Here is a 50250-nt window from a genome sequence, read left to right as displayed (position 1 = left end):
GCGGCGGTCGGGCCCAGCCGGCTGCTCATGCAAGACGCCGCGCCTGCTGCACGACTGCGCTCCGGCGATCTTCCGGGGAATCACTGCCCGAGATGAGCCGGCTCAGATGCGGCAGGCAGGTGTCGGCGAAAGCGATCCCGATGACGCTGAGGAGTGTATCCGCTCCCCCTCGGGCATCGCTGCGCGGCACCGCCTGCTCCAGTGCGGCGACCATCCGGGCGCAGCCGGCCCCGCGAGTGGAGGCCGATACCGGTTCGGCGAGTTCCAGGCTCTCCCAGAGCAGGAGGCGCACGAGGCGAGGATGCTGAGCTGCTCGATCGAAGAGATCTCCGGCGAGGGTTCCGAGAGCGTCGGCTCCTGCGCCTGTGATGTCGATCCCGTCGAGCAGCCGCTCGACTTCGCTTTCGAGCACGGCCGCGAACAGCCCTTCTTTGTTCCCGAAGTACTGATAGATGCGCTCTTTGTTGATGCCCGCCTCGCGAGCGATCGCCTCGACCCGCCCGCCGGCGAAACCCGACCTCGAGAAGTGCGTCGAGGCCGCCGCGAGCAGTTTCTGCCGGGTCTCCTGCGTGTTCCAAGCCACAGGAGGATCATACTCCAACCTTTCGGTTGGAGAGTGGTACATTTAAACTCCAACCGAACGTTTGGAGATTTGATGCGCCCACTCCCCCGCCCATTGCAAGCACTCGCCACCTGGGTGGCGATTCTTCCGCTCGTACTCGGCACTTCGGCCGCAGTCGAGCCACTCACCCCAGGATGGCCCGACCCAGTGCGCACCGCACTGGTGATCACCATCGTGGTGCCCGTCGCCGTTTTCGCGGCCGTGCCGATGCTCGCCCGCATCATCCATCGGTTGCGAGGCACGCCGGCGACGGTGATCGCAGACGCATGCCCGGCGCCCGGCCTTGGAAACATGCACGATGACTCACTCCGGACGTGCACCGCGAACCCGCCGACTCCTCCCAGCAGCACTGAGGGTCGCGGGGAGTCGCGATGAAGACACTCGTGCTCGGCGGCACCGGAGCGGTCGGAACCGCTGCAGTTGAGGCGCTCCGTGAACGCGGCCACGAAGTGCTGGTCGCCGGCAGACGAGCCGTCGCTCAGGGAATCGTGCTCGATGCGGCGACCCGGACCGGACTCTCCCGCCTCGCCGAGGTCTCCCGCTGGGCGGACGTGGTCCTCGATCTGAGCGGGCTCGAACGCGCTGAGGTGCAGCGAGCCGCCGGCACCACTCCGCTCGTCGACGTCTCCGCCAGCAGCACGCACCTGGAGCACCTCGCGATGCACGTCCCCCGAGGGGGCGCGGTGCTGCTCGGAGCCGGGATCGCTCCCGGCGTGAGCACCGTGCTCGCGCGCGCCCTCGGCCCCGCGCCGGGCGACGAGGTCGACATCGGCGTCATGCTGGGAGCAGGCGAGGCCCACGGCGCGGCGGCCGTGCGCTGGACCACGGGTCTCGCCGGAACCCCGGTGCACTGCGCCCCTGAAAGCTGGCCGGTCATGAATCTCCGATCGGTCCGGCGCCTCCCCTCCCCCTCGGGAGCCGATCGGTGGTTCTTGCGCGCCGACTTTCCAGACGACCTCCTCGTCGGTCGGTCGACCGGCGCATCGGTGCGCAGCTGGCTGGCTCTCGACAGCCGAATGGCGACGTGGGCGCTCCGCGCCGTGGGGGCCGTGCCTGCGCTCGCTCCGGCACTCAGCCGAGCACCGCACATCGGTGCTGACGCATGGAGCGTGACCGCCACCCACCGCGGTTCAGGTCGCACACTCTCCGCCTCGGGACGAGGGCAGTCGCGGGCAACCGGTCGGATCGCAGCGGTCGCTGCAGAACGTCTCGTCGATCGGGGCCTGCGCGGCGCAATCACCATGGATGCGCTCATCGGACCGGGCGAACTCGCGGCCTTGGAGGGCCTGCGCCTCACGGGGGCGTGAGCGCAGCGCTCCGCGCTCGCGAGTCCCCGTCGAGTCGCCGCCCTCCCGCGCGCGCGAGACCCGCACTGTGCGCTCCCCATGTAGGCGGGTGAGGAAGGCATCACTGCAGGGGCGCTCCCCGACGGTCTCCGAATCGACGCTACGACCGCGACGTTGTCGGGTACACCTGGCGCGCCCGGCACCTTCGTACTCACGGTGACCGTCGGTTTCGGGCAGGACAGCCGAGCGTACGAACTGAGCGTCGTCGATAGCGGCGCCGCTCCCCCGGCACCGGACTCGGAAGACCTCGAAAGCCCCTGATTCCGTCAGCGGGCGCTCGTGCACCATTGCGGAGGCCCCACGCTGCACGTACGCTGATCGCGAGACCAGGTGTCACATGAGCTAGGGGGCAGCATGCGGACAGTCGGGAGGATCGGTCGGAGCGCCATCGGGCTCGTGATCGCCGGGGCGATCGCGACCGCGCTCTCCGGTTGCGTGTCGATGGACGCGGCGGAGGATGCTCGGGACGACGCAGCCGAAACGACGATCGCATCAGAGGTGGTCGGCACGTGGAAGGCCGAGGAAGCCGGGGACGTCGCTGCAGAGCTCACGTTCGAGAGCGGCGGGGCGCTTTCGGGCTCCGACGGATGCAACACCCTCACGGGCCGCTGGGAAGCCGACGAGACGCGGATCGAGTTCGACGACGTCGCGATCACGCAGAAGGAGTGCATCGGGATCGAGCCGTGGCTCGGGCGACTCGACGAGGCGACCCTGTCAGGCGACACGCTGACCATCTTCGACGAAGCGGAGACCCAGATCGGAACGTTGCATCGATCGTGACCCGATGACGCACGGGAGAGCGCCCCGTCGGGCACCGGGTGCTCCCCCGCGCTCTCATCGCACGGCTGTGCTCTGCTCTCCCCTCCGACCGAGCGTCAGACGAGGAGGGTGTCGCCGATGTAGCCGCCTGCGACGCACCCCGGCGGTATCGCGAACACCGCGGAACCGATGGGTGTCGTCCACTCATTGAGCAGGTCGAGTTCATCGAGGCGGCGCTGGATCGGAACGAACTGCTGCAGCGCATCGGCCTGGAAGGACACGAAGAGCAGCCCGCTGTCGGAGATCTCGGCGCCGGACGGCGGATGATCGTAGTTGTAGGCCCGCCGGAAGATGCGTTCGTCGGTGTTCTCCGATCGGGCCCGTCGAATGTGCGAGAACTCCGGAATCACGGGGAACCCGATGCTCGTCTTGGCGTCGAAATCGGGTTCGTCGTGCTCGTTCACTCCGGTCAGCGGGGCACCGTTCGCCAGTGTGCGTCCGACCGACTGCTCACGCCCGCTCCGATCGAGTCGATCCCACTTGTCGAGGTCCATGCGGGTGCGGCGCAGCACGAAGCTCGTCCCGCCCGCCAACCAGCCGTCGGCCGCCCAGACCACACGCGCGAAGTCCTCGTCCTCCGGTGAGGGGTTGGTCGTTCCGTCGACCTGCCCGAAGAGGTTGCGCATCGTCGTGCCCGGCTTCTCCGACCCCAGTGCGCGGCGGAACCCGTGCTGCGTCCATCGCACGGTGGCGAAGCTCCGCGCGTCCTTGAGGAGCATTCGGGTTGCGTGGGCGACGGTGAACGCGTCGTCGGATGCGATCTGGAACAGCAGGTCTCCGTCGCTCCAAGCGGGGTCGAGACGGTCGATCGAGAACGCGGGCAGTGGCCCCAGCCAGTCGGGCAGGGCGCTCGGCCCGGCCGCACGCATCACGAATTCGGGCCCGAAACCGAACGTCACCGTCAGTCTCGCGGGCACGGTGCCGAGTTCGGGCTCGGAATCCGCGAGCGCGGGCTCGCCCTGGGTGAGCCTGGCGGCGTCGTCGGTGAGCACCCGCATCATGCGCCGCAGTGCTGACCGATCGATCTCGGCGCGCAGATCGAGCGCGATGAAGGTGGCATGCGCCTGCGGCGTCGTCGCGATCCCCGCCTGGTGGGTGCCGTAGAAGGGGACGGTGTCGGATCCGTGGAGCGCGGGCATCGCTTCGCCGCCCCGCTCGGTCGCGGTGCCGGGTTGCAGACGATTCAGGAGCACGTCTGCGCCGACTGCGGCGGCCGCGCCGAGACCGGCGACGGCTCCCCCGAAGAGGAGCCCTCGCCGGCTGACGCCAGACCGTCCCGATGGGTGGGTCTGCTCGGATGTCATTCTGAGTGGCCGCCCATATCCATGTCTTCGCTCATGTGCATGTCGTCGCCGTCTGCGTAGTTCTCGTTCGCTCCGGCGTAGTCCTTGGCCGGTACGGTGAACTCGTAGGTCGAGTCGTCGGAGAAGGTCAGCGTGAACGTGATCTCGTCGCCCGCTGCGATCGGGTTCGTGAGGTCCATGAGCATGATGTGGTTGCCGCCCGGCTCGAGCACGAGGCTGTCGCCCGCGGGAATCGTGAACCCTCCGGTCTTCTCGCGCATCATCATCTCACCGGCTTCGTTCTCGACGGTTTCATGCAGTTCGAGTGCACTCGACGCCTCTGTCTCGACGGAGACGACGGTGATCTCGTTCGAGCCCGAGTTCTCGAGCTCGCCGAACGCTGCTGACATGCCGCTCTCTGCCGCCTTCACCCAGCCGTTCTCCATCTCGACGGAGTCGCCGGCGGGTGCAGCGGTGGCCTCCGGGCCGGATGCGGGCGTGCTGCATCCTGCGAGCGCGAGCGCCGCGATAGCGGTCAGGGCAAGGGAGGGAATTGCGGTGGTACGTACGTTCATGGTGTTGCCTTTCAAGAATTCACAATGTGTGGTGTTTCGCATCGGTTCACCTCGATGAGTTCGGCGCTTGTTTCGGGTTGCGCTTTCTGAAGGACCAGGCGATGAAGAGCAGCAGCGCACCCGAAGCTCCGGCAGCGCCGATCGCGACCGTTCTCCAGAGATCGGAGCCACCAGCCGCATCGTCCGCTGCACCGCGCGCGGCAGCGATTGCGCCGGTCTCGGCAGCCTCTTCTGGATCTTGCGCCGACACGGGTGCATCACCTGCCGCTGACGCCTCCCCGACAGGGGCGGCATCGCCGACGGCGAATGGAATGATCCCGCTGATCGGGTGTCCGTCCGATGACACGACTCGCCAGCGCACCTCGTACGAGCCGTCCGGGAGTTCGGCATCGGTCGGCGCGGTCACGGTCGGCCCGTCGAGCGTGGGCTCGGCGGAGATCCACTCGGTATTGCTCTCGTCGACGAGCAGGATGACGGCCCCGACCGCCAGCACCGTGTCGGAGAACTCGAGCGAGACCTCCGACGGTGACGCGGAGAGCTCGGCAGACGCCGCCGGCTCGCTCGAGAGCAGCTGATCGTGCGCGAATGCAGGGTGTGCCGGTCCCAGCACGAGAGCGCTCGCCCCGATCAGGACTGCGGTGAGACGAAGTGGGTATGCGGATGCAGGGGTGGGCAGAGGTCGCCCCATGATGTTGGCCTCTCAGGAGAATCCGGATCATCGAAGGCATCAGCGTTGCTCGCTCGGCGCAGAGTGCTCCGTGCGCGGGCGCTGGTGCGAGAGCGCGCACGTCTCCCCCGCGCGCATCGGGGGTTCCGAGCAACGGGGATGCAGACAGGCGCGGCGCTCCCTCCTCCGATGGCGGAATGCGCGCGACCGAGCGCTCACTCGGGCGCGAGCGCTCCGCGGAGACGGGAGACGTTACGAGAACGGTCCGAGGGCGGGCGGCCCCCGATGCGCGGTGACGGAGGCGTAGACACCGATGGGCAGCGTCGGCACGTCGACACGAGGGGGAACGGTGTCGCCCGTCGCGGGTGGCGTGCAGAGGGCCGCGATCGGAGCTGCGGGGATGATTCGGGCGAGGAGCAACTGCGCGAGATTCGCCAGCGAGGCCAGCACGGTCTCAGCACGGTGCAGAGCGACCACCGTCAGCGCGCAGGCGAGCGCGTGGGCGACCCACATGTCGGAGCTCGCCTGGGCGAGATGCACGCTCTGCGCGCCCGAGAGGTCCCAGCCGGGCGCCAGTGCGTGCGCATGGTGTGGTTGCGCGAGCGCAGCGGAGCTCGGGGAATGCGGGGCGCCCAGAACGAAGAGGGCGTGGAACAGGAACTGGCTGATCGCGACCCCGATCGCGAGTCGCAGCAGAGACGGCTTGCGCCCCGCGAGCCCCACGCACACGAAGGCGGACAGAATGAGCGGAGCCGCGAGGCCGATGATTCCGGGAGGATCGCCTCCCCCTGCCACATGGGAGAGCAGCGCGACGAACGTCGCCAGCGCCGCTGCGGCGACACCGCGCACCGCAATGCCGGCGCGCGAGGAGGTCATGCCATCATTCTGGCACTCGATTCCGTCATGAGAGCAATCAGAGCGCTCAGCTCCCTCGCGAGTCCGGATGCGGGATCCCATACCGCCTCGGAGAAGATCTCGACCTCGATTCCCTCATCGATGACGGGCCGATGCATCGGCTCCGTCACACGCGAGATCGGGAGCAGCGCTGCACCGAGACCCAGCATCGACCATTCTTCGAGCACACGGTAACTCAACGCTTCTCCCGGATAGGTTCTCACCGGGAGATCTCGAGATGCGAGCAGATCGCGGGTGAACCTCGTCAAGCCGCACGCGTCCGGCACCATGATCGCTGCCGCCCCGTGATCTCACGGAGCTCGACTTCTCGCGCGTTCGGCGAGCTCCGCTCGACCGGCCTCCTACGGCTGCGGGAGACTCCCGTCGGGAGCGCCCTCCGGTCGTTCGCCCTGGGGCCTCCCCATGCCCCCGCCGGGTCCCGCATTCGCGGTCGAAGGATCGTATTCGGCTCCATTGGCCATGATGGTGCCGCCGGTGATCGAGGCCTCCCCGTTCGCATCGATCGGGGCGTCTCCCCCATTCGCGGCGCTGGTGATGTCGAGCTCCCCTCCGCTGATCGTGATGCTGCCGTTGGAGTCGAGACCGTCGAACGCCGCTTCGATGGTGATGGTGCCGCCGGAGATCTCCAGGCGCTCGCCGGTGTCCGACTCCCTATCCTGTCCGCCGGTGTTCAGGCCGGATGCGTTCACTCCATCGTCTTCCGCAGTGATGTCGAGTGAGCCCGCGCCGATCGCGATGTTGATCGCCTCGACTCCTTCCGTGGACGCGGTGAGTGCAAGGGAGCCGCCCCCGATCGACACGATGTTCTCGGCCTTCACCCCGTCGTCTGCAACGGCAGCCGTGATGGTGCCGCCCGTGATCACGGTGTCGGTGTGCGCCTGCAACCCATCGTCTCCGGCGGTGAGGTCGATGGTGCCGCCGCTGACGAGAATGTACCCCTGGGTCTCATCGTCGCTCTGGTCGCTCTTGAGCGCGTCTCCGGCCGTGGCCGTGAGCTGCATGCGGCCGCCCTCGATCACGAGCGCGTCCTTCCCGCGCAGCGCGTCGTCTGCTGCGGTGACATCGATGTCGCCCGCGAGGATCACCAGATCGTCCGTACTGGTGATGCCGTCGTTGCCGTTCCCGGTGACGGAGAGGGAGCCCTCGCCGCTCACCGTGAGATCGCTGTCCGCATAGATCGCAGCGTTGGCCCCCGCGTCGTCCGTGTACGCGACGGCATCGGAGACGCTGTTCTCGCTGCCCTCGGCGAGGTGGATCGCGACATCATCAGCGCTCTGCACCTCGATCGCGGGGCCCGCCGAGTTCGTGATGTCCGCTCCGTCGAGCACCAGCACGACGAGCGCGTCCTCGGGGGCGGCGACCACGACGCGACCGTCGAACGACCCCGAGAGACGGTAGACGCCCGCCTCGGCGATGGTGACGGTGGTGCCGTCGAGGTCGACGCCCTCGCCGACCGAGGAGCTCGCCGCAGACCCAGAGAGCTCGACGTCGACCGCATCGTTCATCGACCATTCGTCGGGCTTCACGGTCGTGTAATCGGCGTTCGCGGAGAGCACTTCGTCGGGGCTCAGGTCTCCCTCGAAGGCCGTCGGCTCCGCAGCGCTCGTCGCGGACGCGGATGCGGATGCGCCGGTGTCGTCTGCGCCGGTGCCCGCGGACGTGCCGAGCGCAGTGCATCCTGCGAGCAGGATGCCCGCGAGGGCGAGAGACGTGATGAGGAGGGGTCGTTTCATGATGGTTCCTTCGACGTGATGACGGATGACGAGAAGGGGCCGCGAAGCGTGCGCGCCCACTTGTTGCTGGGGAGTTCGGGGTGGAGCGCGGCGGAGCCGACTCCGAACTTGCTGATGCCGCTGGGCCGGTGGCCGGCGCGCCAGAGAGCCCGGTCGAGCAGACTCGGAGGGCCGGCGGACTTCGATTCGAGAATCACCTGGTCGTGCAGCGCGACTGTGCGACCGTGCGCGTCGCTCCATCGCAGCTCCGTGTCGATCGTTGCGCGGCTGCCATCCGGCAGGAGGAGCGTGGCGCGACGGTACTGGCTCACGAGCGAGGGCCGCATGCGGTCGACCAGCAGAGGGTCATGGCCGTGCGCCTGCAGCAGAGGCCGGAGGTACGCCCGCCCCGCATCGGTCACACGCATCCGATCGACCGGGTCGTAGGAGATCCGGTTTTTGACGGTGCTCCCCCTGCCGCTCTTGGTCTTCAGCTCGAGAAAGGCGCTTCCGGTGTCGAGGTAGCATCGCGTGCGGAGCTTGAAACGGCGCCTCCGACGCTGGGCGGTGAGGCGGTAGCTCACGTGATCCTCGGTGTCGAAGTAGACGGAGTCGTAGCCGAATTCCCGCCGGCGGGAGATTTCGAGCACCCGAGCCCGCGAGCTTGCCGATTCGAGGATCTCCTCCGCTGCGCCGCTGGGCAGCAGGTACTTGCGATCGACCCGGGTCAGGAGTTCCGCCTCGGCGACGAGCGCGTCGAGTGCGACCGACTCGCAGCGGGCGAGAATGGACTGCAGTTTCACCGTGACCCGCGGGGTTCGGCCGTCTGCGGCAGAAGTGCGACGACGGTTTCGCGCCGCTCGCTCCGGGAAGGCAGTTCGTCGAGCGGTCGCGATGCCGCCACCGCTGCACCGCGAGCTCGGCGCCGTTCCGACTCTCGCGCGATGCGGTAGCGCACGTCGACGAGGGTCGAGTCATTCACGAGGTCGAGCTGCTGCACGGTCGCCACGGCGACCTCGCCGCCGAGTCGTTCAGCGAGCTCTGCGCGCAGTTCGTGCTCGTCGGTGATCGCCCGGTCGAGGCGCACCACCTGGTGTCGGCTGCGCGCGAGCACCGACGGATGGTCGGCCAGCCACATGACGGCGAGGATCAGCGCGATGAGAATGGACGGCAGGAGCACGGAGGTCGTGGCGAGCCCGCCGATCAGCCCCATCGCGAGTGCGGAGAAGTAGTAGGCGACCTCGCGCTGCGAGATCTCAGATGAGCGGAGGCGGATGATGGACAGGACGCCGAAGAGCCCGAGCCCGAGCCCGGCGGCGATCTCCGCCCCTCCCAGCACGGCTGTGACCGCGAGAACTCCGACGTTCAGGCCGAGAAACGCGACCACCAGATCGCGACGCCGGTGCCGCGGGTAGTAGAGGCCGAAGGCGAGGATCAGTGCGGCGACGAGGTCGACGGCGGCGAGGATGAGACTGCTGGTGGTCATGAGAGGTTCCTCCGGTAAGCGGGGAGGTCGGGCTGCGGATCGCCGCGATCTCTGGTGCGTACGAGTACAGCGGCGAGATGTAAGCGAGTTCTATGCGCTCGCTGCGCGGACGCCGGACGCGGCGACGCCGCGACTGCAGCGCTCATCTCATCCGTCCGCGACGAGTGCGAGATGGATCTCGTCGATCACGCCGACCGCGGTGCGGGGCCGCTCGCCCTGCACGCCCGCACTGGAGTGACCGCCGAGGGGCGACTCACGCAGCGGGCGCGGCCGGCAACCGCACGGTGAAGATGGTGCTTCCAGGTCCGCTCGACACAGCGATGCTGCCGCCGTGAGCCTCGACGATGGCGGAGGTGATGGCGAGCCCCAGACCGGTGCTGCCCGTCTTCCGATTGCGTGCGACATCCCCGCGCACGAAGCGCTCGAAGAGCGTCGCGGCGATGGCTTCGTCGATCCCGGGGCCGAGGTCGCGCACCTCGACGATCGCAACCCGCCCTGCAGCGCGCACCGACGCGGTCACCGCGGTGCCGACGGGAGTGTGCACTCGCGCGTTGCTGAGGAGGTTCGCGACCACCTGGTGCAGGCGCATCGCATCGCCGTCGACGATCACCGGTTCGGACGGCACGCGCAGTCGCCAGCGATGCTGCTGACCTGCGGCCCGAGCATCGCCGACTGCGTCCGTGAGCAATTGCGTGAGATCGACTGGCCCACGGTGCAGTTGCTCTCCCTCGTCGAGGCGCGCGAGCAGCAGCAGATCTTCGACGAGACGGCTCATGCGCACCGACTCCGCTTCGATGCGGCCGAACGTATGCGCCGCACTGTCGGGCAGCTTCTCCGGTGCCCGGCGGCTGAGCTCCGCGTAGCCGCGAATCGACGCGAGCGGAGTGCGCAACTCATGGCTGGCATCGGCGACGAAGCGGCTCAGCTTCGCCTCGCTCGCCTGTCGGGAGGCCAACGCGGCGGCGACGTGATCGAGCAGAGCGTTGAGCGCCCCGCCGACCTTGCCGACCTCGGTCGAAGCGTCGGCATCACGGCCTGCGACGCGCATGGTGAGCGCCACTGCGCCACTGTCGAGCGGCAACCGCGATACTGCTGCCGCCGTCTTCGCAATGCGATCGAGCGGCCGAAGCGCGACACGCACGAAGACGGTTCCCACGACGATCGCGAGACCCACGCCCACGACGCCGGCGACGCCGATCAGCAGCGCCAGTCGGAGCACGGTGGCATCGGCATCGGCGAGCGGCAAGCCCATCAGCAGCGCGCTCGCCGACCCGACGTCGTCTGCGCCCGGAGAACGCACGATCACCCGGTAGCTGCCGAGCCCATCCAGGTGAACGGTGCGAGGCACCCCGTCGGTCGAGATGTCGTTCAACGGTGCGTACTCGTCAGCAGCGAGGGAGCGCAGCGTACCCTCCTCCGTGATCACCTGCGCGGCGGCCACCTCCCCATCAGCGCCGACCGTTCCCGCAATCGTGCCCGCCCGCTGGCCGGGAATGCCCAGCGCGTCCGCGCCGGAAGGAGGAGCGGGAGCATGCTCGTCCCCCGCCCCGGGCGGGGGCTTCACGGCCTCGGAATCGAACCGTTCGAAACTCCGATTCGTCGCCTCCACCAGCTGTGCATCGAGTCTCGCCACGAGGTCATCGCGGAGCGAGACCGTGCTGAACAAGCCGATGGCAGTAGTCAGCACGGCGACCAGTGCAGCGATGCCGATGATGAGCGTCCATCGAAGCGAGAGCGCGCGCCTCACGAGGCCGACCTGAGCGTGTAGCCGACGCCGTGAATCGTGTGGATCATCGCGGGCCCGAGTGCGTCGATCTTCTTGCGCAGGTACGAGATGTAGAGCTCGACAATGCTCGTGCGCTCGTCGAACCCGGTCTCCCACACCTCCGCGAGGATGTGGGCCTTGCTGAGCACCTGCCCGGCATTGCGCATCAGGAAGGCGAGCAGACGGAGCTCGGTCGCGGTCAGACTGATGTGCTCTCCGCCGCGACTGCACTCGAAGGTCGCTTCGTCGAGCACGAGATCCCCGACCGACAGCGCTGCATCACCGACGACGGCGAGCGCGAGGTTCGAGCGGCGGATCAGTGCGCGCAGCCGTGCCACGAGCTCGTCCAGACTGAACGGCTTCGTGAGGTAATCGTCTCCGCCGACGGCCAGCCCCATGACGCGATCCTCGACCGCATCCATAGCCGTCAGCAGGAGAACCGGCATGAACAGGCCGTCTGCACGGATCCGCGACACGACCGAGAGTCCGTCGACGAAGGGCATCATCACATCGAGCACCACCACATCCGGGCGGAACTCCCTGATCGTCGCAAGGCCCTCCTGGCCGTCGCGCGCGACGCGCACCTGCCATCCCTCGTAGCGCAACGCCATCGAGATCACCTCGGTGAGAGACTCCTCGTCATCCACGACGACCGCTCGTATCGGAGCCCCGTCTGCGCGATGCAGCGGATGCTGCGCGGGAGCGGGGATCCTGCGGTGCTCGTAGCTCATGTGCCCAGTATGCGAATGAGCCTATGCCGCAGCTGTGCGGCCTGCGAGTCGAGCCGACGGTGCGCGACGCGGAGAGTCGATGCGGTGGGACAACGCGGTGGGTCGACGCGGGATTTGTGACGAATCGACGTCGAACTCCGTCTTAGAGGTGCAGCCCGGTCTTGCTCTGCACCCCCAATTGCAGTGGCGGGCCGGGCTGCCCCGCCACCACCGGGTCGTGCCAGCGGAAGCGCGCGAGCAGTCTCGAGATGCTCGGAGCGCGCGTCGCGAGCGCATAGGCTCCGTAACCGACCATTCCGCCCGCCACGTTCCAGATGAGGTCGTTGACGTCCGCGATGTGGCCACCCGCGAAGAAGGCCTGAGCGGCGAGCTGCGTCAGCTCGATTCCGAGGCTCGTCGCCGCCGCCAGCAGCAGCACGCTCCAGCCGGAGGGCCGTCGCATGAGGAGCGGGATCAGCACGCCGAGCGGAGCGAACACGCCCGCGTTCATGAGGGCGTCGCCGACCTCGTAATCGACGAACGGGACGAGCACAAGATGCGGCGTCCACGGCGCACCGCTGGTCACCGGGTGCAGATGGACGGGGAACACCGTATTGGCGAATACGCCTGCCGAGTACAGGGCGACTGCGCCGGCGACGGCTGCACGCGGCCAGGTGAGTCTCCCCCGTCGGCCCAGGCGGAGCAGCAGCAGCACGAGCACGGCGACACCGAGGGGAACCGCCACCGGAAGCACAGGGACCGCATCGGACGTCGTCATGAAGCGCCGGTCACCCTGTCCGGCACCACGCGGCTCTCGGCCGATTCGATCACCGCTTCCACGCCACGCCGGAAGAGGTCGCGTTCGTCCAATCTCGCGATCTGTGCGCTGAGCTCGACCGTTCGCGGATGCTTCGAGAGGTTCAAGGAGTGGGGCGCATCGAACCATGCGCGGAACGCGTCGGTGTCGTCGGCAAGATCGGCGCCGTGCTCCTCGCTCCGTCGACGTGCGATGGTCGTGGCCGACGAGATGAGCTGCAGCGAGAAGAGCGCGTAGTGCTGCACGATCTCCGATGAGCTCAGCCCCGCTCGAGTGAAGGCGTCGAGCACCAGCTCGACGGCATCCGCCTCCCCGGGCCCGTGCGTCGTGAGCGTGGTGAGCTCCATGATGACTGAAGGGTGCGCGCAGAACTCGTCGAGCGTGGTGTTCGCGAGCTGTCGGAGTCGGTCACGCCACTCCTCCGGCGGCGCAGTCACCGACGCGACGCATCGGGCGGTCAGCTCGTCCAGCATCATCTGGAGCAGATGACCCTTGTTCTTGAAGTGCCGGTAGATCGATGTCGGATCCGCACCGATCTTCTCCCCCAGCTCCTTCGCGGAGAAGACCCCCGACCTCGATGCCGCGGCGACCTCGAGCCCCGCCTGCACGATCGCATCGGCTGTGAGTTTCGGTCGAGCCGTCACTGATGAACCGCGGCGTCCTCGAGGCGTCCCTGGCATGGCTTCCTTTCGCTGTTCTTCCCAATCTTAGGTTCTGGGACGCGACGCCGCGGCACGGCGTCGCAGAATTCCCGCCCTAGCAGCACATCTTCGCAACGCACTTGTCAGCGCTATTGACAATCAGATTGCGCGCGTCTACATTCAGTGGCGTCACCGCTTCGACGACGAAGGCAAGGACACACATGCAGACGATGCACCCGCTCCGCCCGCTCCTCCGATCTCCGAGTACCGCTGCACTCCGCGCGCTGCGGCGAGCGCGCGGCCCGCAGCCCGCCGCGCTGCTCACCGCCGGGACTCGGCGACGCTCTCTCATCCGCCGGCCCCGCGGGTAACCCCGCCGTCACTCCCGCCACTTCGCCTCTCCGCGACGCTCCGTATCACCGGGAGCGCTCCACCCGCGGAGACGGATGCCGATGGGGTCCTCGTCTCCACGGCACACATCCCCTCCCGCCTCCACAGAAAGAGCAGCATGCAGCACAGCACATCAGCCAGCGCGTCCGAAATCCAGGCGGCGATCGCCGCGGGCCGCACGAGCCGAGAACGGGTCGTCGAGGAGCACCTCGCACGGGTCTCCGAGGTCAACCCGATCACGAACAGCTTCGTCGAACTGCGTTCGGACGAGGTCCTCGCCGAAGCGCACCGCCTCGACGCGGAGCGCGGCCGCCGCATTCACGGCGCACTCGACGGTGTTCCCCTGTCGATCAAGGACTCGTACGGCGTCGCCGGTTTGCACCGCACGAACGGCCTTCCGCAGAACGCGCACGTCGTCGACCATGCAGACGATGTTGCGACGGCGAGACTTCGCGCCGCGGGCGGGCTCGTGCTCGGCCATGCGGGAATTCCGGATCTCTGCATCCGCTGGAACTCCATCAGCGGGCTCTACGGCGCCGTGCGCAACCCGAGAGATGCGTCGCTCACGGCGGGCGGATCCTCGGGAGGCGACGCGGCGAACGTGGCGGCCGGGCTCGCGACGATCGGTCTCGGAGGCGACCTCGGCGGATCGATTCGGGTGCCCGCCAGCTGGTGCGGGGTGTACGGGTTCCGCACCGGACCCGGGAGGATACCCCACGTGCACGTCGATGCACCCGGCGGGGCTTCGCTCGCTGCCCAGTCGATGACGCAGATCGGGCCGATCGCCCGCAGCGTCGACGATATCGAGGCGGCCTTCCGAGCGATGTCCGGTTACGACGGACGCGATGCGACGAGCATTCCGCTGGCGCTGTCGAGCACGGACGATCGTCCGCGCATCGCCGTGCTCCGCGACGAGACGGGAGCGGTGCTCGACGCGAGCGTCGTCGAGCATCTCGACACCACCGTCGAATGGCTTCGCGCGGAGGGGTACGTCGTGGATGAGCACGTGCTCCCCGACCTCCGCCGGGCACCGGAGCTCTGGGCCGAGATCATGGGCACCGAGCTCATCCAGCACCTCCTGCCCCAGGTCGCCGATGCGGTGATCGACAGCGAGCGGGTGCACCTCGAGGACATGTTCGGGGCGTTCGAGCTCGGCCCCGACGTGGCCGCGTATCTCGCAGCGCAGGAGGAGCGGAGCCTTCTCGAGCGCAGCTTCTCGGAGGCCATGAGCGCGTACGACCTCGTGCTCGCCCCCCTCGCGGGCATGCCCGCTCCGCCGATCGACTTCGACGATCACATCGGCCGAGAGGCCTCGATCGCCCTCTTCGATCGCATGCGCAGCGTGCCCTGGGTGAACCTCTTCGCCCTGCCCTCGCTCGCTCTGCCGAACGGCATCCAGATCGTCGGTCGCAAGTACGACGAGATGTCGATCCTCGCAGCCGGTCGCGCATTCGAGCGCCGAGCGCCCCGCGTGGAGATCGCGACGCCCTCCGGCGTCGCCGCCGCGTGAATCACCCCTCCAGCTCCGCAGAGAACCCCACCCGAAAGGACCCCATGAACCGGAACGTCTTACTCGCAGCGGGCGCCGCTGCTGCTGCGGGCGCACTCGCCCTCGCAGGATGCACCCCGGGAGGCGGCGGTGGCGACGCCGCCTCACCGACGTCGAGCGCGGTGCGCGTCGGCGTCGACACGCCGCAGTCCCTCAACCCTCAGCAGGCATTCACGCTGCCCGACTTCATGAGCAGCCGTCTGGCGTTCGACACGCTCGTCCGCAAAGATGCGGACGGGGTGGTGCCGGGTCTCGCCGCCTCGTGGGAGGGAGACGCGTCGAGCCTGACCTTCACCATCCGGGCGGGAGCCACCTGCTCGGACGGCACGGAGATCACGCCCACCATCGTCGCGGACTCCCTGCAGTCGTTCGCCCGGAACGGGAACCCCTCGGGGGTGATCGACGCGTTCGGCGGGCAGAATCCGACCATCTCGGCGGATGATGAGGCCGGCACCGTCACCATTACCCCCGAGGCGCCCAACAACGACCTGCTCTTCGGCATGGCGACGGCGAGCACCGGCATCATCTGCCCTGCCGGCCTCGCCGACCTCGAGACGCTGAACTCCGGCCCGGTCGAGGGTGCGGAATCGGGCCCCTACCGACTGACGACGCTCGAACCGGGCGTCCGCTACCAGTACCAGTTGCGCGACGATTACGACGCCTGGCCCGAGTGGACGTCGGACGTGGCCGGAGACGTTCCGCAAGAGGTCGAGTACGTGGTCGTGAAAGACGCCTCCGCCTCGGCGAACCAGGTGCTCAGCGGCGAGCTCGACCTCGCGCGCATCATGCCCGACTCGCGCGCACGTTTCGAAGGCGACGACAGCATCGAACTCGTCAGCAACCCGTTCGGCAACTTCTACATTCTGTTCAACGAGCGCGAAGGAGCGGTGTTTTCCGACCGGGAGAAGCGGAAGGCCGTCGCCCAGGCCATCGACCGCGAGGCCTTCGACTCCACGACCACGGATGGAACGGGCGAGCTGACCGACACCTTCGGCTCGCAGAGCACACTGTGCGCCACGACCCCTCCACGGCCGACGCTCGTCGAGCCCGATCCCGACGCCGCGGCGCAGGCTCTCGCGGGCGTGAAGATCCGCGTACTCGGCGCGAACGTGGTCGGCGCCAACGGTGCGGGCAACGTGTACGTCGAGGAGGTGCTGCGCAACGCCGGCGCCGAGGTCACGCTCGAGAACCTCGACATCGGCAGCTGGGCCGGGCGAGCGCTCGGCCAGCCCGAGAGCTGGGACCTCACGGTCTACCCCGACCTGAACTTCACCGGAACGCTCACGCAGGGGATCGGCAACTTCATCGGCCCCGACATCCTCGACGGCGGCGGAAACATCGGCGGAACGAATGCGCCCGAGGCGGAGGCGCTGGCCGATCGGGTTCCCTCTGCAACCACTGAGGAGGAACGCTGCGCTCTCGACGCGCAGACCGTGCAGGCGCTGACGGATGACTTCCACACCATCCCGCTCACCGTCGAGTCCTTCATCTACGCGCAGCGCCCCGGCTACTCGGTCACGATGCTGGGCGGTTCGCTGGACGACCACATCTTCCGGATCACCGACTAGACCCGAACGGTGGGGCGGGCGATGGCTCGCCCCACCGGAGCGAGGAACCATGACCACCACACATGCCATCCTGATCCGACGGAGTTCGTCGGTGCGACGCCGCCTCTCCAGCGGTTGGCCGGGCTACCTGCTGCGGCGCCTCGGAGGACTGCTCCTCTCGTTCGCCGTGCTGACGATCGGAGCATTCCTCATCGTCCCACTGCTTCCCGGCGACCCCGCCACGGCGATGCTGGGCACGAGCGCAACACCGGAGGCCATCGCGCAGACCCGGGAGCGACTGCACCTCGACGCCCCGCTCTGGGAGCAGTTCGCACGGTTCATCTCCGGCCTGGTGAGCGGCGACCTCGGCACGTCGTTCCGCTACTCGACGCCCGTGATGGACTCCATCGCCGTGAAGCTCCCGTACACCGCGAACCTTGCACTCTCGGCGATCGCCCTCGTCCTCATCGTCGCGGTGCCCCTCGGCATGACCGTCGGCGTGCTCACCCGCGGCGGCCGGCGCCCCGCGCTCGCGATGGCCTTCGGCGCCGTCGCCGGATTCCTGGCATCGGTTCCCGGGTACGTGCTCGGCACCATCTGCGTCGTCGTCTTCGCGATCTGGCTGCGCGTGCTCCCCGCAGCCGGCGCCGACACCGCGATGAGTTCGATCCTGCCCGTACTGGCCCTCGCGATCGGCCCGATGTTCGCCGTGGCGCGCGTCGTGCGGCAGGAGACGCTGACGGTGGTGCAGCAGGACTACATGCGCACCGCGGAGAGCCGCCGCCTGAGCGCAGCACGGAAGTACCTCGTGCACGCGCTCCCGAATCTGATGACCAGCACGCTCACGCTCGCGGGGATCATCCTCGCCGGCATCATCGGCGCCACCATCATCATCGAGAACGTCTTCAACTACCCCGGTCTGGGTGCCGAGATCGTGCAGGCGATCATCTACAAGGACTACCCGATGGTGCAGGGCATCATCCTCGTCGTCGGAGCGCTCGCGATCCTCATCAATCTGCTCATCGACATCGTCCTGGGTCTCATCGACCCGAGGACGCTCGGAGGACGACATGCCTGACACCGCATCACGAGCGCGACGGCGCTTCTCCCCCGCGCTCCGAGTGGGACTCGCCCTCGGTGGAGTCCTCGTCCTCGTCGCCGTCCTGGCGCCGATCCTCCTCACCGACAGCGCCACTCAGCTCACCGGCGACCGGCGTCTGGGACCCAGCGCGGCCCACTGGTTCGGCACGGACGACCTCGGTCGAGACATCCTCGCACGGGCCCTCGTCGCCACCCGACTCACCCTGATCATGTCGGCGATCGCCACCGCGATCTCCGTCGTATGCGGAGTGTTCGTCGGCGGCGTCGTCTGGCTGATCCCCTCCCGGCTCCGCGACATCGTGCTCAGAATCATCGACGCCTGCGTCGCCTTCCCGGCGCTCGTGCTCGCCCTGATCATCGCCGCGATCCTCGGGCCGGGAACCGTGTCCGCGATCATCGCGATCGGCGTCGCGGGCATCCCGAGCTTCGCGCGCATCGCGGCCAACCTCACGGGAGGCGTGGTGCATCGCGATTTCGTCGTCACTGCTCGGCTGCTCGGGGTCAGGGGGTTCTCCATCTTCTCGCGGCACCTGCTGCCGAACATCTCGGGCCCCCTCCTCATGCTCACCACCTCCAGTTTCGCGCTGTCGCTCCTCGAGATCTCGAGCCTCTCGTTCGTCGGCCTCGGCGTGCAGAGCCCCGACTTCGACTACGGCCGTGTGCTCAGCGAATCGCTCGCAACGATCTACGTGCAGCCCTGGGGCGCGGTCGCGCCGGCCGCGATGCTGATCGTCGCCGGCGTGACCGCCATGCTGATCGGCGACGGCATCGCCTCGACGCTCGACCCGGTGCGGCGGGCGCGGAGGAGCGCGCCGCGTGCCGATGGGTCACCGGTCGCACCCGACGCCGACGTCGTGCTCGCGGTCGATCGACTGGTCGTCGAGTCTCCGAGCGGCACGCCGATCGTGCGCGGCGTGTCGTTCACGGTGCGCCGCGGCGAGATCCTGGGTCTCGTCGGCGAGTCGGGATCGGGGAAGTCCATGACGGCGATGGCGATCGCCGGGCTCCTCCCCGACGGCGTGAGCGCGACGGCCGAACGGCTCCGCCTCGGAGACCTCGATCTCGGGGGAACCGTGCCCCCGCAGCGCCTCGCCACGGAGCTCGGGCTCGTCTTCCAGGATCCCGGCACGACATTCAACCCGTCGCTGCGCATGCAGGGGCAGCTCTCCGAGGTGCTCAAGGTGCACCTCGGGATCCGCGGACGCGCCGCGAACGAGCGCCTCGCCGCAGCGCTCCGAGAAGTCCGCGTGCGAGACGCCGAGACGCGAGTGAAGCAGTACCCCCACCAGTGGTCGGGCGGCATGCTGCAACGCGCGTCGATCGCCTCCGCCATGCTGACCGATCCGAAGCTCATCATCGCCGACGAGGCCACCACCGCCCTCGACGTCACCGTGCAGGCCGAGGTGCTTCGGCAGTTCAAGGCGATCAACCGACGCGCAGGCACGGCGATGCTCTTCATCTCGCACGACATCGGAGTGGTGCAGGAGCTGTGCGATCGCGTCATCGTCATGCGCGGCGGCGTGCACATCGAGGAGGTGCTCGGGTCGCAGCTCAAGACGGGCGACGTGCGGCACCCGTACACGAAGCAGCTCCTCGCGTCGGCCCCCACCATCGCGCGAGCACGTACGAATGATCAGAAGGAAGACCGCCATGCATGAAGGAGATCGCTCCGCGCCACTGCTCGACGTGGAGGGGCTGAACGTGCACCTCGGTCACGGCTCGCAGCGCACCCGGATCCTCAACGATGTCTCGTTCTCCGTGGCGCCCGGCACCACGCTCGGCATCGTCGGAGAATCGGGATCGGGCAAGTCGACCCTGGCGAAGACCATCGTCGGCATCCACGCCCCCCATTCCGGCGCCATTCGTTTCCGCGGCGAAGACATCGGGCACCGAAGCGGGCGGAGGCGTCGAGGGATCATGCGCGAGGTCCAGATGATTCCCCAGGATCCCTACTCCTCGCTCGACCCGCGGCGCACGATCGCCCAGACGCTCGCCGAGGCGATCGACCCTGCACGCGTCCGAGTCGGGAGGCACCGGGAGCGCGTCGACGAGCTCCTGGCCCTGGTGCAGCTCGACCGCGATGCCGCGGCGCGCTATCCGCGGGAGTTCTCGGGAGGTCAGCGGCAGCGCATCGCGATCGCGCGCGCGCTCGCCGTCGACCCGGAGCTGGTGATCGCCGACGAGATCACGTCCGCGCTGGACCTCTCGACGCAGGCCGAGGTGCTGAAGCTGTTCGCGGACCTCAAGAAGCGGCTCGGAATCACGGTGCTCTTCGTCTCGCACAATCTCGCGGTGGTGCAGGAGGTGAGCGATTCGGTGCTCGTCCTCCTGCACGGCGAGACGGTGGAGCACCGGAGCGCGGAGGAGATCTTCCGGGATCCGCGAGCGCCGTACACGCGTCTGCTGCTCGACTCCGTGCCGGGCGGGCCGGGGTTCTCCCTGGACGCGTGATGTTCGGAGCGGCGGACGCGCTCGTCGACGTGGCTACACGCGCCCGCGACGGTGAGCGATCAGATCGATCCCGGCTCCGATCGAGACACTGAGAGTGATGATCGCGATGGTCACGGTGATCAGCTGCCCGCCCGTGATGACGCCGCCCAGGGCCCGCTCGTGATCCAGGAGCACCGTGCGCACGATTCCAACAGCCACCCAGCCGAGGAGCCACGCGGTGGCGACCGCGAGCCCAGCCATGGCGAATCGTTCGCCAGCGCGGCCCGGCGCCTCGGCACGGCTGTGACAGCTGGCGAGGATTCGGGTTCGCGCTTCGAGGTCGGGATCGCGCTCGCGCAGCAGTTCGTGTCTCGCGTCGCGCACGCGCCGTTCGATCGTCTGCTCGTCGTGCCCGATGCCGCGCAGGTATTCGACCAATGCCGATTCGTCACTCATTCCGGTCCCTTCGCAGGGGCTCGCGTGCGCCTGCATCTGTTGGACGGGCTGGACCGCGAATCATGACGCACGTTCGCCGCGCATTCTGCGCCGGTGCAGTGCTCGCCTTCGGCCGCGGCGACCCTACTCCGCGCCGCGCATGCGGACGGCGTAGACGAGCTTGAGCACGCCGATGCTCGCCGAGGGCAGCACCGCCGCCGCGGCCGAGACCGAGAAGAATGCAGCCCAGACGACGCTCGCACCGCCGTCGATCGGGAAGAGGCTTGGGAGCGCGTGATGGGCGAGCACGAGGCACGCCTGAACGGCGAATCCCGCCGCCAGCAGCCAGGCCCATGCGCTGAGGCCCTGCAGCGAGCGCGCGGCCGCGATCGATCCGGCCAACGCGACGCCGATGCCGAGCACGACGACGACCAGCGCTTCCGTGTTGAGCCAGAGGGGAACGCTCTCAGCGTCGCTGTACGCCGTGGAATACACCACAAGACCCCAGCCGAATGACACCACTCCGGCGACAAGGGCGCACCACGCCGCGATCCGGCTCCGTCCCAGGGGGCCGCACGACGCGAACCCGGCCGCCGCCAAGACGATGTACCCCGAACTGGTGAGTGCCAGTGCGACGAGCCCTCCCGAGTCCGTGCTCCACCGCGCGAGGAGATCGCCCATGACACCAGCCGAGATCAGCGCGCCCGCGGCGAGGATGCGCTGATCCAGCATCGCGGTTCGCGATGCGACCGCGTCGGTGTCGTTCATGCGCTCCCGTCTGCAGCGATCCGGTCTCACCGGGCATCATCGCACGACCGCTCCGCTTCCGCACCGACTGCAGAACCCGATAGGTTGAACGTCTGCACGAGCAGCAGCGAGAGGACTGGGAGACATGATCGACGACGCGCGCGACATCACCCGGTTCCTCACGGAGATCGTGCGCCTGTCGGGGGTGCAGGACTACTTTCCGTTTCCGGTGGAGGCCACGGCGATGGCCGACGACGACGACGCGATCGTCATCTATCGCGAGGAGGCCGGCGGACGGCTCGCGGGCCACTGCTTCCACTACCCCTCTCTGGCGAGGGAGTTCGACGGGAGCTCCCCGGAGCTCGTCGCGGACGCCATCGTGGTGAACGACCTGGCCGACCCCTCGGGCCCCGGTGCGATCCGCCGGTACGCCTGGGAGCGCGCGCTCGTGGCCACCGACGAGCCGGTGCACTGGCTGTCCACGCCGCGCTCCGCCGGTATTCGTTCACCGCGCAGTCTGGCCATCATGATCGAGGCCGGCACTGCAGAGCAGCAGGCGCAGACGCCCTCGAGTCCGACCATACGACACCTCTCGTCGGTCCCCCACCCGCACCCCTCCGACGTCCGCCCGAGGACTGCCGTGGCTCGGAGGTTCGAGAGATGGAGGTGAGGATCCGGGCCCTGCGATCGGACGACGGCGATGCGGCATGGGAGGCCCTGGAGGCGATCGAAAACGCCGCGGATCGGCTCCTCGTCGAGCGTTTTCAGCCGACGACGTGGGAGCCGGCACCCTCGGGGCACGCGCGCCGCGCCGACGCCGGGTTCGTGCTCGTCGCCGAGGGGCACGCGGTCGCCGCGGAACGCACCGCCGAAGCCGCTCCGGGCGGCGCCGCCCGCCGAGTGATCGGCTTCGTGCACGTGCTCGAAGCGGGCGGGGTCGCGCACCTCGAGCAGCTGTCGGTGCTGCCGGAGCACGGCCGGCGCGGCGTCGGCTCCGCGCTCGTCGAGGCTGCTGCGGCCGAGGCGGCGCAGCGGGGGTACGACCGCCTCACCCTCCGCACCTACGCTGCGGTGCCCTGGAACGCGCCTCTCTACGCGCGCCTCGGGTTCGCCGAGGAGGCCCCGGCGACCCCGTTCCACCATCGTCTGGCCGAATCGGAGCGGCGGCTCGGCCTCGATCGGTACGGACCGCGCATCCAGATGGTGCGAGTACTCGGGTAGCCTGCGCCGAGGTGCGCGCGTCGCGAGTCACTCCCCCGAGTCGACCCTCGCGATGCGGCGGCTCAGAGTCCACGTGTTGCCGCCGTCCTCGCTCGCGTGTGCGAACTCATCGAGCGACGACCGCGCGAGCGCGAGACCCCGGCCGGATTCCGCGTCGGCGTCGGGCATCGCCACCGCGTCCCAGTCGATGCCGGCGGGCGGAGCCGTGTCGGCGATCACAACTCGCAGCTCATCGCGGCTCGCCGAGATCGTCATGCGGATCTCCACCGGCCCGGCCGCCGCACCCGCACCCGCGCCCTCGCCCTCGCCCTCGCCCGTCGACGGTGCCGCGCTCCCGCCCGCTGCTCCGTGCTGCACGATGTTCGTCAGCACCTCGCTGATCGCGAGCGTGAACAGGGTCCGATCGAGCGGCTCGACGGCGTGACTGCGCCCCTCCCAGAATGCGTCGAGCTCGTCGAGCGCGCGTTCGACGAACGCGAGCTCGGCGCGGCCCCTGATGTCGAGGCCGGGCCCGCCGCCATCCGGCTGCTCAGCGCCCATCGAACGCCGTCTCCGGCGTCGAGTGGAGGCTGAGCACCCGATCGAGGTTCGTGAGCCGCAGCACGGCGTGCACCTGCTCCGGAACCGCGGCGATCCGCAGATCACCGCCCGCGACCCGCGCGCGCTTGAGGCCGCCGATGAGCGCGCCGAGGCCCGACGAGTCGACGAACTCGGTGTGCGCGAGGTCGACCACGATGCGGGCGGTACCGGAATCGACGAGATCGCTCACCGCGTTGCGCAGCAGCGGCGCTCCGGTCGCCGTGAGACGCCCCGTGATCGAGATCACCGTGTAGTCGCCGTGTTCGGTCGTTGCGAGATTCATGCCGCTCCTTCAGGGGTCGTGTCGACGGGTCTGTTTGCCGGCCCGCGGTAGCGGGCGGCTTGGATGATGACGCTGAGCACGACGAGGTCGTAGAGTACCCAGGCGGTGTTGACGAGCGTGCCGGTGCCGTCGGCCGTGCCGATGCCGAGTCGCACGAGGCCGAGGATCAGCCCGACCGCGAGCACCGCCATGGCGGTCAGCTGAGGCCAGATCTCCCGCCACGGCACCCCTCTGGGGTCGCGCCCGTCCTTGCGGGTGACGGCGAAGCTCAGCGACCGGCCGAACCACACGTTCGCGAGCGCCGTGCAGCACGCACGGATCCAGACGGGGAAGAGCGCGAGCGAGTACTGCTGCCCGCGCCACGTGCGCATGCCGCGGGCGACGACGAGGAAGAGCGCCTGATTGACGAGGAAGTACGGGAGGAAGCGGGCGAAGAAGTCGACGCTCCACGCCGTGACCGGCATCACGCCGAAGACGAGGTAGATGACGGGCGCCGCCAGATAGACGACGGCCGTGAACCCGGAGAGGTAGCTCCACATGGTGGCGAAGTACATCAGCCGCTGGCCGGCCGACAACCCGCGCTTGACGAGCGGGTTGTCGCGCAGCATCACCTGCAGGGTGCCCTGCGCCCAGCGCAGTCGCTGCGTGAGCATGGTCCGCAGATCCTCCGGGGCGAGGCCGCGCGCGAGAATCTCGTGGTGGTAGACGCTCCGCCAGCCGAGGGCGTGCAGGTGCATCGCCGTCGCCATGTCCTCGGTCACCGAGATCGTCGCGAGCGGCTGCAGCGGCTGCGCCTCGTGACCGCGGTCGATGCGGAGCGCGTCGAGCAGCCCGCGCACGGCTTCGACGGCGCCGAGCGGCGAGAGCTCGGCGGTCGCCAGGCGGTCGAGGCGCACCTCGTCGACGACGACCCCGTCGAGCTCCGCGTCGCGCTCGATCGGCACCGAGGCGATGATCTCGAGGTCGGCGCGCATGGCGGCGACATCGTCGGCGACGAGCGCGCGGGCGGCCCGATCCACCGCGTCGCGCACCGCGAAGGTCGCATCGGCGATGGGCGAGCCGGCGGCGATGTCGTCTCGCGCGCTCCGGATCGCGGTGCGCAGACCCACGAGTTCGGCCGCGAGCGCCGCGTCCTCTGCGCGCCGGGCTTCGCGACTGATGAGCGATTCGGCGACGCGCAACGCACGCTTCGTCGACGTGGCGATATCGCGCACGTAGCCGACGATGCCGAGCTGCATGAGCGCCTCGCGCCGCAGCACCGCGTTCGACCCGCAGAAGAAGGCCGCGTTCCAGCCGTCCTTGCCCTGCTGGATCGGTCCGTAGAACAGCGGCGCCTGACTGCCGAGCGGATCCGCCTCGTCCACGTTCGAGAACCACTGCGGCGTCTGCACGAGCGCGACCTCGGGGTCATCGGCGAAATAGCCGAGCGTGCGGTGGAGGATCAGCGGGTCGGGAATCTGGTCGGCGTCGAGGATGAGCAGGAACTCGCCGTCGGTCTGGAAGAGGGCGTTGTTGAGGTTGCCCGCCTTCGCGTGCCGCGGCTTGCCCGTCCAGTCGTCGGAGCGGGTGAGGTAGCCGATGCCCGCCTCGCGGGCCGCCCGCTCGACGTCGGCGCGCCCGCCGTCGTCGAGGATCCAGGTCTCGTGCGGATAGGCGATCCGCTGCGCGGCGAGCGCGGTCTCCATGACGAGCTCGATCGGCTCGTTGTAGGTCGTGATCAGCACGTCGACCGTTCCCTGCGGCGGCGAGGCCGGGCCCGGCCGCTCACGCGCCCGCCACATCGTCAGGCAGAAGAACCAGGTGTCGATGAGGCTGTAGGTCTCGGCGATGACGAGCGGCACGGCGATCCACCAGGCTGCCCAGTTGATCGAGTCGAGCCAGCGCCACACCACGTAGTTCGTGCCGAGCAGCACCGAGAGCACGGCGAGGATGCGAATGGCGGCGAAGCGGGCGGTCATGCCGTGCGCCTGACGACGAGCACCGTGATGTCGTCCGACGCCTTCGCGTCGCGCGCGAGGTCGAGTACGGCGCGCACCGCGCCCTCGGGTCCGTGCTCGCCGACGATGTGGGCGAACTGCGCGAACGGAGCCTCCGGGTCGAGCACATCGAGCAGTCCGTCGCTGCTGCAGGCGAAGCAGTCGCCCGGCGCGAGCACCGTGTGCACCGGCTCGCGCTCGGCCTCATCGCCGAAGCCCATGCCGAGGGGCAGGCCGGCCGAGCGGAGGTGCTCCCAGGTGCCGTCGGCGCGCACCACGAGGCCGAGACCGTGCCCGGCGTCGACGAGATCGATCGCCCCGGTGCGGGTGTCGATGTCGGCGTGCACGGCGGTGACGAACATGCCGGTATCGCCGAGATCCTCTTCGACGAGGCGGTCGGCGCCGGCCATGGCCGCGGCGATCCCGCGCTCGGGGGCCGTGCGCAGCGCGGCGCGCACGCCCGCGGCGACGATCGCCGGGCCGGCGCCCTTGCCCATGGCGTCGGCCAGGGTCAACCGCAGCGTGCCCTCCCGCGGCATGAGATCGTAGAAGTCGCCCGACAGGTGGCCTCGCGCGACGGCGGCAGCGGCGATCTCGAGTCCGGGCACGCGGGGCAGCCGCTTGGGCTCGAGCGCGCGCTGGATGATCGCCGCGTGGTCGAGTTCGTCGTCACGCGTGAGTTCCGCCTGCACCCATCCGGCGAGGTCGCGCAGCAGCGCGCTCTGGCTCTCGGTGAAATCGCGCGGCTGCGTGTCGATCACGCAGAGGGTGCCCACCGGCTCTCCGCCCGGCGCGTAGAGCGGATGCCCCGCGTAGAACCGCAGGTGCGGATCGCCCGCGACGAACGGGTTGTCGGCGAACTCCTCCGCCGCGCTCGCGTCTTCGACGACGACCATGCGGTTCTGACGCACCGTGTAGTCGCAGAACGAATCTTCGCGCGGAGCCTCGGCCGCGCCGAGACCGATCTGGGATTTGCGCCACTGGCGGTCGCGGTCGACGAGCGAGACGCTCACCATCGGCACGCCGAACATCTCCTTCGCGAGCCGCGCCACCCGGTCCACGCGCTCATCGGGGGGCGTGTCGAGCACACCCATCTCTTCGAGCGCTGCGAGTCGTCGTTCCTCCGTGAACATGCTTCCTCCTCCGCCGCCCTCTCGACCAAGTTCCTTCATCATAGGCGGCGCATGGCGTCCGCCTCACGGGGTGGCGGCGGGCCCGCTCCGGGGTGTACGGCTGGCGCTCACCGCGAGCCGTGGCCGAGAATAGCGCTATGGCTGCAGACGACTTCGTGCTCGCTCCCGAGGAGCTGCGCGCGGTGGCCCGGTTCGCCGCTTCGTGCGCGTCGCGCGTGCTGCCCGACTTCGAGGCCGTCGCGCCGCACGACTCGCGACCGCGGGAGGCGCTCGACGCGGCGCGCGTCTTCGCGGAGGGCGCTCCCCGCTCGAATCGGCAGCGCACCGCGGCGTTCGCGGCGCACCGCGCTGCTCGGGAGGCCCCGGACGAGCGAGCTCGGCTGGCGGCGCTCGCCTGCGGCGACGCGGCGGCCGCGGCCTATCTCCATCCGATCGCGCGGGCGTCGCAGGTCGGCCACATCCTGCGCGCCGCGGCGTGCGCCGCGATCGTGCACGAGTCGCGCCCGGGAGCTGAGCCCGGGAGCGAGGTGCGCGCCCTGATCGCCCTCGCCGAGGAGCCGGTACCGGCGATCCTGCGCCGGTATCCGCCCGCGCCGGAGGGGCGCACGCGCCTCGCGCAGGTGATGGGCGAGATCGACGCCGCGCTCAGAAGCGGTGCTGACGCGCCGCCGACCGGTGGCGCATCGGGCGCGTGACGCCATCCCGCGAGGATCGCTCGCGCCCGTTCATCCGAGGCGCACGACGGCCTGCACCACGTCGCGCACGTACGCCCGGTCGAGGTCGCGGCGCTCGAAGTACCGATGCATCGGCCACCCCTCGATCAGCGCGTCGAGAGCGCGGGCCGTGCGCTCGGGGAAGTGCATCGAGAGCGAGGATCGGCTGAGCCGCATCCAGTCGTGGCAGTACTCGCGCACGGTGGCGTTGACGCTGCCGAAGGAGTACATCTCGAAGAGCGCCCGCATCTGCCGATCGTCCACGTAGTCGCCGGCGATGAGGTCGACGACGGCGTCGATCGCCGCATCGACGTTCGTCGCCCGCTCGAGTCGCGCCCGGTACTCCTGCGACATGTCGGTGTACATGGCGCGGAACGCCGCCTCGAAGATCTCGTGCAGCCCTCCGAAGTAGTAGGTCAGCGAACCGGGCGGCACCGCCGCGCGGGCGGCGATGGATCGGTGCGTAGCGCGGTGCACGCCGAGCTCAATGATGTCGTCGATCGCGGCGCGCACGATCTGCGAGCGTCGATCGGGGGTGTCGCCGGTCATCGTGCTCCTCGGGTAGATTGAGAGACGTCCTTGTACATTTGTACACACCGTGAGCCGCGCGCGTTGCGCGCCACTCCGCATCCCCGTATTCAGGAGCCTCCGTGCACGCTACTCTCACCCGCCGCCGCCTCGCGCTGTTCGCGCTCTTCTTCATCCCCGGCGTCACCATCGCGTCATGGGTCACGCGCACCCCGGCGATCCGGGATCTGCTGCAGCTCTCGACCGCGGAGATGGGGCTCGTGCTCTTCGGACTGTCGGCGGGCTCCATGATCGGCATCCTCTCGTCGGGCCCGCTCGTGGCTCGATTCGGGGCGCGCCCGCTCATCTTCGTCGGCACTCTCGGAGTGATTCTCAGCATGCCCACGATCGGTTCGGGATCGGCGATCGGAGCACCCCTCGTGGTCACCGCCGGGCTGTTCATGTTCGGCCTCGGCATGGGCGGGAGCGAGATCGCGATGAACGTGGAGGGCGCCGACATCGAGCGCGGCTTCGGCCGGCCGGTGCTGCCCGCACTGCACGGCTTCTTCAGCCTGGGAACGGTGGTGGGCGCGACAGCCGGCATCGGGTTCACCGCGCTCGCGGTTCCGGTGGTCTGGCATCTCGGCGCCGTCGGCGCGATCGCCACAGCTGCGCTCATCGCTGCGATCCCGCATGTCCCGCCGGGTGTCGGCATCGCCCAGCGCGATGCCGACACCCGGAGCGGGCGGGGCCGGCTGCGCTCGGCGCTGGACGGACGCCTGATCCTCATCGGCGTCGTCGTGCTCGCCATGGCGTTCGCCGAGGGAACGGCGAACGACTGGCTGCCGCTCGTCATGGTCGACGGGCACGGCCTCGATCCGGCCTTCGGCTCGGCGGTGTACGCGGTGTTCGCCGCCTCGATGACGGTCGGCCGGTTCGCGGGCGGCCCGTTCATCGAGCGCTTCGGCCGTCCCGCCGTGCTCTGCGCGAGCGCCGTCTCGGGTGTCGTCGGCCTCGCCATCGTCATCTTCGTCGATCACCAGGTCGCAGCAGGTGCGGCGGTGATTCTCTGGGGGCTCGGCGCCTCGCTGGGCTTCCCCGTCGCCCTGTCGGTCGCGGGCGCATCGGGGCAGGATCCCGCCACCCGAGTGGCGATCGTCGCCACCGTCGGCTACGTCGCGTTCCTCGTGGGCCCGCCCCTGCTCGGGTTCATCGGCGAGCACGCCGGGCTCCGCACCGCCCTGCTCGCACCGCTCGCGCTCATGGCGGTCGCGATCCTCCTCGCGCCCCGCGTGGCCGAGCGGCGGAGCGTCGAACGTCGGGAGGAGACGCCGACGGCGTGAAGCGCACTCGTCAGCAACCCGGCTCCGGTCGCTCGACAGCCCACGACCTCCGATCTCGCAGCGACGCTACCGGCCCCGCAGGGCGTTGACCACGACCGCTCCGAGCGGGGCGAGCGAGCCGAGCATGAAGGCGGTGCTGAGCGCCGCATCGGCGTCGCGGATCAGCGCACCGCTGATGAGCAGCGACCCGAAGAGGATCGCGGGGGTCTGATTCCGGCGTCTCGCCTCGGCGCGTCGCACGCGCTGCTCGAGCTGCGGCGAGCGCACCTCGAGTTCACCGCCGTCGATGCGGTCGAGCGTCGATCCAATCCGCCCCGGCAGGAGCGCGAAGGCCCGAGCCGCGTCGAGGGCGCGACGAGCCGCGTCACCCACGACGTTGCCGCGCTCCTCCCGGATGAGCTGCTGCGCGTAGGGCTCGATCGCATCCCACAGGTTGAACTTCGGGTCGAGGGAGCTGCACACCCCGGAGGTGAGGGAGATCGCCCGGATGATGAGCAGGAAGTTCTCGGGCAGCTGGAACGGGAGGGTGCGGATCACGTCGCTGAACTCGTGCCCGAAGTCGCGGAACTCGCGCGGGTCGACCTCCCGGAGGTCGGCGAACCCCATGCCCCCGAAGCGCGCGAAGAGCTGCGTCATCGCCCGCTCGAGCTCAGTGACGTCGGCGGTGGGCAGCAGCACGCCGACCTCGCGCATCGCGGCGACGAGGCCCCGGCCGTCCCGCGTCGCAGCGGCGATCAGCATGGAGCGGAGCGCTCCGCGGGTGCCCGCAGGCACCTCCCCCATCATCCCGAAGTCGATGAAGGTGAGCCGCCACCCCTCCGGAGCGTCGTCGTCGGGGGTGACGAAGACGTTGCCGGGGTGCGGGTCGGCGTGGAAGAAGGCATGGGTGAACAGCTGGTCGAACATGACCGCCGCGAACCGCAGCGCGACGTCGTGCGGCTCGACTCCTGCAGCCCGCAGGGCGTCGATGTCGGTCACTTTGATCGCCGAGACGTCTTGCAGCGTGAGCACGCGGCGGCTGGTGCGCTCCCAGACGACTTCGGGCACGGCGACCCCCGCGTTTCCCGCGAAGTTCTCGCGGAAGCGCTCCGCATTGGCCGCCTCCTGCAGGTAGTCGATCTCCTCGAGGCTCGTCACCGCGAACTCCTCGACGAGCGACGGCATGTCGACGCGGCGCGACACGAGGCGTACGTGGCTCAGCCAGCGACCCACCTTGCGCAGCGCGGCGAGATCGACCGCCACGATTCCGTCGATTCCGGGGCGCTGCACCTTCAGCACGGCGTTCGAGAAGCCGACGTCCTCCGCCAGCGACGGGGTGAGGATCGCCGCGTGCGCCTGGCCCAGCGAGGCGGCGGCGAGCGGCTCCTCGTCGACGTGCGAGAACACGGTCGTGAGCGGCACGCCGAGCTCCGCCTCCGCGAGGCGCCGGATGTCGGCGAACGGCTCCGGGGGCACCTCGTCCTGCAGGCCCTCAAGTTCTGCGGTGATCTCGGGCGGCAGCACGTCGAGGCGCGACGACATGAACTGCCCCACCTTGATCATCAGTCCGCCGAGCTCGACGGCGAGTCCGTGGAACGCCCGCGCGAACCTCCGCATCCGCCGCGGGCGCGTGCGCTCGGTGATGCGCTGCAGCCCGAACCTCGGCAGCACGAGCTCGAACCACCAGGCGTGCGCGAGGTGCCGCGATGCGAACCTGAGGATGCGCCGGTACCTCGCGCGGTCGATCTCGGTCGGAAGGGCGCCGCTCGAAGCGACGTCAGGCGACACCCGGCTCAGCCCTGAGCGAGAATGCTGTACAGGCGACGGCGGGCGTCCTCCAGCACCTCGACCGCTTCGGCAACCTGCTCCGCGTTCCCCGTCCGGCCGACCTGCGCGGCGGCCTGCGCCAGTTCGAACCCTGCCTGCGCGAGGGCGCCGTGCCGCTTCGGGGCACGCTGGCCCGAGGACTCCCACGGGGCGTTCGCCTCTCCGGCGGCCACGGCCTCGCCACCGGCGTCGGTGAGCGCGTAGGTCTTCCGCCCGTTCGACTCCTCCGCCGAGATGAGGCCCTCGTCGGCGAGCATTTGGAGCGCCGGGTAGACCGACCCCGCGCTCGGCTTCCACTCGCCCCCGCTGCGGCGCTCGATCTCCCGGATGATCTGATACCCGTGCATGGGCTCCTCGGCGAGCAGCGCCAGCACCGCGGCGCGCACGTCGCCGCGCGCCATCCGCGATCCCGCCCGCTTCTCGAAGCCGGTGCGCAGCTGGTCCACCGCCTCCCACAGCGACTCGCCGGCTGCGCCGGCACCGAACCCGAATGAACTGAACGACTGATGCATGGCTTCCTCCGTGACTCGCGAGCGACTGGTGAGCGATAGTCGGCAATATACGCCGACACCCTGAGCGATAGGTGGGGATCGCGAGCCTGCGCGCGACCGGCGCCGTCAGCCGGCCCGGCGATCCGTCTTCGCCGTGCTCCGCTTCGCGGAGGCGCGCTTCGCCGCGGGCTTCTTCGCCGCGGGCTTCTTCGCATCGGGCTTCTTCGCCGCGGGCTTCTTCGCCGAGGATTTCTTCGCGGCGGTCCGCTTCCCCGCGGAGCCCGAGCGGGCGGCGCCCTTCGCCGCGGACCCGCCCCCGGCTCCCCGCCTGCCGCCGGCCTTCTTCGCCGCCCGAGAACGCTGCACGCTCTCCTTCAGCGCCGCCATGAGGTCGATCACCTCGGCGTCCGACCCGTCCTCCTCCTCGGCGTCGCCGAACGTGGCCTCCGTGTCGAGCGCATCACCCGCTGCGAGTTTGGCGCGCACCAGCTGGCGCAGCTCCTCCTGGTATTCGTCGTGGAAGTCGGTCGCGTCGAAGTCGCCGCTGAAGCTCTTCACGAGCGCCGCCGAGAGCTGCAGCTCCTTCGCCGTGATGCGCACCCGCTCGTCGAGTTCGGGGAACTCCGCTTCCCGCACCTCGTCGGGCCACAGCAGATTCTGCACGACGAGCACGTCGTCGCGCACGCGGAGAGCCGCGATCCGCGTCTTCTGCCGCAGCGCGAACTGCACGATGGCCGTCCGATCGGTCTGCTCGAGCGTGCGCCGCAGCAGCACGTACGCCTTCGCCGACTTGCCCGCGGGGCGCAGGAAGTAGCTCTTCTCGAACATGATCGGGTCGAGCTGATCGGTGGGTACGAACTCCACCACGGAGATCTCGCGGTTGCGCTCCTGCGGAATGGCTTCGAGCTCCTCCTTCGTGAGCACGACGGTCTCGTCGTCCTCCACGTATGCGCGATCGATGTCCGCGTACTCCACGGCTTCGCCGCACACCTCGCAGCGCCGCTGGTACCGGATGCGCCCGCCGTCGCGCGCGTGCACCTGGTGCAGCTCCACGTCGTGGTCCTCGGTCGCGCTGAACAGCTTCACCGGCACATTGACGAGCCCGAAGGTGATCGCCCCGGTCCATATGGCTCTCATACGTACAGTAGAGCCGAACGGGGTGTCAACGGGCTACGCCTTGTGCACCGGCGCGAACATGCTGTAGCCATGGCCGGTGCACAGCACACGGTGCGCATCGACGGGCGCGCCATCCGTTTGTCGAACCTCGACAAGGTGCTGTACCCCGCAACCGGAACGACGAAGGGCGAGGTGCTCGGCTACGTGAGTGCCATCGCCGACACCATGCTCCCCCACTGCCGCGACCGCGCCGCCACGCGCAAGCGCTGGCCCGACGGCGTGGGCGAGAACGGCGAGGGCCCGAGCTTCTTCCAGAAGGACATCGGAGATGATGCCCCGTCATGGGTCGCCCGCGGTCGCATCGCCCACCGCGACCATCTCAACGCGTACCCGATGGTGAACGACGAGTCGACGCTCGTCTGGCTCACGCAGCTCGCGGCGCTCGAGATCCATGTGCCGCAGTGGCGGTTCGATCGGGGGGCGCCCGAACCGCCGGGCGAGCACGGCGGGGTCGCGGGGGCGGCAGATCCGAGACGGGCGCCGGATCGCCTCGTGCTCGACCTCGATCCGGGCCCCGGGGTCGACCTGCGGCAGTGCGCGCGCGTCGCCTTCCTCGTCCGCGACCTCCTCGACGGCATGGGCCTCGACTCCGTACCGGTGACGAGCGGCAGTGCGGGCATCCACGTCTACGCCCCGCTCGACGGCGGGCAGTCGTCCGAGCAGGTCTCCGCGGTCGCGCGCGAGCTCGCCCGCGCGTTGGAGCAGGATCACCCCGACGAGATCATCAGCAGCATGCAGCGGAGTCTGCGCCCCGGCAAGGTCTTCATCGACTGGAGCCAGAACAACGGCAGCAAGACCACGATCGCACCCTACTCGCTCCGCGGTCGCGCGCGTCCGACCGTTGCGGCGCCGCGCACCTGGCGCGAGCTCGCCTCCCCGCACCTGCGCCACCTCGAGTTCCGCGAGGTGCTGGAGCGCGTCGAGCATCGCGGCGATCCGCTGGCCGAGCTGACCCGCGAGAGTGCGGCCGCGCGCACGTCGGAGCGCCTGGAGGTGTACCGCTCGAAGCGCGATGCGCGGCGCACCCCCGAGCCGGTGCCCGAGGCGCACCGGCGCTCCGGCGGGCTGCGAGGCGCCGCGGCTCGCGGGCGTGCGGACGCCGCGCACGACGGCGACGCGACGACGGCCCCCGTGTTCGTGATCCAGCGGCACGAGGCCCGCCGCCTGCACTTCGACTTCCGACTCGAGCACGACGGGGTGCTCGTCAGCTGGGCGCTCCCGAAGGGGGTGCCGACCGATCCCCGTCGCAATCACCTCGCGGTGCCCACCGAGGATCATCCGATGGAGTACCGCACCTTCGAGGGCGAGATCCCGAAGGGCGAGTACGGCGCGGGCACCGTGCGCATCTGGGATGCCGGTACCTTCGCACTCGAGAAGTGGCGCGACGACGAGGTGATCGCGACGCTCACCGGCACCGTCGACGGCGGCATCGGCGGCACCCGCACCTACGTGCTCTTCCGCACGCAGGAGGATCCGCCGCAGTGGATGATCCACCTCAAGGCAGACCGGGCGGACCGGGCAGACCGGGCCGACCAGGCCGAGCTCCACGACGGGGCCGAGCAGCCGACGGCGTCGACGGGAGCCCGCGCCGGGCAGAGGTCGCCCGGCGAGCCGCTGCCCGACGCCGTGCGGCCCATGCTCGCGACGCGATCCTCCGCGGCCGCCCTCGAGCACCTCGACGCCGGCGACTGGTCGTTCGAGATGAAGTGGGACGGCATGCGCGCGATCGTCGCGCTCGACGGCGACCGCGTGACGGTCACCAGCCGGTCGGGGCGCGACGTCACCGCGAGCTTCCCCGAGCTGCGCGAGACAGCGCAGGCGGTCGTCGCCGACTCCGCGGTGCTCGACGGCGAGATCGTGGCGCTCGGGCCCGGCGGCACCCCCAGCTTCTCGCGGCTGCAGGATCGCATGGGCCTCACCGGTGCTCGCGAGGTCGCGCGCGCTCGGCGATCGACCCCGGTGCGCTTCTTCGCCTTCGACGTGCTCGCACTCAACGGCACCGACTGCCGCGCGCTGCCCTACGACGCGAGACGCGAGCTGCTGCTCGAGAGCTTCGACGACAGCGACGACGGCGACGACAGCGACGACGGGAGCGGCGCAGCAGGCGGCGGCGCTGACGACGGAGCCGCCGCCGGGCGGCGCGCGGTAGCGGTGCCGCCGGCATTCGAGGGCGACGCCGCAGCCGCACTCGAGGCGAGCCGCGAGCTCGGCCTCGAGGGGGTGGTCGCGAAGCGTCGCACGAGCCCGTACCGAGCCGACACGCGTTCGCGGGACTGGCTGAAGGTGCCGCTCGCCGAGACGACTGAGGCGGTGGTGATCGGGTGGCGGGAGAGCGAGGCCGACCCGGCTGGGTTCGCGTCGTTGCTCATCGCGATCCCCGGAGCGCACGGACTGCGCTACGGCGGCCGCGTCGCGAGCGGATTCACTGCGTCGGTACGGCGACGCGTGCGGCGCCTGCTCGCCGCTGACGAGCGGCCGGAGCCGGCCGTCGACGTGCCGAGCGAGGCCCGGCGCGAGGCGCACTGGGTCGCACCGCGCCGCGTGGGCGAGGTGACGTTCCGCGAGCGCACGCCGGAGGGGCGGCTCCGGCACGCGGCGTGGCGGGGATGGCGGCCCGACCGGGAGGTCTCCGAGTTCCTCGGGGGGCCGTAGACTCGTGCATCATGGCAATGGGATCGACGATGCACACCTTCGAAGTGGACCTGGCCGACGTGGATCGCGGCGTGTACGAGCAATTCACGCTGCGTGTCGCCCGGCACCCCTCCGAAACGGCCCCCTTCATGGTCACGCGGGTGCTCGCCTTTTGCCTCGAGTACACCGAGGGCGTCGTGTTCGGCGGCGGCGTGTCGACGGTCGATGAACCCGCCGTGATGGTGCGCGATCTCACCGGCTCGCTCTCGGCGTGGATCGAGGTCGGAGCCCCCGATGCCGCCCGTCTGCACTCCGGGAGCAAGTCCGCGGAGCGCGCCGTCGTGTACACCCACCGCGACCCTGAGAAGGTGCTGGCGAACTGGCGCGGCAAGACGATCCATCGCGCGTCGGAGATTCCGCTCCTCGCGGTCGATCCGGCCCTCGTCGCCGGAGCAGCCGATGCCCTCGAGCGGCGGAACGCGCTCTCCGTCTCGCGCACCGAGGGCCAGCTGTACCTCGACCTGAACGGGACGAACCTGTCGGGCGCGCTCGTGGAGCACCGCATCTCGGAGCCGAGCGCGTAGCGGATCAGATGATGATCGTCGTCGCGCCGGGATCGACCCGACGCGGCCGCGTGGCACCCCAGATGATCGCTGCGCCGACGGCGATGAGCACGAGGCCCGCGACGACCGCCGCGATCGACAGCGCCACCCCCGGCCAGAGCAGCGCCAGGATGCCGCCCGCGAGCAGCACCGCACCCGGCACGATCCCGATGCTCGGCCGGTGACGCGCGAATCGCAGGCCGACGGCGAGCCAGAGTGCGCCGAACGCGATCAGACCGAACCCGACGAAGCTCACGAGCGCGCGTGCGGTGGCGCCGGTGAACGCCAGGGCGATGACCCCCGCGACGACGAGCAGAATGCCGCCGATCGATCGGCCGCGCGCGAGCAGCACCGCGCCGTTCGCGATGAGGGCCGAGGCGAAGAGCACCACGAGGATCCAGCTCGCCGAGAAGAAGGGCCACACGACGAGGCCCACTCCGATGACGCCGACGATCGCGCCGATCGCGATCACCGTGCCCTTCGGGAAGGCCCGCTGAGCGCCTCCGGCCCCGCCGGAGCCGCCGCGCATCGGGACGGGCATGTGGGGCTGGGACACGGAGACCTCCGGGTTCGGCAGACGGATCGCACGGGAGTCGCCCGAGCGTTCGTTCGAGCGACCGTGCAGCTACTGTACGACGTCCGCCTTCGAACTCACCGGCAACCCGGGGCATGATCGCCATCGGCGCAACCCGTCGCGCCCGGGCTGTCGCCGCGGGCACAATGGAGGCGATGCATCGCGACGACTTCCTCCGCCCGGCGCTCGAAGTGGCTCCGCAGCTCCTCGGCTCTCTGCTGTCGGTCGATGCTGCCGGCGGTCGCGTGACCATCCGCATCACCGAGGTCGAGGCGTATCACGGCGTCGGCGTGCCCGGCGTGCGCGATGCGGGGTCCCACGCCCGGAACGGCCGCACGGAGCGCAACGCGTCGATGTTCGGCCCGCCGGGCCGCGCCTACGTCTACTTCAGCTACGGCATGCACTTCGCGGTGAACCTCGTATGCTCGCCCGAGGGTTCGGCCTCCGGTGTACTCGTGCGCGCGGGCGAGGTGGTCGCCGGCGACGGCATCGCGCGGGAGCGCCGCAGCGCGCGGCGAACGGGCACCGACCTGCCGGCCGCTCACCTCGCCCGAGGGCCGGGCAACGTCGCGCAGGCCCTCGGCATTCGTCGCGAGACGCACGACGGGCGCTCCCTCTTCGCGGAGCCGTTCTCCCTGCAGCTCCCCGAACGCGTCGAGCCCGCGATCGCCTCCGGGCCCCGAGTCGGCGTGGCGGGCGTCGCGGGCGGCCCCGAGTTCCCGTGGCGCTTCTGGATCCCGGGCGAGCCGTCGGTGTCCGCGTTCCGGCCGGGGCGGGGCGCGCCGCGCCCTGAGCGCCGAAGTTAGCGCGCGTCCTCCGCGGCGAGGGCCGATGCGCCGGTCTGCGGGTGGAACTTCGCGAGCCCGACGACGCCGATGATGGCGACGGCTCCCGAAGCGACGAATGCGAGGATCGCCCACGCGGGGGCGCCCGCGGCCTCGTCGAGCACCGTGATGCCGATGAGCACCGCGACGATCGGGTCGATCACCGTGAGCCCCGCCACGACGAGGTCGGGCGGGCCCGACGAGTAGGCGTTCTGCACGAAGACGAGCCCGAGGAGCGCACCGGCGATGAGTGCGGCGACGCACGCCCAGGTGAGCCACTCGAACTCTCCCTGCTGCAACCTCCCGATCACCGACTTCGCGAACGTCGCGACGAAGCCGTAGAGCACGCCGGCGCCGATGATGTATATGAGCGCGACGCCGCGGTGGCGGAAGACGAGGGTGAGCACCGAGATGACGGCGAACACGACGCCGAAGGTGATGAGGATCTCGATGAGCTTGGCATCGGTGACGGGCTGATCGGACGCCGTGAACGCGGCCACGCTCACGAACACCACGATGCCGAGCACCGCGAGACCGATGGATGATTGCACGCGCTTGCCGAGTCGCACCCCGCTCACGCGCGAGTTCAGGATGGAGGTGATCACGAGCCCGACGACGCCGATCGGCTGCACGATGATGAGGGGCGACAGCGAGAGCGATCCGATCTGGAACACGACGGCGAGGCCGAGGAAGAGGGTGCCGGCCACCCAGGAGGGCCGCCGCAGCAGACTCGCGATGTGGCGGACCGACAGCCCGGCCCCGGCGCTCTGGCCCGTGATGCGCTCGACCTTGTTGAGGCCGCGCGACTGGTACTGCGCGCCGAACGCGAGCAGCGCTGCTCCGATCAGAGCCAGCGGGATGCCGATGAACTGCTTCGGGTCGAGAGAGGTCATCTCGGTGACCGCTTCGGAGAGACCGAGGTCTCCCGTGAGCCGGGCGGCGTCAATCAGGCTCGCATGCACAGCACCACCCTAGCGGGTGGAGGGCGCGGAGCCCTGGCGAACTCCCGCCCGCTCCGCTCGCGCCCCGGTCGTCACGCGTCGTCGCCGCGCATGAGCTCGACGAGTCGCGCAGCGGCACGGGGCACCTCGTCGTTCACGATCACCTCGTCGAACTCGTCGGCGGCGGCGAGTTCGACCTTCGCGGTCTCGAGACGACGCGTGCGCTCTTCTTCATCCTCGGTGCCGCGCCCCACGAGGCGGTCGACGAGTTCGTCCCAGCTCGGCGGAGCGAGGAACACGAGTCGCGCCTCCGGCATGCTCGCCCGCACCTGACGGGCCCCCTGGAGGTCGATCTCGAGCAGCATGAGCGCGCCGCGCTCCGCAGCCTCGAGCACCGGGCGACGCGGCGTGCCGTAGCGGGACTTGTTGTGCACCGTCGCCCACTCCAGCAGCTCGTCGGCCGCCAGCATGCGGTCGAAGCCCTCGTCGTCGACGAAGAAGTAGTGGCGGCCGTGCTCCTCCCCCGGGCGCGGGGCGCGGGTCGTCGCCGACACCGAGAGCTGCACCTCGGGGTAGTGCTCGCGGATGTACGTGGCGACCGTCCCCTTGCCCACCGCGGTCGGGCCGGCGAGCACCGTCAGCGGCGGGCGCGGGCCGACTCGGCCGCCGCCGGTGCGCTCGCGCACGAAGGCCTCGAGCCGGTCGCGCTGCAGCTTGCCGAGGCCGCCGAGACGCTTGCGCTCGGAGATGCCGAGGTCTTCGCGCACGCGCTCCGCCTTCACCGCGCCGATCGCGGGGAACGACAGGAGGAAATCGGTGATCCTCAGCGATGCGGCGGGCGTATCGGGCAGCCGCGACTGCTCGAGCACCCGGAATGGCGACACCTCGCCCGATCGCAGACGCCGCTTGAGATCCGCGCGCGCCTGTCGCGCCGCGATCGCGGCGCGGTTCGCCGCCACACGATCCACCTCAGGCATCGTCCGAGCAGTCGTCACCGTGTCACTCCTTCATGGTCTCCGTGCGCGAGCTGTGCGCAATGCGTCATAGCCTAGGCCGGTTCGCCGCTCAACGCGAAGCGAACCGCTGCTGCGCGCTCCCGAATCCGGTCGCTCAGCCCCGCGGGCCCGCCGTTCAGAATGCTGCGGGACTCGTTCGCGAGCAGCGCGTGACCGATGCCGCCGAACACCCGGCCCGCATCCTCGATGCGGGCGCCCTGGTGGCCGAATCCCGGCGCGAGCACCGGCAGGGCGGGGCCGTCGGGCCGCACGGCGACGTCGATGCCGAACGCCGACAGATCGAGCGTCGCGCCGAGCACGACGCCGACGCCGCCGACCGGCCCGCTCGCGTGGGCGGCGTTCCACGCCGCCGCGTCCTCCACCATCGCGGCGGCGACGGTGCGGCCGTCGGCGCGGCGCGCCTGCTGCACCTCGGCCGCCTCGGGGTTCGACGTCGCGGCGAGCACGAAGAGTCCCTTGCCGTCGCGCTGCACGCGCTCCAACGCGCCCGCGAGCGTGCCGAAGCCCTGGTAGGCCACGACCGTCATCGCGTCCGCCTCGAGCGGGGAGCCCGGGGCCAGCCAGGTGTCGGCGTACGCCGCGAAGCTCGAGCCGATGTCGCCGCGCTTCACGTCGGCGACGACGAGGAGCCCTGCCTCTCGCGCGTCGGCGAGCACCCGCTCGAGCGCGGCGAACCCGGCGGCGCCGAAGCGCTCGAAGAAGGCGATCTGCGGTTTGACGCAGGCGGCGACTCCCGCTGCGGCGGCGACCACGTCGCGCCCCATCCGCTCGGCGCCATCGGCGTCATCCGCGACCCCCCAGCCGGCGAGCAGCGGCCCGTGCGGGTCGATGCCCGCGCAGAGGTGCCGGCCCGCGGCGAACTCCGCCGCGAGCCGAGCCCCGAAAGCCGGTCGGGTCATCGCCCGGCCAGCGCCGCGTCGCGGTCGGACTGGTACTCCTGGAGCGACTTCACGTCGAATCCGCTCCGCTGCGCCGAGATCGCCCCCACCGCCGCCGACAGCTCCGATACCGTCGTGAAGATCGGCTTGCCGGCGGCCACCGCCGCCGCGCGGATCTCGTACCCGTCCGCCCGAGCCGAGCTGCCCGACGGTGTGTTGATGATCATGTCGATGTCGCCGCGGTTGATGAGATCGACGATCGTGTCGCCCTCGGCCCCGGCGCTGTGCTTGCGCACCACCTCCGACGCGATGCCGTTGCGGCCGAGCACCACCTGAGTGCCCTGGGTCGCGAGGATGCGGTAGCCGAGCTCCTGCAGGCGGAGTGCAGGCAGCACGATCGAGCGCTTGTCGCGGTCGGCGACCGAGAGGAACACCGTGCCGCTCTCGGGCAGCTCGCTGCCGGCCGCCGACTGGCTCTTCGCGAACGCGGTCGGGAAGTCGCGATCCATGCCCATCACCTCGCCGGTCGAGCGCATCTCGGGCCCGAGCAGCGAGTCCACGACGAGACCCTCGTGGGTGCGGAATCGCTTGAACGGCAGGACGGCCTCCTTGACGGCGATCGGCGCGTCGATGGGCGCCCGCGAGCCGTCGCGCTCGGGCAGCAGCCCGCTCGCGATGAGCTCGGAGATCGTCTCCCCCGCCATGATGCGCGAGGCCGCCTTGGCGAGCGGGATCCCGAGCGCCTTCGACACGAAGGGCACGGTGCGCGACGCGCGCGGGTTCGCCTCGAGCACGTAGAGCACGCCCTGGCCGATCGCGAACTGCACGTTCAGCAGGCCACGCACGCCGATGCCCTGCGCGATGCCGAGCGTCGCCTCGCGCACCTGCGCGATCTGGTCGTGCCCGAGGGTGACCGGGGGCAGCGTGCAGCTCGAGTCGCCCGAGTGCACTCCGGCCTCCTCGATGTGCTCCATGACGCCGCCGACGTACAGCTGCTCGCCGTCGTAGAGCGCGTCGACGTCGATCTCGATCGCGTCGTCGAGGAAGCGGTCGACGAGCAGCGGGTGGCCGGGGCCGACGAGGGCGTGTCCCTCGATGCGGCCGAAGTAGCCGCGGAGCGACTCGGTGTCGTACACGATCTCCATGCCGCGACCGCCGAGCACGAAGGAGGGGCGCACGAGCACGGGGTAGCCGATCTCCTCGGCGATGCGGATCGCGCCCTCCTCGTCGATCGCGGTGCCGTTGCGCGGCGCGAGCAGGCCCGCGCGGTCGAGGATGCGCGAGAACGCGCCGCGCTCCTCGGCGAGGTCGATCGCCTCCGGCGTGGTGCCCAGGATCGGCACGCCCGCGTCCTTCAACGGCTGGGCGAGGCCGAGCGCCGTCTGGCCGCCGAGCTGCACGACGACGCCGAGCAGCTCGCCCGACGCCTGCTCGGCGTGGATGACCTCCAGCACGTCCTCGAGGGTGAGCGGCTCGAAGTAGAGGCGATCCGACGTGTCGTAGTCCGTCGACACGGTCTCGGGGTTGCAGTTGATCATGATGGTCTCGTACCCCGCGTCGGAGAGCGCGAACGAGGCGTGCACGCAGGAGTAGTCGAACTCGACGCCCTGACCGATGCGGTTCGGGCCGGAGCCGAGGATGACGATCTTCTTGCGATCGCTCGCGGCGACCTCCGTCTCGGAGTCGTACGAGGAGTAGTGGTAGGGCGTGAGCGCCGGGAATTCGCCGGCGCACGTGTCGACGGTCTTGTACACGGGGCGCAGGCCGAGCCCGTGCCGCAGACCGCGGATCTCCGATTCGGACACCCCGCGGAGCGCCGCGATCTGCACGTCGGAGAACCCGTGATCCTTCGCCTCGCGCAGCACGTCGAGCGTGAGCTGGCCCGCGCGCTGCACCGTATCGGCGACCTCGTTGATCAACTGGATCTGATCGAGGAACCAGGGGTCGATCGACGTGGATTCGAAGACCTGCTCGATGGTCGCGCCGAGCCGCAGTGCCTGCTGCACGTCGACGATGCGCCCGTCCGTGGGGCGCTTGATGGTCTCGAGGATCTGCTCGACCGAGCGCGACTCCTCGCCCCAGTGGAAGGAGGAGCCCTGCTTCTCCAGCGAGCGCAGCGACTTCTGCAGCGCGGTCGTGAAGTTGCGCCCGATCGCCATCGACTCGCCCACCGACTTCATGGTGGTCGTCAGCGTGTCGTCGGCCGCCGGGAACTTCTCGAACGCGAATCGCGGAGTCTTCACGACGATGTAGTCGATCGACGGCTCGAAGCTCGCCGGCGTCTTCTGCGTGATGTCGTTCGGGATCTCGTCGAGCCGGTATCCGAGTGCGAGCTTCGCGGCGATCTTCGCGATCGGGAAGCCGGTCGCCTTCGAGGCGAGCGCCGACGAGCGCGAGACGCGCGGGTTCATCTCGATGACGATGATGCGCCCCGTCGCCGGGTCGACAGCGTACTGGATGTTGCAGCCGCCGGTGTCGACCCCCACGCGGCGGATGATGTCGATGCCGATGTCGCGCAGCTTCTGGTACTCGCGGTCCGTGAGCGTCAAGGCCGGCGCCACGGTGATGGAGTCGCCGGTGTGCACGCCGACGGCGTCGACGTTCTCGATGGAGCAGACGACCACGGTGTTGTCCGCGGTGTCGCGCATCAGCTCGAGCTCGTACTCCTTCCACCCGAGGATCGACTCCTCGAGCAGCACCTCGCTGGTCGGGCTGTAGTGCAGCCCGTCGCCCGCGATCCGGATCAGATCCTCCTCCGTGTACGCGAAGCCCGAGCCGAGGCCGCCCATCGTGAACGACGGGCGCACGACCAGCGGGTAGCCGAGATCCTTCGCGAATTCCTTCGCCTCCTCGAGCGTATGGGCGATGTGCGACCGCGCCACGTCGGCGCCCGACTCGATCACGAGATCCTTGAAGATCTGGCGGTCCTCGCCGCGCTGGATCGCCTCGACCTTCGCACCGATGAGCTCGACGCCGTGCTTCTCGAGGATGCCGCGGTCGTGGAGCTGGATCGCCGCGTTGAGCGCGGTCTGCCCGCCCAGCGTGGGGAGGATCGCATCGGGCCGCTCCTTGATGATGATCGACTCGATGACCTCGGGGGTGATCGGCTCGACGTACGTGGCATCGGCGAAATCGGGGTCCGTCATGATCGTGGCGGGGTTCGAGTTGACGAGGATGACGCGCACGCCCTCCTCGCGGAGCACGCGGCACGCCTGGGTGCCCGAGTAGTCGAACTCGACGGCCTGGCCGATGACGATCGGACCCGAGCCGATGACGAGTACTGAATTGATGTCTGAACGCTTGGGCATCGGGTCAGGCCTCCTGGGCGTGTGCGCCGGTCGAACGGGTGGAGCGGTTCGAGACCAGCTCGCGGAAACGGTTGAAGAGGTAGAACGCGTCGTGCGGCCCGGCTGCGGCCTCCGGGTGGTACTGCACCGAGAATGCGGGGATGTCGAGGCACTCGAGCCCCTCGACCACCTGATCGTTCAGGCTGAAGTGGCTCACCTGCACGCGGCCGAAGCCCTCGGGGGCCTCGATCTCGCCCTCGATGGGCGCGTCGACGGCGAAGCCGTGGTTCTGCGCGGTGATCTCCACGCGGCCCGTGCGCTTGTCGAGCACCGGCTGGTTGATGCCGCGGTGCCCGAAGGGCAGCTTGTAGGTGCCGAAGCCGAGCGCGCGGCCGAGCAGCTGGTTGCCGAAGCAGATGCCGAAGTAGGGCACCCCGTCGCGCAGCAGCTCGCGGAGCACGTCGACCTGCAGGTCGCTCGCGGCCGGATCGCCGGGGCCGTTCGAGTAGAAGAGCGCGTCGGGGGCGATGGCGCGGATCTCGTCGAGCGGGGTCGACGCGGGCAGCACGATGACGTCGAACCCGTGCTCCGACAGGTAGTGCACCGTCGCGCGCTTGATGCCCAGATCGAGCACGGCGATCGAGCCGACGCGCTCGACGCCCTCGGCGGCAGGCACGTCGTAGCGCTCCGGGGTCGTCACGAGTTCGGAGAGGTTCTTCCCGGCCATCGGCTCCTGCGCGCGCACGAGGGCGAGCTGCTCCTCATCGGAGAGCTCGAAGTCGGCGCCCGAGAACACGCCGGCGCGCATCGCTCCGGCGGAGCGGATGTGGCGGGTGATGGCGCGCGTGTCGACGCCGGAGATGCCGACCACGCCGTCCGCGACGAGATCCTCGTCGAGCGAGCGCTGGGCGCGGAAGTTCGATACGCGGCGCGCGGGATCGCGCACGATGAAGCCCGCCACCCAGATCTTGCGCGACTCCATGTCGTCGGCGTTCGCACCGGTGTTGCCGATGTGCGGGGCCGTCATGAGCACGATCTGACCGGCGTACGACGGATCGGTCAGGGTCTCCTGGTAGCCCGTCATGCCCGTCGAGAAGACGACCTCGCCGAGGGTTCGGCCAGTCGCCCCGTATGCGCGCCCGACGTATCGTCGTCCGTCTTCGAGCACCAGCACCGCACGGCCCGCGGGCACAGCGGAGGCCGGGGGCGCGGTGACGCCCTGCGGCGCCACGGCGTCGTTCGCCGTCTCTTCGGTCGGGTTCGTAGTCACGCATCCTCCTGGGTGGTGTGGGGAGTGGAATGGGTCTGCGGGCCGGGGGCGTGCGCCGCTCCGGCGGGGATGATCTGCGCGACCGCATCGGCGAAGCGCAGCTGATCGGCGGGCAGGGAGAACCTGAAGCTCGACTCGACTGCTGAGCCGTCGGCGGCCCGCCACTGCAGCACGGAGAGGCCGTCGCGCTCGACCGCCTTGCCCACCCGTCGGCTCGCGACGTCGGTGCCGAGCAGCCGACCGGCGGGCAGGTGGATCTCGGGTTCGCCCGTCACGGCGATCGTCGCGCCGTCGGCGCGCAGCGTGACATCGGCGAAGCCCTTGAACTGCAGACCGGGGATCGACAGGCGGTCGAGGGGGGCGCCGATGCGGGTCGTCGACACGTAGCCGACGCGCGGGAAGGCCGCGATCACGGCGCCGACGAGCGCGTCGCCGTGCTCCGCGAAGACGCTGTGGCGCCGTGCCCGGCCGCGCCAGCCGACCCACATCGCGAGCAGCACGACTGCGGCGATGGCGACCATGACGAGCGCGAAGGCGGTGCGCGTCATCGCGCGCCTCCCGCGCTCCGTGCGGACGCCGCGACGGTCTCGGGGGCGACCAGCTCGCCGTCGTCCACCGTCAGGAACCCGCGTCGCACGGTGTACGCCACGCGGCCCGGCAGCTCCATGCCGAGGAACGGCGAGTTCGCGCTGCGGCCGCGCAGCCGGTCGGTCGAGAACGTGCTCGTGCCGGTCGGGTCGACGAGCACCAGATCGGCCGGCTGGCCGGCCTCGATCGCCGTCGGGTGCCCCGACAGGCGGCCGATCTCGGCGGGGCGCTGCGAGAGCAGCGACTCGAGCTCCGCCCAGCTGGCGTGCCCCTCCTGCACGAGCGTGAGCAGCGCGATGGGCAGCGCCGATTCGAGACCGACCATGCCGAACGCCGCCGCATCCCACTCGCAGTCCTTCGCCTCCACCGGGTGCGGCGCGTGGTCGGTCGCGATGATGTCGATGACGCCCTCGGCGACCGCGGCGCGCAGCGCGCGCACATCGTCCTCCCGGCGCAGCGGCGGGTTCACCTTGAACCGCGCGTCGTACGTGCGCGCGAGCTCCTCGGTGAGGATCAGGTGGTGCGGGGTGACCTCCGCCGTCACCTGCACCCCGCGAGCCTTGGCCCAGCGGATCACCTCGACGGAGCCCGCGGTCGACAGGTGGCAGATGTGCAGTCGGGCGCCGACGTGCTCCGCGAGGAGCACATCGCGAGCGATGATCGACTCCTCGGCCACAGCGGGCCACCCCTTCAGTCCGAGCTCGCTCGACAGCGCGCCCTCGTTCATCTGCGCACCCTCGGTGAGCCGCGGATCCTGCGCGTGCTGGGCGATGACGCCGTCGAAGGTCTTGACGTACTCGAGCGCCCGGCGCATGAGCAGGGCGTCGTGCACGCACTTGCCGTCGTCCGAGAAGACGCGCACCGCCGCCCGCGACTCCGCCATTGCGCCGATCTCGCTGAGGCGCTCGCCCGCGAGATCCTCCGTGACCGCCCCGATGGGCCGCACGGTCGCGTACCCCGCCGCATCGCCGAGGGCCTGCACCTGCTCCACCACACCGGCCGTGTCCTGCACGGGCAGCGTGTTCGCCATCGCGAACACGCTCGTGAACCCGCCGGCTGCGGCGGCCCGCGTGCCGGTGAGCACCGTCTCCGACTGCTCGAAGCCCGGCTCGCGCAGGTGCGTGTGCAGGTCGACGAGCCCGGTCATCGCGACGAGGCCGTCGGCCTCGATGATCCGCTCCCCCTCGCGCGGCTCCAGCCCGCCGGCCGCCTGCGTGGCGCGCTCGACGACGACGCCGTCAGAGATGCGCAGGTCGACCGCCGCGGCGTCCGCCACCTGCTGGCCCCGCTCGGTCAGCGCAGCGGCGAGCCGGGCGCCGCGGATGAGGAGCCCGTTCGTGGTCGTCGTGTTCGTCATGCCTGCTCCGTTCGCTCGCCCGACAGTAGAAGATAGAGTGCCGCCATTCGCACCGAGACGCCGTTCGCGACCTGCTCGAGCACCGTCGAGCGATCGGAGTCGGCGGCGCCCGAGGAGATCTCGAGCCCGCGGTTCATCGGGCCGGGATGCATCACGATCGCGCGATCCCCCAGGCCGGCCAGTCGCGCCCCGTCGAGACCCCAGACGCGCGCGTACTCGCGCTCGTTCGGGAAGAAGGCGGCGTGCATGCGCTCGCTCTGGATGCGGAGCATCATGACGACGTCCGGCTGCTCCTCGCGGAGCGCGGTGTCGAACGAGTGATGCACCGTCACCGGCCAGGTGCGCGCCCCGTACGGCAGCAGCGTCTCGGGAGCGACGAAGGTCACATGCGCGCCCAGCGCGTTCAGCAACCAGAGGTTCGAGCGGGCGACGCGCGAGTGCGCGATGTCCCCCACGATGACCACCGACACGCCGTCGAGGTCGCGGCCGCGACTCGCATCGCCGCTCTGCCCGGCGCTCCCCGACCCGCCGAAGAGTCGGCGGCGCATCGTGAACGCGTCGAGCAGGGCCTGCGTGGGGTGCTCGTGGGTGCCGTCGCCCGCGTTCAGCACCCCCGCGTCGATCCAGTTGCTCGCGGCGAGCTTCGCCGGAGCGCCCGACGCCGGGTGCCGGATCACGACGCCGTCCGCGCCGATCGCCTGCAGGGTCTGCGCCGTGTCCTTCAGCGACTCGCCCTTCGACACTGAGGATCCCTTGGCGCTGAAGTTGATGACGTCGGCGCTCAGGCGCTTCGCCGCCGCCTCGAACGAGATGCGAGTGCGCGTCGAGTCCTCGAAGAAGAGATTGACGACCGTCTTGCCGCGCAGGGTCGGCAGCTTCTTGATCTCGCGCTGCTGCGTCGCCGCCATCTCCTCGGCGGTGTCGAGGATGAGGATCGCCTCGTCGCGCGAGAGGCTGCGCGTGTCGAGCAGGTGCCTCATGCGATGGGCTCCGTGCTCGCGCCCGGCTCCGCGCTCGCGTGCGCGTCGTCGTGGGCGGACGTGCTCCGCCGCCCGCCGCCCGCGTCGCCGTGCTCCGAGGTGATCGTGACCTCGTCGGCGCCGTCGTGCTCCTCCAGACGCACCGCGATGCGCTCGTGCTTCGCGCTCGGCAGATTCTTGCCGATGTAGTCGGCGCGGATGGGCAGCTCGCGGTGGCCCCGATCGATGAGCGCGGCCAGGCGCACCGCCTGCGGCCTGCCGTGATCGTTCAGCGCGTCGAGCGCGGCCCGCACCGTGCGGCCCGAGTAGAGCACGTCGTCGACGAGCACCACGGTCGCACCGTCGATGCCCGACGCGGGCATGTCGGTGGGCTGCGGCGCACGCGTCGGATGCTGGGCGAGATCGTCGCGATACATGGTGACGTCGAGACTGCCCACGGGCACCTCGCGGCCTTCGATGCGCGAGATGATGTCGCCGATGCGCCGGGCCAGCAGACTGCCGCGGGTCGGAATGCCCACGAGCACGAGGCCGTCGACGCCCTTGTTCGCTTCGATGATTTCGTGCGAGATTCGGGTCAGCGCGCGCGAGATCTCAGCACGTTCGAGTACTGTTCGCGTTCCCATAACCGAGCCCCCCTTCCCCGCCTCACGGGACGGAATTAAAAGAAAAGCTTGCAACCGCTCCAGTCTATCGCATGCGGCGGTCGCGGCGTGCGCGAGCCCCGGCGCGCGCGGCGGATCCGACCGACCCGCCGCGACGCCCGGGGAGCGTCACGCGCTGGCGTGATCCGCGATCTTGCCCAGCACCCCGTTGACGAAGCGACCCGAATCATCGGTCGAGTACTCCTTGGCGAGCTCCACCGCCTCGTCGATCGCGACGGCGGCGGGCACCTCGTCGTTGAACAGGATCTCCCACGAGGCGAGACGCAGCAGCGCCCGATCCACGTGGGGCATGCGCTCGAGCGTCCAGCCCTGCGCGTAGCTCATGATGAGCTCGTCGATGCGGTCGCGGTGATCGGTGACCCCGTCGACGATCTCCCGCGCGTACAGCCAGGACGCGGCGCGGTCGGGTTCGCTCGAGGCGCGCTGCGCCTCGGCGTTCACGATCGTCGCGATCGGGACTTCGCGGAGATCCGCCTGGTACAGCATGTCGAGGGCGCGCTTGCGCGCCTTGGTTCGTGCCGACACCGAGGATTAATCGTTGACGCGGCCGAGGTAGTCACCCGTGCGGGTGTCGACCTTGACCTTCGTGCCGGTCTCGAGGAAGAGCGGAACCTGGATCTCGGCGCCGGTCTCGACGGTGGCGGGCTTCGTGCCGCCGGTCGAGCGGTCGCCCTGCAGGCCCGGCTCGGTGTAGGTCACCTCGAGCACCACGGATGCGGGGAGCTCGAGGTAGAGGGGCTCGCCCTCGTGGAGGGCGATCTGCACCTGGAGGTTCTCGAGCATGAACTTCGCCGCGTCGCCCACCACTGCACCGGAGACGGTGAGCTGGTCGTAATCGGACTGGTCCATGAACACGAAGTCCGCGCCGTCCTGGTAGAGGTACTGGTAGTCGCGACGATCGACATTGGCGGTCTCGATCTTCGCGCCCGCGTTGTAGGTCTTGTCGATGATCTTGCCCGAGACGACGTTCTTCTGCTTCGTGCGGACGAAGGCGCCGCCCTTGCCCGGCTTCACGTGCTGGAACTCCACCACGCTCCAGAGCTGGCCGTTCTCCTTGATGACGGTGCCGTTCTTGATGTCATTCGTGCTGGCCATGCAGTGGTTCTCCAGGATTCTGTAATGTTCGGGCGCCGAATACGCGCCGCACCAGCATACACGGCGGGTGTTTTGCAGGTTCGGCACAACGGCGGCCGCCCGGTGCGGCGATCCCCCTAGGCTCTCCCCATGCACATGCTCTTCCGCACGCTCTGGCACCAGTGGTTCGTCGGCCGTCGGGGCCCGAAGCTGGGGTTCGAGGGCGTCTCCCGATCCCGCTTCCGCGTCTGGCCCACCGACCTCGACATTCTGCGGCACATGAACAACGGCAAGTACCTGTCGATCATGGACGTCGCGCGGTTCGACCTCATCCAGCGCAACGGCGTGTGGGAGCTCTTCGCACGAGAGCGCTGGTACCCCGTCGTCGTCGGGCAGACGATCTCGTATCGCAAATCGTTGAACCCCTGGCAGCGGTTCTGGATCGAGTCGCGCATCCTCGGGTTCGACGACCAGGCCGTCTACATGGAGCAGCGGTTCGTGCGCCCCGACGGGCAGCGCCGACCCGATCTGCACGCCCGAGCCGTCGTGCGCGCCCGCATTCTGCGCCGATCGGGCGGCGTCGTTCCCGTGGCCGAGATCATCGAGAAGAGCGGCGCCGACCCGAGCGCGCTCGTGGTGCCCGACGACGTTCTCGCGTGGGGCCGCTCGTCGCGCCTCCCCTCGACGCGCGTCGACGCGTTCAGCGAGTGGGAGTGATCCGGCGTTCCCTCGAGATCTCCGCTCGTCGCGCTCTCCCCTCTCCTCCCGCACCCCTCCGGCT

At 70.0% G+C, this 50250-nt stretch carries 51 protein-coding genes; 16 read left to right on the top strand and 35 right to left on the bottom strand.

The window, feature by feature from the left end:
- Window positions 1-25: 25 nt before the first annotated feature.
- Window positions 26-583: a TetR/AcrR family transcriptional regulator gene (locus NS354_RS05370; RefSeq protein ID WP_058593561.1), complete on the bottom strand. Its 558-nt coding sequence runs from the start codon at window positions 581-583 to the stop codon at window positions 26-28.
- A gap of 410 nt (window positions 584-993) precedes the next feature.
- Between NS354_RS05370 and NS354_RS05365 the strand changes: the two genes are divergently transcribed.
- From NS354_RS05365 to NS354_RS05360, 3 genes are all read left to right on the top strand, one after another.
- The gene (locus NS354_RS05365) at window positions 994-1929 is read left to right on the top strand and encodes an NAD-dependent epimerase/dehydratase family protein (RefSeq protein ID WP_058593560.1); all 936 of its coding nucleotides are present in this window, start codon (window positions 994-996) and stop codon (window positions 1927-1929) included.
- Between the two features lie 99 nt (window positions 1930-2028).
- Window positions 2029-2229 carry a putative Ig domain-containing protein gene (locus NS354_RS13930; protein ID WP_082677913.1) on the top strand — a complete coding sequence of 67 codons (201 nt, stop codon included), beginning with the start codon at window positions 2029-2031 and terminating at the stop codon, window positions 2227-2229.
- A 93-nt stretch (window positions 2230-2322) separates the two neighbouring features.
- The gene (locus NS354_RS05360; protein ID WP_082677912.1) at window positions 2323-2748 is read left to right on the top strand and encodes an META domain-containing protein; all 426 of its coding nucleotides are present in this window, start codon (window positions 2323-2325) and stop codon (window positions 2746-2748) included.
- A 95-nt stretch (window positions 2749-2843) separates the two neighbouring features.
- Here the strand turns inward: NS354_RS05360 and NS354_RS05355 are convergent, their stop codons facing one another.
- From NS354_RS05355 to NS354_RS05300, 12 genes are all read right to left on the bottom strand, one after another.
- Window positions 2844-4091 (bottom strand): Dyp-type peroxidase, encoded by a 1248-nt coding sequence (locus NS354_RS05355; RefSeq protein ID WP_058593558.1) that lies wholly within the window; start codon window positions 4089-4091, stop codon window positions 2844-2846.
- Window positions 4088-4645: a copper chaperone PCu(A)C gene (locus NS354_RS05350; protein ID WP_058593557.1), complete on the bottom strand. Its 558-nt coding sequence runs from the start codon at window positions 4643-4645 to the stop codon at window positions 4088-4090. Before NS354_RS05350 ends, NS354_RS05355 begins: the two co-directional genes overlap by 4 nt.
- Window positions 4646-4691: 46 nt before the next feature.
- On the bottom strand, window positions 4692-5255 hold the full coding sequence (locus tag NS354_RS05345) for a copper resistance CopC family protein (protein WP_058593556.1): 564 nt from the start codon (window positions 5253-5255) through the stop codon (window positions 4692-4694).
- A gap of 309 nt (window positions 5256-5564) precedes the next feature.
- Window positions 5565-6188 (bottom strand): hypothetical protein, encoded by a 624-nt coding sequence (locus tag NS354_RS05340; protein ID WP_058593555.1) that lies wholly within the window; start codon window positions 6186-6188, stop codon window positions 5565-5567.
- On the bottom strand, window positions 6185-6394 hold the full coding sequence (locus NS354_RS05335) for a hypothetical protein (RefSeq protein ID WP_058593554.1): 210 nt from the start codon (window positions 6392-6394) through the stop codon (window positions 6185-6187). The genes NS354_RS05340 and NS354_RS05335 overlap by 4 nt, the downstream gene beginning before the upstream one ends.
- Window positions 6395-6568: 174 nt before the next feature.
- Complete coding sequence (locus NS354_RS05330; RefSeq protein ID WP_058593553.1) at window positions 6569-7960, bottom strand: carbohydrate-binding domain-containing protein; 1392 nt, start codon at window positions 7958-7960, stop codon at window positions 6569-6571.
- Window positions 7957-8742 carry a polyphosphate polymerase domain-containing protein gene (locus tag NS354_RS05325; protein ID WP_058593552.1) on the bottom strand — a complete coding sequence of 262 codons (786 nt, stop codon included), beginning with the start codon at window positions 8740-8742 and terminating at the stop codon, window positions 7957-7959. The genes NS354_RS05330 and NS354_RS05325 overlap by 4 nt, the downstream gene beginning before the upstream one ends.
- Window positions 8739-9425 (bottom strand): DUF4956 domain-containing protein, encoded by a 687-nt coding sequence (locus NS354_RS05320; RefSeq protein WP_082677910.1) that lies wholly within the window; start codon window positions 9423-9425, stop codon window positions 8739-8741. The genes NS354_RS05325 and NS354_RS05320 overlap by 4 nt, the downstream gene beginning before the upstream one ends.
- Window positions 9426-9678: 253 nt before the next feature.
- Window positions 9679-11172 (bottom strand): sensor histidine kinase, encoded by a 1494-nt coding sequence (locus NS354_RS05315; RefSeq protein ID WP_058593551.1) that lies wholly within the window; start codon window positions 11170-11172, stop codon window positions 9679-9681.
- Window positions 11169-11921 (bottom strand): response regulator transcription factor, encoded by a 753-nt coding sequence (locus NS354_RS05310; RefSeq protein ID WP_058593550.1) that lies wholly within the window; start codon window positions 11919-11921, stop codon window positions 11169-11171. The genes NS354_RS05315 and NS354_RS05310 overlap by 4 nt, the downstream gene beginning before the upstream one ends.
- Window positions 11922-12063: 142 nt before the next feature.
- Window positions 12064-12645, bottom strand: coding sequence for a VanZ family protein (locus NS354_RS05305; protein ID WP_241490348.1), 582 nt, complete (start codon window positions 12643-12645; stop codon window positions 12064-12066).
- Between the two features lie 29 nt (window positions 12646-12674).
- A complete protein-coding gene (locus NS354_RS05300; RefSeq protein ID WP_241490347.1) occupies window positions 12675-13361 on the bottom strand; it encodes a TetR/AcrR family transcriptional regulator in 687 nt (228 codons plus the stop codon).
- Window positions 13362-13866: 505 nt separating this feature from the next.
- On the opposite strand from NS354_RS05300, the gene NS354_RS05295 reads away from it, so the two are divergent.
- Genes NS354_RS05295 through NS354_RS05275 form a run of 5 tightly spaced genes read left to right on the top strand, consistent with a single transcriptional unit; the run spans window position 13867 to window position 20396 of the window.
- The gene (locus NS354_RS05295) at window positions 13867-15258 is read left to right on the top strand and encodes an amidase (protein WP_058593548.1); all 1392 of its coding nucleotides are present in this window, start codon (window positions 13867-13869) and stop codon (window positions 15256-15258) included.
- 44 nt (window positions 15259-15302) lie between these two features.
- The gene (locus NS354_RS05290; protein WP_082677908.1) at window positions 15303-16865 is read left to right on the top strand and encodes an ABC transporter substrate-binding protein; all 1563 of its coding nucleotides are present in this window, start codon (window positions 15303-15305) and stop codon (window positions 16863-16865) included.
- Window positions 16866-16914: 49 nt separating this feature from the next.
- Window positions 16915-17922: an ABC transporter permease gene (locus NS354_RS05285; protein WP_058593546.1), complete on the top strand. Its 1008-nt coding sequence runs from the start codon at window positions 16915-16917 to the stop codon at window positions 17920-17922.
- Window positions 17915-19603 carry a dipeptide/oligopeptide/nickel ABC transporter permease/ATP-binding protein gene (locus NS354_RS05280; protein WP_058593545.1) on the top strand — a complete coding sequence of 563 codons (1689 nt, stop codon included), beginning with the start codon at window positions 17915-17917 and terminating at the stop codon, window positions 19601-19603. The genes NS354_RS05285 and NS354_RS05280 overlap by 8 nt, the downstream gene beginning before the upstream one ends.
- Window positions 19596-20396 carry an ABC transporter ATP-binding protein gene (locus NS354_RS05275; RefSeq protein WP_193750708.1) on the top strand — a complete coding sequence of 267 codons (801 nt, stop codon included), beginning with the start codon at window positions 19596-19598 and terminating at the stop codon, window positions 20394-20396. The genes NS354_RS05280 and NS354_RS05275 overlap by 8 nt, the downstream gene beginning before the upstream one ends.
- Window positions 20397-20429: 33 nt before the next feature.
- Here NS354_RS05275 and NS354_RS05270 read toward each other — a convergent pair whose 3' ends face one another.
- Both NS354_RS05270 and NS354_RS05265 read right to left on the bottom strand, forming a co-directional pair.
- Entirely contained in the window at window positions 20430-20867 is a 438-nt protein-coding gene (locus NS354_RS05270) for a hypothetical protein (protein ID WP_193750707.1), read from the bottom strand.
- A gap of 87 nt (window positions 20868-20954) precedes the next feature.
- Entirely contained in the window at window positions 20955-21578 is a 624-nt protein-coding gene (locus NS354_RS05265) for a hypothetical protein (RefSeq protein ID WP_058593542.1), read from the bottom strand.
- Between the two features lie 124 nt (window positions 21579-21702).
- On the opposite strand from NS354_RS05265, the gene NS354_RS05260 reads away from it, so the two are divergent.
- Window positions 21703-22227 carry a hypothetical protein gene (locus NS354_RS05260; protein ID WP_058593541.1) on the top strand — a complete coding sequence of 175 codons (525 nt, stop codon included), beginning with the start codon at window positions 21703-21705 and terminating at the stop codon, window positions 22225-22227.
- The gene (locus NS354_RS05255) at window positions 22218-22778 is read left to right on the top strand and encodes a GNAT family N-acetyltransferase (RefSeq protein ID WP_058593540.1); all 561 of its coding nucleotides are present in this window, start codon (window positions 22218-22220) and stop codon (window positions 22776-22778) included. Before NS354_RS05260 ends, NS354_RS05255 begins: the two co-directional genes overlap by 10 nt.
- A gap of 27 nt (window positions 22779-22805) precedes the next feature.
- On the opposite strand, the gene NS354_RS05250 is transcribed toward NS354_RS05255, so the two are convergent.
- The 4 genes from NS354_RS05250 to NS354_RS05235 are packed head-to-tail and all read right to left on the bottom strand — an operon-like array spanning window position 22806 to window position 26749.
- Window positions 22806-23318 (bottom strand): ATP-binding protein, encoded by a 513-nt coding sequence (locus NS354_RS05250; RefSeq protein WP_058593539.1) that lies wholly within the window; start codon window positions 23316-23318, stop codon window positions 22806-22808.
- A complete protein-coding gene (locus NS354_RS05245; RefSeq protein ID WP_058593538.1) occupies window positions 23308-23640 on the bottom strand; it encodes an STAS domain-containing protein in 333 nt (110 codons plus the stop codon). The genes NS354_RS05250 and NS354_RS05245 overlap by 11 nt, the downstream gene beginning before the upstream one ends.
- A complete protein-coding gene (locus NS354_RS05240) occupies window positions 23637-25598 on the bottom strand; it encodes a glycosyltransferase family 2 protein (RefSeq protein ID WP_058593537.1) in 1962 nt (653 codons plus the stop codon). The genes NS354_RS05245 and NS354_RS05240 overlap by 4 nt, the downstream gene beginning before the upstream one ends.
- Entirely contained in the window at window positions 25595-26749 is a 1155-nt protein-coding gene (locus tag NS354_RS05235; protein ID WP_058593536.1) for a PP2C family protein-serine/threonine phosphatase, read from the bottom strand. Before NS354_RS05235 ends, NS354_RS05240 begins: the two co-directional genes overlap by 4 nt.
- A gap of 137 nt (window positions 26750-26886) precedes the next feature.
- On the opposite strand from NS354_RS05235, the gene NS354_RS05230 reads away from it, so the two are divergent.
- Window positions 26887-27444: a putative immunity protein gene (locus NS354_RS05230; protein ID WP_058593535.1), complete on the top strand. Its 558-nt coding sequence runs from the start codon at window positions 26887-26889 to the stop codon at window positions 27442-27444.
- 30 nt (window positions 27445-27474) lie between these two features.
- Here the strand turns inward: NS354_RS05230 and NS354_RS05225 are convergent, their stop codons facing one another.
- Window positions 27475-28011, bottom strand: coding sequence for a TetR/AcrR family transcriptional regulator (locus NS354_RS05225; RefSeq protein ID WP_058593534.1), 537 nt, complete (start codon window positions 28009-28011; stop codon window positions 27475-27477).
- A 101-nt stretch (window positions 28012-28112) separates the two neighbouring features.
- Here NS354_RS05225 and NS354_RS05220 point away from each other — a divergent pair, with 101 nt between their 5' ends.
- Complete coding sequence (locus NS354_RS05220) at window positions 28113-29312, top strand: MFS transporter (RefSeq protein ID WP_058593533.1); 1200 nt, start codon at window positions 28113-28115, stop codon at window positions 29310-29312.
- A gap of 66 nt (window positions 29313-29378) precedes the next feature.
- Here NS354_RS05220 and NS354_RS05215 read toward each other — a convergent pair whose 3' ends face one another.
- The 3 genes from NS354_RS05215 to NS354_RS05205 all read right to left on the bottom strand — a co-directional run bounded on the left by NS354_RS05215 (window position 29379) and on the right by NS354_RS05205 (window position 32746).
- Window positions 29379-31079: an ABC1 kinase family protein gene (locus tag NS354_RS05215; protein WP_058593532.1), complete on the bottom strand. Its 1701-nt coding sequence runs from the start codon at window positions 31077-31079 to the stop codon at window positions 29379-29381.
- A gap of 5 nt (window positions 31080-31084) precedes the next feature.
- Window positions 31085-31630, bottom strand: a complete 546-nt coding sequence (locus NS354_RS05210; RefSeq protein ID WP_058593531.1) for a PadR family transcriptional regulator — start codon at window positions 31628-31630, stop codon at window positions 31085-31087.
- Between the two features lie 105 nt (window positions 31631-31735).
- Window positions 31736-32746, bottom strand: coding sequence for a Ku protein (locus NS354_RS05205; protein WP_058593530.1), 1011 nt, complete (start codon window positions 32744-32746; stop codon window positions 31736-31738).
- Window positions 32747-32815: 69 nt separating this feature from the next.
- Here NS354_RS05205 and ligD point away from each other — a divergent pair, with 69 nt between their 5' ends.
- Window positions 32816-35437: a non-homologous end-joining DNA ligase gene (gene ligD, locus NS354_RS05200; RefSeq protein ID WP_058593529.1), complete on the top strand. Its 2622-nt coding sequence runs from the start codon at window positions 32816-32818 to the stop codon at window positions 35435-35437.
- Window positions 35438-35448: 11 nt separating this feature from the next.
- Complete coding sequence (locus NS354_RS05195) at window positions 35449-36000, top strand: YaeQ family protein (protein WP_058593528.1); 552 nt, start codon at window positions 35449-35451, stop codon at window positions 35998-36000.
- Between the two features lie 4 nt (window positions 36001-36004).
- On the opposite strand, the gene NS354_RS05190 is transcribed toward NS354_RS05195, so the two are convergent.
- Complete coding sequence (locus NS354_RS05190) at window positions 36005-36574, bottom strand: DUF308 domain-containing protein (protein WP_241490344.1); 570 nt, start codon at window positions 36572-36574, stop codon at window positions 36005-36007.
- Between the two features lie 173 nt (window positions 36575-36747).
- Here NS354_RS05190 and NS354_RS05185 point away from each other — a divergent pair, with 173 nt between their 5' ends.
- Window positions 36748-37398 carry a DNA-3-methyladenine glycosylase gene (locus tag NS354_RS05185; protein WP_058593526.1) on the top strand — a complete coding sequence of 217 codons (651 nt, stop codon included), beginning with the start codon at window positions 36748-36750 and terminating at the stop codon, window positions 37396-37398.
- On the opposite strand, the gene NS354_RS05180 is transcribed toward NS354_RS05185, so the two are convergent.
- From NS354_RS05180 to efp, 11 genes are all read right to left on the bottom strand, one after another.
- Entirely contained in the window at window positions 37395-38378 is a 984-nt protein-coding gene (locus NS354_RS05180) for a DMT family transporter (protein ID WP_193750706.1), read from the bottom strand. The two genes, NS354_RS05185 and NS354_RS05180, sit on opposite strands and share 4 nt — an antisense overlap.
- 71 nt (window positions 38379-38449) lie before the next feature.
- Window positions 38450-39334 (bottom strand): guanylate kinase, encoded by an 885-nt coding sequence (gene gmk, locus NS354_RS05175; protein ID WP_058593525.1) that lies wholly within the window; start codon window positions 39332-39334, stop codon window positions 38450-38452.
- A 71-nt stretch (window positions 39335-39405) separates the two neighbouring features.
- Window positions 39406-40272 (bottom strand): orotidine-5'-phosphate decarboxylase, encoded by an 867-nt coding sequence (pyrF, locus tag NS354_RS05170; protein ID WP_058593524.1) that lies wholly within the window; start codon window positions 40270-40272, stop codon window positions 39406-39408.
- Complete coding sequence (gene carB / locus NS354_RS05165; RefSeq protein ID WP_058593523.1) at window positions 40269-43559, bottom strand: carbamoyl-phosphate synthase large subunit; 3291 nt, start codon at window positions 43557-43559, stop codon at window positions 40269-40271. Before carB ends, pyrF begins: the two co-directional genes overlap by 4 nt.
- A 4-nt stretch (window positions 43560-43563) precedes the next feature.
- Window positions 43564-44769, bottom strand: a complete 1206-nt coding sequence (gene carA, locus NS354_RS05160) for a glutamine-hydrolyzing carbamoyl-phosphate synthase small subunit (RefSeq protein WP_193750709.1) — start codon at window positions 44767-44769, stop codon at window positions 43564-43566.
- Window positions 44770-44804: 35 nt separating this feature from the next.
- Window positions 44805-45356 (bottom strand): hypothetical protein, encoded by a 552-nt coding sequence (locus NS354_RS05155; protein WP_058593522.1) that lies wholly within the window; start codon window positions 45354-45356, stop codon window positions 44805-44807.
- Window positions 45353-46753 carry a dihydroorotase gene (locus NS354_RS05150; protein ID WP_241490343.1) on the bottom strand — a complete coding sequence of 467 codons (1401 nt, stop codon included), beginning with the start codon at window positions 46751-46753 and terminating at the stop codon, window positions 45353-45355. Before NS354_RS05150 ends, NS354_RS05155 begins: the two co-directional genes overlap by 4 nt.
- On the bottom strand, window positions 46750-47733 hold the full coding sequence (locus NS354_RS05145) for an aspartate carbamoyltransferase catalytic subunit (protein WP_058593521.1): 984 nt from the start codon (window positions 47731-47733) through the stop codon (window positions 46750-46752). The genes NS354_RS05150 and NS354_RS05145 overlap by 4 nt, the downstream gene beginning before the upstream one ends.
- Entirely contained in the window at window positions 47730-48356 is a 627-nt protein-coding gene (pyrR, locus tag NS354_RS05140) for a bifunctional pyr operon transcriptional regulator/uracil phosphoribosyltransferase PyrR (protein ID WP_058593520.1), read from the bottom strand. Before pyrR ends, NS354_RS05145 begins: the two co-directional genes overlap by 4 nt.
- Window positions 48357-48503: 147 nt before the next feature.
- Entirely contained in the window at window positions 48504-48920 is a 417-nt protein-coding gene (nusB, locus tag NS354_RS05135) for a transcription antitermination factor NusB (protein ID WP_058593519.1), read from the bottom strand.
- 6 nt (window positions 48921-48926) lie between these two features.
- Window positions 48927-49490, bottom strand: a complete 564-nt coding sequence (efp, locus tag NS354_RS05130) for an elongation factor P (protein WP_010156967.1) — start codon at window positions 49488-49490, stop codon at window positions 48927-48929.
- A 129-nt stretch (window positions 49491-49619) separates the two neighbouring features.
- Here efp and NS354_RS05125 point away from each other — a divergent pair, with 129 nt between their 5' ends.
- Window positions 49620-50186: a thioesterase family protein gene (locus NS354_RS05125; RefSeq protein WP_058593518.1), complete on the top strand. Its 567-nt coding sequence runs from the start codon at window positions 49620-49622 to the stop codon at window positions 50184-50186.
- Window positions 50187-50250 lie beyond the last annotated feature (64 nt).

Source organism: Leucobacter chromiiresistens, from assembly GCF_001477055.1.
Lineage (GTDB): Bacteria > Actinomycetota > Actinomycetes > Actinomycetales > Microbacteriaceae > Leucobacter > Leucobacter chromiiresistens_A.
The sequence above is the reverse complement of the archived record's forward strand: the minus strand, read 5'-3'. Positions and strand labels throughout refer to the sequence as shown.

What these genes read in the sequence shown, in the direction of transcription:
- NS354_RS05365 (WP_058593560.1), top strand. Translation starts at nt 994, where the DNA reads ATGAAGACACTCGTGCTCGGCGGCACCGGAGCGGTCGGAACCGCTGCA.
- NS354_RS05360 (WP_082677912.1), top strand. Translation starts at nt 2,323, where the DNA reads ATGCGGACAGTCGGGAGGATCGGTCGGAGCGCCATCGGGCTCGTGATC.
- NS354_RS05355 (WP_058593558.1), bottom strand. Translation starts at nt 4,091, where the DNA reads ATGACATCCGAGCAGACCCACCCATCGGGACGGTCTGGCGTCAGCCGG.
- NS354_RS05350 (WP_058593557.1), bottom strand. Translation starts at nt 4,645, where the DNA reads ATGAACGTACGTACCACCGCAATTCCCTCCCTTGCCCTGACCGCTATC.
- NS354_RS05340 (WP_058593555.1), bottom strand. Translation starts at nt 6,188, where the DNA reads ATGACCTCCTCGCGCGCCGGCATTGCGGTGCGCGGTGTCGCCGCAGCG.
- NS354_RS05330 (WP_058593553.1), bottom strand. Translation starts at nt 7,960, where the DNA reads ATGAAACGACCCCTCCTCATCACGTCTCTCGCCCTCGCGGGCATCCTG.
- NS354_RS05320 (WP_082677910.1), bottom strand. Translation starts at nt 9,425, where the DNA reads ATGACCACCAGCAGTCTCATCCTCGCCGCCGTCGACCTCGTCGCCGCA.
- NS354_RS05310 (WP_058593550.1), bottom strand. Translation starts at nt 11,921, where the DNA reads ATGAGCTACGAGCACCGCAGGATCCCCGCTCCCGCGCAGCATCCGCTG.
- NS354_RS05295 (WP_058593548.1), top strand. Translation starts at nt 13,867, where the DNA reads ATGCAGCACAGCACATCAGCCAGCGCGTCCGAAATCCAGGCGGCGATC.
- NS354_RS05290 (WP_082677908.1), top strand. Translation starts at nt 15,303, where the DNA reads ATGAACCGGAACGTCTTACTCGCAGCGGGCGCCGCTGCTGCTGCGGGC.
- NS354_RS05285 (WP_058593546.1), top strand. Translation starts at nt 16,915, where the DNA reads ATGACCACCACACATGCCATCCTGATCCGACGGAGTTCGTCGGTGCGA.
- NS354_RS05280 (WP_058593545.1), top strand. Translation starts at nt 17,915, where the DNA reads ATGCCTGACACCGCATCACGAGCGCGACGGCGCTTCTCCCCCGCGCTC.
- NS354_RS05275 (WP_193750708.1), top strand. Translation starts at nt 19,596, where the DNA reads ATGCATGAAGGAGATCGCTCCGCGCCACTGCTCGACGTGGAGGGGCTG.
- NS354_RS05270 (WP_193750707.1), bottom strand. Translation starts at nt 20,867, where the DNA reads ATGCAGGCGCACGCGAGCCCCTGCGAAGGGACCGGAATGAGTGACGAA.
- NS354_RS05265 (WP_058593542.1), bottom strand. Translation starts at nt 21,578, where the DNA reads ATGAACGACACCGACGCGGTCGCATCGCGAACCGCGATGCTGGATCAG.
- NS354_RS05260 (WP_058593541.1), top strand. Translation starts at nt 21,703, where the DNA reads ATGATCGACGACGCGCGCGACATCACCCGGTTCCTCACGGAGATCGTG.
- NS354_RS05255 (WP_058593540.1), top strand. Translation starts at nt 22,218, where the DNA reads ATGGAGGTGAGGATCCGGGCCCTGCGATCGGACGACGGCGATGCGGCA.
- NS354_RS05250 (WP_058593539.1), bottom strand. Translation starts at nt 23,318, where the DNA reads ATGGGCGCTGAGCAGCCGGATGGCGGCGGGCCCGGCCTCGACATCAGG.
- NS354_RS05245 (WP_058593538.1), bottom strand. Translation starts at nt 23,640, where the DNA reads ATGAATCTCGCAACGACCGAACACGGCGACTACACGGTGATCTCGATC.
- NS354_RS05240 (WP_058593537.1), bottom strand. Translation starts at nt 25,598, where the DNA reads ATGACCGCCCGCTTCGCCGCCATTCGCATCCTCGCCGTGCTCTCGGTG.
- NS354_RS05235 (WP_058593536.1), bottom strand. Translation starts at nt 26,749, where the DNA reads ATGTTCACGGAGGAACGACGACTCGCAGCGCTCGAAGAGATGGGTGTG.
- NS354_RS05230 (WP_058593535.1), top strand. Translation starts at nt 26,887, where the DNA reads ATGGCTGCAGACGACTTCGTGCTCGCTCCCGAGGAGCTGCGCGCGGTG.
- NS354_RS05225 (WP_058593534.1), bottom strand. Translation starts at nt 28,011, where the DNA reads ATGACCGGCGACACCCCCGATCGACGCTCGCAGATCGTGCGCGCCGCG.
- NS354_RS05210 (WP_058593531.1), bottom strand. Translation starts at nt 31,630, where the DNA reads ATGCATCAGTCGTTCAGTTCATTCGGGTTCGGTGCCGGCGCAGCCGGC.
- NS354_RS05205 (WP_058593530.1), bottom strand. Translation starts at nt 32,746, where the DNA reads ATGAGAGCCATATGGACCGGGGCGATCACCTTCGGGCTCGTCAATGTG.
- ligD (WP_058593529.1), top strand. Translation starts at nt 32,816, where the DNA reads ATGGCCGGTGCACAGCACACGGTGCGCATCGACGGGCGCGCCATCCGT.
- NS354_RS05195 (WP_058593528.1), top strand. Translation starts at nt 35,449, where the DNA reads ATGGCAATGGGATCGACGATGCACACCTTCGAAGTGGACCTGGCCGAC.
- NS354_RS05185 (WP_058593526.1), top strand. Translation starts at nt 36,748, where the DNA reads ATGCATCGCGACGACTTCCTCCGCCCGGCGCTCGAAGTGGCTCCGCAG.
- gmk (WP_058593525.1), bottom strand. Translation starts at nt 39,334, where the DNA reads ATGCCTGAGGTGGATCGTGTGGCGGCGAACCGCGCCGCGATCGCGGCG.
- pyrF (WP_058593524.1), bottom strand. Translation starts at nt 40,272, where the DNA reads ATGACCCGACCGGCTTTCGGGGCTCGGCTCGCGGCGGAGTTCGCCGCG.
- carB (WP_058593523.1), bottom strand. Translation starts at nt 43,559, where the DNA reads ATGCCCAAGCGTTCAGACATCAATTCAGTACTCGTCATCGGCTCGGGT.
- NS354_RS05155 (WP_058593522.1), bottom strand. Translation starts at nt 45,356, where the DNA reads ATGACGCGCACCGCCTTCGCGCTCGTCATGGTCGCCATCGCCGCAGTC.
- NS354_RS05150 (WP_241490343.1), bottom strand. Translation starts at nt 46,753, where the DNA reads ATGACGAACACGACGACCACGAACGGGCTCCTCATCCGCGGCGCCCGG.
- NS354_RS05145 (WP_058593521.1), bottom strand. Translation starts at nt 47,733, where the DNA reads ATGAGGCACCTGCTCGACACGCGCAGCCTCTCGCGCGACGAGGCGATC.
- pyrR (WP_058593520.1), bottom strand. Translation starts at nt 48,356, where the DNA reads ATGGGAACGCGAACAGTACTCGAACGTGCTGAGATCTCGCGCGCGCTG.
- efp (WP_010156967.1), bottom strand. Translation starts at nt 49,490, where the DNA reads ATGGCCAGCACGAATGACATCAAGAACGGCACCGTCATCAAGGAGAAC.
- NS354_RS05125 (WP_058593518.1), top strand. Translation starts at nt 49,620, where the DNA reads ATGCACATGCTCTTCCGCACGCTCTGGCACCAGTGGTTCGTCGGCCGT.